This is a genomic window from Marinibacterium profundimaris (assembly GCF_002210095.1).
Classification (GTDB): Bacteria; Pseudomonadota; Alphaproteobacteria; order Rhodobacterales; family Rhodobacteraceae; genus Marinibacterium; species Marinibacterium profundimaris.
The window spans coordinates 1-56,295 of sequence record NZ_AQQR01000010.1; the positions used below are offsets into that span (position 1 = coordinate 1).

Here is a 56,295-nt window from a genome sequence, read left to right on the forward strand (position 1 = left end):
CCTTCGTGCCCTGCTCGGTGCCTCCGCGCTGAGCCTTTCCGTCGCCAGCCTTGTGCAAGCCGATCCCGTTACCCTCACCGACATTGCCGGTCGCGAGGTCACGGTCGACGCACCAGTCGAGCGCGTGATCCTGGGCGAGGGCCGGCAGATTTTCTTCGCGGCGGTGCTGGATGGCGAAGATCCCTTCGCCCGCGTCGTCGGCTGGCGCGACGATTTCCGCCAGGCATCGCCCGAGAGCTATGAGGCCTATGCCGAAGTTTTCCCCGAACTGACCGAGATCCCGACCTTCGGCGGCTTCAAGGACGGCACCTTCGACATCGAGCAGGCCGTGTCGCTGGACCCGGACGTGATGATCCTGAACCTCGAGGCCAAGGCCGCCACCGACGAAGCCGGCTACGAGGAGAAGCTGGCCAAGGTCGGCATCCCGATCGTCTACGTGGATTTCCGCGAAAAGCCCTTCGAGCATACATCCAAGTCGATGGAGATCATCGGTGAGCTGTTCGGAGAGGAAGAGCGCGCGGCCGAGTTCAACACCTTCTACCAGGACCAGATCGCCCGCGTCACCGACGTGATCGAGGCGCAGGACGACCTGCGCCGCCCGCTGACCTTCGTCGAACGCGCCGGCGGCTATTCCGAGGATTGCTGCATGTCCTTCGGCAACGGCAATTTCGGCACTTTCGTGGAACTCGCCGGCGGCGAGAACATGGCCGCGCCCTTCATCCCCGGCACCTTCGGGACGGTGAATGCCGAGCAGGTCATCGCCTCGGATCCCGAGGTGATCGTGGTCACCGGCGGCAATTGGGAAGCCTATGTGCCGGGCGGTGACTGGATCGGGGTGGGACCCGGCGCAGACGATGCCGTCAACCGCGAGAAACTGGCCGCGCTGATGGAGCGCCCGGGTTTCACCGGCGTGCAGGCGGTCGAGGACGGCAATGTCCACGCGATCTGGCACCAGTTCTACAACAACCCCTACAGCTTCGTCGCGGTGCAGCAGCTGGCGGCCTGGCTGCACCCCGATCTGTTCCCCGACCTCGATCCAGAGGCGACGCTGATCGAACTGCACGAACGTTTCCTGCCGGTGGCGTACCGCCCCGGCTACTGGGTCTCGCTCGGCTCGGGTGAAACGCACTGAAACCGGCGGGCGGCCCCCGGGCCGCCCCTTGCACGAGGCACTCCATGTCGACAGCCACGACCGATACGGTCCAGCACGCAGACAGATACCGGGGCCTGGTTGCCCGGCGCCTGGTCATCCTGGCCGGGCTTGCCGCGCTTCTGGTCCTGTCGGTTGCCGTCGATGTCTCGCTCGGGCCGGCGCGCTACGGGCTGGGGGATGTTCTGAGGACGATCTTCGCCCCCGGCGCGGCCGAGCTGCAGATGCGCGTGGTGGTCTGGGATATCCGGATGCCGATGGCGCTGCTGGCGGTGACCGTGGGCGCAAGCCTGTCGCTGGCGGGCGCGCAGATGCAGACGATCCTGGCCAACCCGCTGGCCAGCCCCTTCACCCTGGGCCTGTCGGCCGCGGCCAGTTTCGGCGCGGCCATGGCGATGGTGCTGGGCGTTGCGCTGTTCCCGGCGGCGATCGGGCTGATGGTGCCGATCAATGCCTTCGCCATGGCGATGGCTGCCTCGCTGCTGATCTTCGGCCTGTCGACCATGCGCGGTGTCACGGTCGAGACGATCATCCTGCTGGGCATCGCGCTGGTCTTTTCCTTCAACGCGGCGCTGGCGCTGCTGCAGTACTTCGCCTCGGAACAGGCGCTGTCGGCGGTGGTGTTCTGGACCATGGGCAGCCTGACCAAGGCGACCTGGGGCAAGGTCGCCATCACCGCCGCGATCCTGGCGGTGTGCACGCCGCTCTTCATGCGCCGGGCCTGGGCGCTGACGGCGATCCGCCTGGGCGAGACACGCGCCGCCGCCATGGGCGTGCCGGTGCGCCGCCTGCGGCTCGAGGCGCTGTTGCTGGTGTCGCTGCTGGCGGCGGTGCCGGTGTCCTTCGTGGGCACCATCGGCTTCATCGGCATCGTCGGGCCGCATATCGCTCGGCTGCTGCTGGGCGAGGACCAGCGGTTTTTCCTGCCCGGCGCGATGCTATCGGGGGCGGTGATCCTGTCGGCCACCTCGGTTCTGTCCAAGGCGATCCTGCCCGGTGCGGTCCTGCCCATCGGCATCATCACCGCGCTGGTCGGCGTGCCCTTCTTCGCCGCGCTGATCCTGACGAAAGGACGCAAGGGATGGTAAGCTTGTCACTGGACCGTATCGGCGCGCGCTACGGCCGCCGGCAGATCCTGGCCGAGGCCTCGGCCCCGCGGATCGAGGGCGGGGTGCTGACCGCGCTGGTGGGCGCCAATGCCGCCGGCAAATCCACCCTGTTCCGCCGCATCGCCGGCCAGCTGCGCGGACCGGGCACCGTGCGGCTGATCGAGGCCGATCCCGACGATCTGCGTTACATGCCGCAAGACACGGCGATGAGCGCGGCGCTGACGGTCTACGAATCCATCATTCTCGCCCTGAAACAGCAGGGCGGCGGCTGGCGGCTCTCGGCGCAGGAACTGGCGGCGGTCGACGACGTGCTGCACCGCTTCGGCGTCGCGCACCTGGCCGAACGGCAGCTGCCCGAGCTGTCCGGCGGGCAGCGGCAGGCGGTGTCCATTGCCCAGACGCTGGTGACACGGCCCAAGGTCGTGCTGATGGACGAGCCGACTTCGGCGCTGGACCTCTACCGCCAGTACGAGGTGCTGGACGCACTGCACCGCTACGCCGCCGAAACCGAGGCGGTGGTGATCCTGGCACTGCACGATCTGAACCAGGTGATCCGGTCCTGCGCCATGACCATCGCCCTTGGCGGCGGCAGCATCCTGACCTCGGGTGCCACGCGGGACGTGCTGACGCCCGAACTGATCCGCGATCTCTACGGCGTCGAAAGCCGGGTGGAGATGTGTTCCAGGGGCGCGCCGATGATCATCGTCGACGGGCCCATGGCCAAGGCCTCCTGAACGCACCGTCTGCCGCCTGGCCGGCCCGCCGTCTGCATCCACGCCATTCGGGCCGCATGACGTTGCGCCGGACGCCGGAGGCATGTCGCCTTCAAGGCCGCCCACGTAAGTCCGGCCGGGCACTCGATCCGTGAGCTGTTGCTGCGTGCACCGCGGCACCGCGCGTGGCGCTCCTGCGCACCGCTCAAATGGGACGTTACGGGCATCGGACATCTCTCTTCAGCCCCTGCGCGAGGGGGTGGCCCGTGCCGCCCGCACCGGCGTTTCTTCTGACCCCGCTGCCGGTAGACAATTCTACCTCAATTCTTCAAGCCCGCGGAAATTGGTTCTTTTCTGCTCCCGACCCGATTGAACTTCCCGGAAATTGGTACTTTTTCAGCGCCTGACCTTCACACGGACCAGGAGCCGACAATGACCTCTTCCACCTTCCCGAGCCTCCGGTCTTCGCGTTTCATCCCGCGCAGCCTCGGGGCCGCAGCCATCGCGCTGACCGGCTTCTTCAGCCCCGCGCACGCGCAAGATCGGGAGATCCTCAATGTCTCCTACGATATCGCCCGCGAACTCTATGCCGCCCTGAACCCGGTCTTCGCCGAGCAATGGAAGGCCGAGACCGGCGAGACCCTGACCATCCAGCAGAGCCACGCCGGTTCGTCGAAACAGGCCCGCGCCATCCTGCAGGGGCTCAAGGCCGACCTGGTGACCTTCAACCAGGTGCTCGACGTGCAGATCCTGGCCGACCGCGGCTTTGTCGACGAAGACTGGCAGCAGGACCTGCCCAACAACGCCTCGCCTTATTACTCGCTGCCCGCCTTCCTGGTGCGCGGTGACAATCCGAAGGGGATCGAGGACTGGGACGACCTGGTGCGCGACGATGTCGAGATCATCTTTCCCAACCCGAAGACCAGCGGCAACGCACGCTACACCTACCTTGCCGCCTATGCCTATGCGCTGGACGCCTTCGAGGGCGATGACGAAGCCGCGCAGGACTTCGTCGGCAAGATCCTGGAAAACGTCGTGGTCTTCGACACCGGCGGGCGTGGCGCGACCACCAGTTTCGTGGAACGCGGGCTGGGCGACGTGCTGATCACCTTCGAGGCCGAGGTCGAGAACATCCGCGCCGCCGAGGACGAGGGCGCCTATGACCGCGTCGTGCCGTCGGTGTCGCTGCTGGCCGAATTCCCGGTCGCCATGGTCCGCAAGGTGGCCGAGGCGCAGGGCAACGTGGATGTATCGCAGGCCTACCTGGACTTCCTCTACAGCACCGAGGCGCAGGAGATCATCGCGTCGTTCAACAACCGCGTGCATGACCCCGAGGTTGTCGAGGCCACGGCGGATCAATTCCCCGAAGTGCGCCTGATCACCGTCGAAGAGGTGTTCGGCAGCTGGGCCGAGGCGCAGGAGACGCATTTCGGCGATGGCGGCACGCTGGATACGATCTTCCGCAACTGATCCCTAGGGGATCCGCATGACAGGCCCCTGCGCCACGGCGCGGGGGCCGCACGTTTCAGGGCCCGCCCCTCGGGGCCCGAAATCGACCGCCCGCCTGAAGACCCGACGACGCAAGGACCCCCGATGCTCGCGATGAAACGCACCGCCCCGCACATCCTGCCGGGGTTCTCCCTGTCCCTCGGCATCACCCTCCTGTTCCTCTGCCTGATCGTTCTGCTGCCGATCAGCGGGTTGCTGTGGCAGCTCGGCCAGCTGGGGCCGGGCGATTTCATCCGGGTCATGGGGTCGGAACGGGTGCTGGCCGCGCTGCGGGTGACCTTTACCGCCGCCGCCGCCGCAACGCTGGTGAACGGCGTCTTCGGCCTGCTGCTGGCCTGGGTGCTGACGCGCTACCGTTTCCCGGGGCGCAACGTGCTGGACGCGCTGGTCGACCTGCCCTTTGCCCTGCCCACCGCCGTTGCCGGCATCGCGCTGGTCGCGCTTTATGATCGCTCGGGCTGGGTCGGCAGCCTGCTCGACAGCGTCGGCATCCAGGTGGCCTATACCTGGTGGGGCATCGTGATCGCGATGATCTTCACCTCCATCCCCTTTGCCGTCCGGGCCATCCAGCCCGCGATCGAAGAGCTTGACCCCGACGAGGAAGCCGCCGCCCTGACGCTGGGCGCCAATAGCTGGCAGCGGTTCCGCCACGTGATCCTGCGCCCGCTGATGCCGTCGATCCTGACCGGCGTGGGCCTGTCCTTCGTGCGCTCGCTGGGCGAATTCGGCGCGGTGATCTTCATCGCCGGCAACCTGCCCTACAAGACCGAGATCGCCTCGCTGCTGATCCTGATCCGGCTCGACGAGTTCGACTATCCCGCCGCCGCCGCCATCGCCGGTACGCTGCTGGGCGTCTCGCTGCTGCTGCTGGTGGCGATCAACGTGGCCCAGACGCGGCTGCAATCCTACCTGCGGACGGGGGGCTGAGCCATGGCACGCAAGCTGCTGATTCTGCTCGCAGCGCTGTTCCTGGGCATCGTCGTCGTGCTGCCCGTGATCGCGATCTTCCACCGCGCCTTCGCCGAGGGCTGGGGCACCTACGTCGCCTCGATCACCGACCCCGAGACCGTCTCGGCCATGCGGCTGACGGTGATCGCCACGCTTTTCGTGCTGCCGGTGAACCTGGTCTTCGGGGTTGCCGCCGCCTGGCTGATCGCGCGCTACCGCTTCTTCGGACGCCGCGCGCTGCTGGTGCTGATCGAACTGCCCTTCGCCGTCTCGCCCATCGTCGCGGGCCTGTGCTTCCTGCTGATCTACGGCGCCTACGGCCCGGTCGGCGCGGCTCTGGAGGGCTGGAACATCCAGCTGATGTTCAACCTGACGGGCATCGTGCTGGTGTCGCTCTTCGTGACCTGCCCCTTCGTGATGCGCGAGGTGCTGCCGGTGCTGATGGTCTCCGGCGAGGACGAGGAAAAGGCCGCGCTGACGCTGGGCGCCAGCGGCTGGAGCATCTTCCGGCACGTGGTGCTGCCCAACATCTCGTGGGGGCTGGCCTATGGCACGGTGCTGACCATGGCCCGCGCCATGGGTGAATTCGGCGCGGTTAGCGTGGTCTCCGGCGCGATCCGGGGCGAGACGATGACCCTGCCGCTGCAAATCGAGCTTCTCTACAACGATTACAACGCCACCGGCGCCTTCGCCGCGGCCACGGTGCTGGCGGGGCTTGCCCTTGTCACCCTTGCGCTGCGCGGCGTACTGGACCGCTTCGGCCCGAAAAGGAGGGCGCATACATGAGCTTCGAGGCACATGACATCCACAAGTCCTACGAGGGGACGGAGGTGCTCAAGGGCGTCTCGCTTTCTGTCGGCAAGGGCGAGTTCATTGCGCTGCTGGGCCCGTCGGGGTCGGGCAAGACCACGCTGCTGAACATCATCGCGGGGCTGGCGCATGCCGACCGGGGCCGCCTGGAGTTCGACGGAGAGGACATCACCCGGCTGCCCTCGGGCGCGCGGCATTTCGGCATGGTCTTTCAGAACTACGCGCTGTTCCGGCACCTGACGGTGGCGCAGAACGTGGGCTTCGGGCTGAAAGTGATGAAGAACGGCCCCGGCCGGGCCGAGATCGCGCGCCGGGTCGAGGAGCTGCTCGAGATGATCGAGCTGCCGGGGCTGGCCCATCGCTACCCGGCGCAGCTCTCTGGCGGGCAGCGCCAGCGGGTGGCCATGGCCCGCGCGCTCGCGATCCGTCCCCGGCTGCTGCTGATGGACGAACCCTTCAGCGCGCTGGATGCGCAGGTGCGGGTGTCGCTGCGCAGCTCGGTCCGCGACCTGCAGCGCAAGGCCGGGGTGGGGGCGATCATGGTCACCCATGACCAGTCCGAGGCGCGCGCGCTGGCCGACAGGATCGCCGTCATGGACCATGGCCGGATCGTGAAATTCGACACGCCCGAGGCCATCGGCGATCAGCCCCTTGGCGAACCGGCGGTCGCCGGAAGCTGAAGGCCCCGCGCCGGGCAACTGCCCGATCTGCATGTGAAAGCATCGCCTTCGCCGCCCCCGGCGAGGCGTCCGGGCCGGTCCCCGGGTCGCTTTCCGTCGCACGGCTTGAACGCGGGGCGTCCGACTGCTACGAATTCGTCGAATCCGTTGGGGTGTCCCGTTTGGGACTGAGAGGCGCGAGCCAACCCATCGAACCTGATCCGGGCAATACCGGCGTAGGGAACGGAGCACGAGCTGGCCGCGAACACTCTCGCACGTCATGTCTGCATCCTCCCCGCGCCCTGGGGGGAAGACATGAGGCCACAGGCATCCGCATTGACGATCGCAGGCTCCGACAGCGGTGGAGGTGCGGGCATCCAGGCCGATCTGAAGACGTTCTCGGCGCTTGGCGTCTATGGCACGTCGGCAATCACCGCGATCACTGCGCAGAACACCCGGGGCGTCTTTGCCGTCGAGGCGATCTCGCCCGCCGTGGTCGGGGCGCAGATATCGGCCGTGCTGGACGACATTCCCCCGGATGCGGTCAAGATCGGGATGCTGGCGACGGCCGAGATCGTCGCCGCCGTGGCGTCTGCGCTTGCCGGCTATGGCGGGCCGGTGGTGCTGGACCCGGTGATGGTGGCCAAGTCAGGCGACGCGCTGCTGGCCGAAGAGGCCGAGGCCGCGCTGGTCGAGCTGCTGCTGCCCCGCGCCGACGTGCTGACCCCGAACCTGCCGGAGGCCGCGCGGCTGCTGGGCCGCCCCGACATGGCGCGCGACGCGGCGGAGACCGAGACGCAGGGCCAAGCGCTGCGCGCGCTTGGCGCCCGGGCCGTGCTGATGAAGGGCGGCCATGCCGAGGGGCCGGTCTGCACCGACCGGCTGGTCACCGCCACCGGCGTCGCCGCCTTCGACCAGCCTCGCCTTGCCACGCGCAACACCCATGGAACCGGCTGCAGCCTGTCCTCGGCCATTGCCGCCGAGCTGGCGAAGGGCGCCGGGGCCGAACCGGCGGTGCAGCGCGCGCAGGCGTGGCTGCACGGGGCCATCCGGGGCGCGGACGGGCTGGGGATCGGCGGCGGTCATGGCCCCGTCCACCATTTCCACGAGGTCTGGCAATGACCCGCGCCACCGTCATCGGCGCCGGTGTCGCCGGGCTGTGCGTGGCCACCGAACTCGTGCGCCGGGGCCACGACGTCACCGTTTTCGACCCCGCACCGATGCCCGGGCCGCACCATTGTTCGTGGTGGGCCGGAGGCATGCTCGCCCCCTTCTGCGAGGGCGAGACCGCGGAGGAGCCGGTGGTGCGCCTGGGCCAGGTGTCCGCCGACTGGTGGGAGAGCCAGGGCGTGCCCGTCACGCGCCGGGGCACCATCGTCGTCACCCCGGGCCGCGACCGGCGGGAGCTTGACCGCTTCGCCCGGCGCACCCGGGGCCACAGCCTTCTGGATGCCGGGGCGCTGGCCGCGCTGGAACCCGACCTTGCGGGGCGCTTCGACCGCGCGCTGCATGTCGGCGAGGAAGCGCACCTGGATCCCCGTGCCGCGCTGCGTCACCTGCGGACACGGCTGGAGACGGACGGCGTGCGTTTCGTGGCCGAACAGGGCCGGGCCGACGGGCTGACCTTCGACTGTCGCGGCCTGGCGGCGCGCGACGCCCTGCCCGCGCTGCGCGGGGTGAAGGGCGAGATGGCCGTGCTGCATGCCCCCGACATCCGCCTGACGCGCCCGGTCCGGCTGCTGCATCCGCGCTTTCCGCTTTACGCCGTGCCGCGCGCCGACGGCCATGTCATGCTGGGCGCCACCCAGATCGAAAGCGACGACCGCCGCCGCCGCGTGCGGTCGGTGCTTGAGCTGCTGTCGGCCGCCTATGCGCTGCATCCCGCCTTCGGCGAGGCCGAGCTGGTGGAGATCGGCGTCGATGCCCGCCCCGCCTTTCCCGACAACCTGCCGCGCCTGATCCGGCGCGGCGACACGATCCATGTCAATGGCCTGTTCCGTCACGGTTTCCTGCTGGCCCCCGCGCTGGCGCGGATGGCGGCGGAGCTGGCCTTCGACGGATGCAAACCGGAGTTTTATCATGAAGATCACGGTTAACGGCACCGAGACCGAGGTGCAGGGCGACACGCTCGCCGCCGCCCTGGACGAGCTGGGCTACGGCGAGGCGAAGGTCGCCACCGCCGTCAACGAAGCCTTCGTGCCAGCCACGGCGCGCGACCGGGCGCTGTCGCCCGGCGACCGGGTCGAAATCGTCGCCCCCCGGCAGGGAGGCTGAGATGCGCGTCTACGAAACCGAAATCGCCTCGCGCCTGATGCTGGGCACGGCGCAATATCCCTCACCCGCGACGCTGGCCGAGGCCTTCCGCCGCTCTGGCGCGGGGATCGCCACCGTCTCTGTCCGGCGCGAGGCCGGGGGCGAGCGCGCCGGCGCTGCCTTCTGGGATCTCGTGCGCGAGCTGGGCGTGACCGTCCTGCCCAATACGGCCGGCTGCCATTCGGTGCGCGAGGCGGTGACCACGGCACAGATGGCGCGCGAGCTGTTCGATACCGCCTGGATCAAGCTGGAGGTGATCGGCCATGCCGACACGCTGCAGCCCGATCCCTTCGGCCTGGTCGAGGCCGCGCGGATCCTGACGGAGGACGGGTTCCAGGTGTTCCCCTACACGACCGAGGATGTCGTTCTGGCCGAAAGGCTGCTGCAGGCGGGCTGCGAGGTGCTGATGCCCTGGGGGGCGCCGATCGGCACCGGGCTTGGGCTGACCAATATCTACGGGCTGCGGACGCTGCGCGCGCAGTTCCCGGATGTGCCGATGGTGGTCGATGCGGGGCTGGGCCTGCCCAGCCAGGCCACCATGGCGATGGAAATGGGCTTTGACGCCGTCCTGCTGAACACCGCCGTCGCGAAGGCCGGCGATCCGGCGGCGATGGCCGAGGGCTTTGCCCGCGCGGTGGAGGCCGGCCGGCTGGCCTTCGAGGCCGATCCGATGGAGCCCCGCGACATGGCCGCGCCCTCGACCCCGGTGATCGGCAAGGCGTTCCTGTCATGAAGCTCGATCGTTTCTACCCGATCTTCGACAGTGTCGACTGGCTGGAGCGGATGCTGCCACTTGGCGTGAAGCTGGTGCAGCTGCGCGTGAAGGACCGCCCCGAGGCCGAGCTGCGCGAGACCATCGCCGCGGCGCAGGCGCTCTGCTGCGTGCACGGGGCGGTGCTGGTGGTGAACGATCACTGGCGGATCGCCATCGACAAGGGCTGCGACTGGGTCCACCTGGGGCAGGAGGATCTGGACACCGCCGATGTGCCGGCGATCCGCCGGGCCGGGCTGAAACTGGGCATCAGCACCCATGACCATGCCGAACTGGATCGCGCGCTGTCACTTTCGCCGGATTACGTGGCGCTTGGGCCGGTCTACCCGACGATCCTGAAGAAGATGAAGTGGCATCAGCAGGGGCTGGAAAAGGTGACCGAGTGGAAGGGGCTGATCGGGGATCTGCCGCTGGTCGCCATCGGTGGGATGCGCGTGGACCGGGCGGAAGGCGCCTTTGCCGCGGGGGCCGACATCGTGTCGGTGGTCACCGACATCACCCTGAACGACGACCCCGAGGCGCGCCTGCGCGAGTGGATCGGGGCGACGCGATGAACCGCTATGCCCGCCAGCTCGCTGTGCCGGAACTGGGGCCCGGGGGCCAGGCCCGTCTGCGGGACGCCCATGTTCTGGTCGTGGGCGCCGGCGGGCTGGCCGCGCCGGTGCTGCCCTATCTTGGCGGGGCCGGGGTTGGCCGCATCCGGCTGGTCGATCCCGACCGGGCCGAGATCACGAACCTGCATCGCCAGGTGCTGTTCCGCGAAGGTGACGTCGGCCGCGCCAAGGCGCTGGCCGGGGCCGAGGCGGTTACCGCACTCAACCCCGAATGCCGGGTGGAGCCCGTCGTCGCCGCGCTTGACCCGGGCAATGCAAAGGCGCTTTGCGACGGCGTCGATCTCGTGCTCGACTGCGCGGACAGCTTCGCGGTGAGCTACATCCTGTCCGATCACTGCCGTGCCACGGGGCAGCCGCTGGTCAGCGCCTCCGTCATCGGGCTTGATGGGTATTGCGGGGCCTTCTGCGGCGGCGCGCCCAGCCTGCGGGCGGTGTTTCCCGACCTGCCGCAGCGGCTGGGCTCCTGCGCCGAGGATGGCGTGCTGGGCCCCGTCGTGGGGATGGTCGGCGCGCTGCAGGCGCAGATGGCGATCGCGCTTCTGGCCGGGCTCGACCCGTCGCCGCTGGGCCAGCTTGTCACGCTGGACGCGCGCGGCTTCCGCTTCGGCGGTTTCCGCTTCGATGGCGCGCCCGAACCCGCGCACCAACCGCGCTTCCTTGCCCCCTCCGCGATCGCGCCCGGCGATTTCCTCGTCGACCTGCGCGCCGAGACCGAGGCGCCGCTTCTGCGCCCCTATGCCCATCGCCTGCCCGCCAGTGCCTTTGGCCCCGGCGGCCCGCGCCCCGAACCCGGGCAGCGCGCCGTGCTCTGCTGCCGCTCGGGCCAGCGCGCCTGGGCCGCGGCCGAACGGCTCGCCGCGGCCTGGGACGGAGACATCTTTCTTGTCGCCCTGGGCGACCCAACCGGAGACCACGCATGAAAGCCCCCCTGACCGCCCTTGCCCTTCTTCTCGCCGCGCCCGCCGCCGCGCAGGACGAAATGAGCGTTATGCTCGACTGGTTCGTGAACCCCGACCACGGGCCGATCATCCTGGCCGAGGAGCTGGGCTATTTCGAAGAGGCCGGGCTGGAGGTCGAGGTGATCGCCCCGGCCGATCCCGCCGACCCGCCGAAGATGGCCGCCACCGGATCGGTCGACCTTGCGATTTCGTACCAGCCGCAGCTGCACCTACAGGTGGCCGAAGGCATGCCGCTGATGCGCGTCGGCACGCTGGTCGCCACGCCGCTGAACTGCCTGCTGGTGCTGGACGACGGCCCCGTGGCGCAGATCGGCGACCTGGAGGACCGCAAGGTCGGCTTCTCGGTCGCGGGCGTCGAAGAGGCGCTGCTGTCGGCCATGCTGGGCCAGGCCGGGCTGGGCACCGGGGATGTCGAGCTGGTCAACGTCAACTGGTCGCTGTCGCCCGCGCTGATGTCGGGGCAGGTGGACGCGGTGATCGGGGCCTTCCGCAATTTCGAACTGAACCAGATGGAGATCGAGGGCGTCGCCGGCCGCTGCTTCTATCCCGAGGAACAGGGCGTGCCGACCTATGACGAGCTGATCTATGTCGCCAATCCCGAGACGATGGATGCCGGCATGATCCGCCGTTTCCTGGGCGCGACGGAGAAGGCGACGCAATACATCGTCAACCACCCGCAGGAAAGCTGGGAGCTGTTCGCCGCCACCTCGACCGAGCTGCAGGACGAGCTGAACGAGAAGGCCTGGGCCGACACGCTGCCCCGCTTTGCCCTGCGCCCCGAGGCGCTGGACGCGGGCCGCTACCAGCGGTTCGAGAGCTTCCTGCACGAGGCCGGGCTGATCGGCGACACCCGCCCGGTCACCGCGCTGGCCGTCGATCTGGGGGCGGAATGAGCTACGGAGAGACCTTTCCGCTCTGGCGCGGAGCGGCGGGTGAGGCCTGGCAGGCCTACACCCGCCATCCCTTCGTCGAGAGGCTGGCGGACGGCACGCTGCCGCGGGACGGGTTCCTGCGCTACCTGGTGCAGGATTACCTGTTCCTCGTGCATTTCTCCCGCGCCTGGGCGCTGGCGGTGACCAAGGCCGACACACTGGACGAGATGCGCGCCTGCGCGGCCACTGTGCAGGCCCTGCTGGACGAGGAGATGCGCCTGCACGTGCAGACCTGCGCCGCCGAGGGCATCACCGAGGCCCGGCTTTTCGCCGCCACCGAGGCGCCGCAGAACATCGCCTATACGCGCTATGTGCTCGATGCCGGTCACCGGGGCGATTTCCTCGACCTGCTGGCGGCGCTGGCGCCCTGCGTTCTGGGCTATGGTGAGATCGGCGCGCGGCTGGCGGCCGAGGCGGGCAAGACCCCCTATGCCGACTGGATCGCGACCTATGGCGGGGCCGAGTATCAGCAGACCTGCCGCGATGTCGGCGCGCTGATCGACACCGCCGTCGCCCGCCGGCTTGGCCCGGCGCCCGAGGCCACGCCGCGCTGGCCCGCGCTGTGCGACGTCTTCGCGACGGCCACGCGGCTGGAGGTCGACTTCTGGGGCATGGGCCTGCCCGAATGACCCCGCCGCCCGCGCTGCACCTGTCCGGTCAGGCGAAGATCGGCGACACGCCGATCTTCGGACCGTTGGTGATGGAAGCTCCGGCCGGGCAATGGACCTGCCTGCTGGGCCCCTCCGGCGTGGGTAAATCGACGCTTCTGCGGCTTTTCGCGGGGCTTGGGGACGAGGTCACATTCGAAGGCACGTTCGGTGCCGGGGACGGCGCGCCGCTGGAGGGGCGCGTGGCGCTGATGGCGCAGGGCGATCTGCTGATGCCCTGGCTCGACGTGACGGCGAATGTCACCCTTGGCGCGCGCCTGCGCGGCGCGGAGGTGGCGCGCGACAGGGCGCTCGGAATCCTGGACTGGGTGGGCCTCTCGGACCACGCCGCGAAGCGGCCCGATGAACTTTCCGGCGGTCAGCGCCAGCGGGTGGCGCTGGCCCGGACGCTGATGGAGGACCGGCCCGTCGTGCTGCTGGATGAGCCGTTCTCGGCCCTGGACGCGCGGTCGCGCGCCCGGATGCAGGACCTGTCCGCCGAGCTGCTTGCGGGACGCACCGTGCTGCATGTCACCCATGACGTGGCCGAGGCCGCGCGGCTGGGGCAGGTGGTCCTGGTGATGACCGGCGACGGCATGAGCATGGCCGAGCCGCCCTGTGCCCAGGTTCCCCGGACATATGATGCGCCCGGCACGCTGGCCTTCCAGGGCGCGCTGCTGCGGCAGCTGATGGAGGCGCAATGACACGCGCCCTGCATGCCGCCGCGGCCACGTTGCTGGCCGTCCTGTCCTGGCAGGCGCTGGTCACGCTGGCCGATCTGCCGCGCTTCATCCTGCCGGGGCCCGGGCTGGTCGCGCAGGCGCTCTGGTCCAACCGGGCGCTGATCGCCGATCATGCGCTGATCACCGCGATCGAGGTTCTGGTCGGCCTGGGCCTTGGGTCTGCCCTGGGCTTCGTGTCGGCGATCCTTCTGGCGGCCTCGCCGCTGGCCCTGTCGCTGCTGCGTCCGATGCTGGTGTTCAGCCAGGCGATCCCGGTCTTCGCGCTGGCGCCGATCCTGACGCTGTGGCTGGGCTACGGGCTGTGGTCCAAGGTCGCGATGGCGCTGCTTATCATTTATTTCCCCGTGACCTCGGCCTTCTTCGACGCGCTGATGCGCACCGCCCCCGGCTGGCTGGAACTCGCCCGGGTGATGAACGCCCCACCGGCCCGGGTGATGTGGCATATCCGCGTGCCGGCGGCCCTGCCGGGCTTTGCCTCGGGCCTGCGGCTGGCCGTGGTCTATGCGCCGATCGGGGCGATCATCGGCGAATGGGTGGGCGCGTCGCAGGGGCTGGGCTATCTGATGCTGCTGGCCAACGGTCGGGCGAAGATCGACCTGATGTTCGCCGCGCTGATCGTGCTGGGCATCCTGACGCTGACCCTGCATGCGGCCGTCGACGCCCTGTGCCGGCGGCTGTGGGGGGCCTGATCCGGCCCCACGCCGTCCGCTACGCCGCCATCCAGCCGCCGTCGACGAACAGGTTGTGCCCGGTCAGGTAGGTCGCCTCGTCACTGGCCAGGAACAGCGCGGCGCGGGCCACGTCGTCGGGTGTGCCAAGGCGCGGCCAGGGCGTGCGCTGCTCGGAATACTCGATCATGCGCGGCTCGACCGCGCGGCCGCCCTTGCCGGTCAGGATCTTGCCCGGCGCGACGGCGTTCGACACGATCTGGTGCGGTCCGTAATCGGACGCGATCTGGCGCGTCATATAGGCGATCCCGGCCTTGCTGACGCCATAGGCGAAATCCTCGGGCGCCGAGACATGGCCGTGCTGCGAGGAGATATGGACCAGCCGCCCGCGCACCTCGTTCCGGATTTCCTGGCCCATCATCTGGCGCACGGCGGCGCGGGCGCAGAGGTAGGCGCCCTTCAGGCTCACGTCCATCACCCGGTCCCAGTCGGCCTCCTCGGTCTCGACCAGCGGCTTGCCGGCGCGCAGCACGGCGTTGTTCACCAGGATGTCCAGCCGTCCGTTATGGGCCACGGCGGCCTGCACCATCGCCTCGACCTCGTCCGCGCGCGCGACGTCGGTCTTCACGAAGACGGCCGAGCCACCTTCCTCTGCGACCACATCGCAAACCGGCGGGCCGCCCTCGACGACTTCTTCGGTGATGTCGGCGACGATGACATGGGCGCCCTCGGCGGCGTATTTGCGGACGATGGCGCGCCCGATCCCCGAGGACCCCCCGGTCACGATGGCGACGCGGTCTGTGAGGCGTTGGGTCATGGGCGGATCTCCTTCTGGGTGCGGATATGGCCGAGCCAGTCGGCGGCGGCCTCGGGCAGGGGTGTGTGTTCGGCAGGCACCAACGTGCGCAGCCGGTCGGTGGCGAGCATGGGGCGGTCGGTAGGATAGCCGTAGCGGATCGTGGGCGCGGTGGTGTCGATGCTCCAGCTGAAGTCGGGCAGGTGCGCGGACAGGGCGGCGCACCAGTCGGGAAGGTCGGTGCGGGTGCCCGAGCCGATATGCACGGTTTCGGTGAGGGGCGCGTCCAGCATTGCCAGAGATGCGATGGCGGCGGCCGCGTCGCGGGAATAGCACCAGTCGGCCGGCACCGCGCGGGGCAGCACCACGGGGCGGCCCTCGAGCGCGGCCAGCAGGATCTGGTGATGCGGGCTGGTGACCTGGCGGCTGTCGGAGGCGTGTTCGTGGAGGCCGAAGATCGGGCCGAGGCGGAGTATGGACAGCTCGATCCCGGCCGTTGGGGCGAGGCGCCGCAGGCTCATCTCGGCGGCGTATTTGCCGATCCCGTAAAGGCTTTGCGGCGCGGGGGTGGTGCGGTCCTCGTGGTAGAGCCCATCGGCTTCGGGCGCGGCATTTCCGTAGACGGCGATCGAGGAGAGCTGGAGCAGCCGCCTGATCCCGCAGGCCTTCGCGGTCTGCAGCAGGCGCACGGCGCCCAGCAGGTTGACGTCGAGCACCAGTGCGGGGTCGGCCTCTTCCCGCGCGGCGTCGGGGGTCAGCGCGGCGGCGTGGATCATGTGGGTCAGGCCGCGCCCTCTCAGCGCGGTTTCCAGGGACGCCTGGTCGCGGAGATCGGCGGTGACGTGCTCGAAGCCGGACCAGTTCTTCTGCGGCGGGCGCAGGTCGAGGCCCAGCACGGGGATCCCGCGCGCGCAAAGCTCGGCGCAGATCGCGGTGCCGACGAACCCGGCGGCGCCCGTGACGAGGACCTTCATCGGCCCTTTGCCTCGTGGATGTGGCGGCGGACGGCGTCGGCGATATCCTCGGCGCTGTCGGGGGCGTCCGGTCCGGCCAGCCGCGCGGCCGCGGCCATGGCGGCAGCCGTCGCGGTGGGCGGGGGTGGGTCGCCGGCCCGGTACCGGACGTCGCCGCCGACCATGGTCAGGATCGTGTCGGCGCCGGTGCAGCGGCTGATGACAAGGTCGAGCATGTCGCAATCGGGGTCGAGATAGGAGCCGCGCGCTCGGGCCGGATTTAGTGCCACAAGATCCGCGCGGTTGCCGGGGGCCAGCGTGCCGATGTCGGGTTGAAAGATCGCGCGCGCTCCGGCCTCAGTGCCCATGGCCAGCGTCAGCCGGCTGACGTTCGCGGGCGACCCGGTGCCCCGCGCCAGAAGCCCGCCAAGGCGCAACTCGGAGAGGTAATCCTCGGTATCGTCCAGCGCGCAATTGTCGGTGCCAAGCGCCACGGGCAGCCCGGCGGCCCGCCAGTCGGCCAGGGGCGGGGCGCCGTTGAAGAGGCGCATGTTGGCACCGGGGTTCGACACCACGGTAAGGCCGAGGCGCAGTGCGTCCGCCAGGTCGTCGGGTCGCGCCTGGGCAAAATGCGCCGCGCTGACGTGGGTCTCGAAGACGCCAAGGCGTTCGAGATGTGTCAGGACGGAGCCCTTGTAGAGCGTGTCCGCGACGGTCCGTTGCGCCGGGGATTCCAGCAAATGGAAATGGATGCCCGTCCCGGTCCGCGCCGTATGGGCGGCGATGGCCGTCCAGGCCGCATCGCTGACCCATTGCGGCCCCGCCGGGCCATGGGCAAGCGTGATCGTCGGGTGATCGGCGTAATCCTCCAGCAGCCTGTCCATCAGGTCGAGCGTCCGGTCCAGCGGCAGGTAGGCGGGGCGCGCCGAGGACAGCAGCCTCTGCGCCCGACCCGACAAGTCGTGGCGAAAGGCGTCTTCGTCGGCCGGCGGATAGACCAGCCCGCCCTGGTCCGCGAAACCCAGGCAGACCGTGGCGCGCAGCCCCGTCTCTTCATAGGCGCGGATCACACCGCGCAGCTCGGCCTCGTAATCGCCTGTGGCATAGGAATAATTCGCGTGCAGCGTGGCGGTGACGCCGTTGCGCAGCATCTCCTGCGCGGCGAGGAGGGTCAGCAGGTAGGCATCCGGTGTCCCGCGCCCGCGCCGCCGCGCGATCCAGGGTTCCAGCTGATCGTCCGGGTACCCCAGCTGCAGCTGACTGAGGCCGCGTCCGTGCTGGTGGGCGTTCACGAAGCCCGGAAGCAGGATCGCATCGCCAAGCGGCCTGACCCGGGCCTGCGGATACCGTGCCCGCAGATCCTCTGGCCTGCCGACCGCCCGGATCCGCCCGTCGTCCACCGCCACGGCCCCCGGGCGCAGCACGGGCTGCGCCGCGCCGGGGATCACGCAATCGGCCGTCAGAAGCTGCATGGTCAGAACAGCAGGTTCGGCAACCAGGTCACCAGCCCCGGCCAGAAGATCAGCATCACGGTGAAGGCCAGCATCAACGCCACGAAGGGCAGCGAGCCCCAGATCACGTCCATGATCGACCCGGTCCCCCGGACGCCCTGCACGATATAAAGATTCATCCCGATCGGCGGCGTGATCAGCCCCGTCTCCATCATCAGCACCAGGAAGATGCCGAACCACACCGGGTCGATGCCCAGGTGCAGGATCAGCGGGAAGACCACGGGCAGCGTGGCGATCATCATCGACAGCGTCTCCATGAAACAGCCGAGGATCAGGTAGAAGACGATCAGCAGGAACAGCACCTGTACCGGCCCGGCGCCCAGTTCGACCACGAAGCGGGTCAGGGTCTGGGGAATGCCCAGCATGCCGATCACGAAGTTCAGGAAATGCGCGCCGACCATGATCAGCAGGATCATCGCCGAAATGCGCACGGTCGAGATCATCGCCTCGTGCAGCAGGGGGAAGGTCATCCGGCCCTTGGCCAGCGCCACCAGCAGCGCGCAGGTCACACCGATGGCGGCGGATTCAGTGGGGGTTGCCCAGCCGCCATAGATCACGCCCATCACCACGGCGAAGATCAGCAGCGGCGGCAGGATTTCCAGCAGCGATTTCAGCTTCTCGCGCAGCGGGCGGTCGGGCAGGCTGGGCCCGGCGACGCCGGGGTTCAGCACGGCGATCACCGCGATCAGCGCCATGAAGGCGCCGGTCAGCGCGATGCCGGGCAGGATGCCGGCGGCAAAGAGCTGGCCGATGGAGGTATTGGTCATCGAGCCATAGATGATGATGTTGATCGACGGCGGGATCAGGATGCCCAGCGTGGCGCCCGCGGCGATGGTGCCGGCGGTCAGGCGCTCGTCGTACTTGCGCTCGGACAGGATCGGGATGGCGACGTTGCCGATGGTGGCGGCGGTCGCGACCGAGGATCCCGAGACGGCGGCGAAGAAGGCCGAGGCGCCGATGTTGGAATGCAGGAGCCCGCCCGGCAGCTTGCGCATCCAGTCCGACAGCGCGCGGTACAGCCCGTCGGCCACGCCGGAGCGCACCAGGATCTCGCCCAGGAAGACGAACAGCGGGATCGCGGTGAGGATGAAATCGTTCTGACCGCTCCAGATCTGGTTCCCGAAAGTCATCAGGATCGGCCAGCCCATCGTCGTCATGGCGCCGATGAAGGCGGTCAGGAACATCGCCACGGCCACGGGCAGGCCGATCAGCATGAAGCCCAGCATCATCAGGAAGCCAAGCGTTGCCGTGCCGATACCGATCATTGCGCACCTCGTGCCGTCACGCCGGCCTGTTCTTCGTGGATGAGATCATCAAGCGATTTGGGCCCGTAGAAGCGGTTCAGCCGGTCGCGGTCGCGCAGGAACAGCATCGCGGCATGCAGGAACAGCGCGGTCGACACGATGGCAAAAACCGCCAGCCCGAAGACCCAGACGCTTTGCGGCATCCACAGCGGTGTCATCAGGGGCGTGCCGGACAGGGATTTGAATTCAATGCTTTCCATCAGCGCGGCCCAGCCCCGCCAGGCCATGAAAAGCGCCATCAGCATGGTGCCCAGCGTCGCCAGCAGGTTCAGGACCGAGCCCACCGCGGGATTGATCCGCTCGGTCAGGATTTCCACCCGCGTATGGGCCCGTTCGATCGCGGCCAGAGAGAAGCCGAAGGCGCCGGTGATGGCCAGGGTGTAGCCTCCCAGCTCGTCGCTGCCCTGAAGCGAGACATTGGCGAAGCGCCGCAGCAGCACCTCGGCGGTGATCGTCAGCGTCAGCAGCAGCAGGGCGTATCCGGCCACCAGCGCGAGGAACCGCGCGACGGGCGTCAGCGCCCCGGCGACCCTGTTTTCTTCGGACATTCGGCCTCTCCCGGTCCCGGGTGAATGGGGAAACGGGGGCGCCGGATCGGCGCCCCCGCACAGTTCTTGCCCTTGGCGGGGCTCAGTTGATGGTCAGGCCGGCGGCTGCGCCCGCGGTCTCGTTCCAGGTCTCCGAGCAGGAGGGATCGACATTGTTGCAGGTCTCTTTCCAGATCGGCAGCACGACGGTCTCGGCGATTTCCTTGATCTTCGCGCGGTCGTCATCGGTGATCTCGACCAGCTCCATGTCGAACTTGGTGTGATCGCTGCAGCTGTCGGCGCCGGTGTTGCAGGCGACCGCGTCACCGTTGGCCGAGACGGCAAGCTCCCACAATTGATCTTCGAGCGACTTGAATTCCTCTTCCAGCGCGGCTTGTTCTTCGGCCGAGAAGGAATTCCAGGTGTCGAGGTTGATGAAATGCCCCTGGACCGAGCCGGAGACCGACAGCGGCAGCTGGTGGGTCGTCACTTCGGGCCAGTTGCCGGTGTTGCCGGAGGTCGGCGAGGTCACGCCGCAGGTCACCACGCCGCGCTGCAGGGCGGGGTAAACCTCGGAGAACTGCAGGGTGACGGGCGTGGCGCCCAGCGATTCCAGCATGGCCGACATCGACGGCGTGAAGCTGCGGACCTTCATGCCGTCCAAGTCGGCCAGCGTCTCGATCGGTTCGTTGCAATAGAAGACCTGCGGGCCGAAGGGCCAGAGGGTCAGCGCCTTGGCGTTGAACTTCTCCTGCAGGCGGGTGTCGAAGGCGTCGCGATAGGCGTCGACCACGGTGTGCAGGCTGTCCATGTCGGTGGCCACGCCGATCAGGTCGATGCCTTCGAAGAACGGGTCATCGCGCGAGGCCATGCCGATCTGCACCGACATCACGTCGAAGGCGCCGCTGCGCAGCAGGCGCAGCGCGTCGGGGGCCTTCACGCCGACCACGTCCATCGGGTTGTAGTTCATTTCCAGCTCGACGCCGGCGTTCTCGCCCAGGCTGTCGAAGAAGGCCTGCTCGATCGCGACCTGCTTGGTGTTCTGCGAGAAGTTGCCCGCGACGCGAAGCGACTCCTGGGCGGAGGCCAGCGCCGGGACGCTGACCAGGGCGGCCGCGGCCAGGGCAGCTGTGAGAGTGTTGCGCATTTTCGGTTCCCTGAGATTGCATTCATTTTTGGACTGACCCGAGCGTTTCAGGAAGCAGGCGCGGCGATCAACGCAAATTCCCACATGCCGGCCAGCTTTTTGCATTTCTTCCGAGAACGGCGCATTTTTGGGCGAAAACTGCCGGATAATGCCGGTGATATGCCCGTTTCATGGATTTTTGCGGGTTTCGCGCATTGACGAGATTGCGCAGGCGTGGCGCAACTTGTCAGGACAACAGTACACGTGGAGCTGCAGAAAATGAATGCAATCCTCCCGCCGCCCTTGCAGTGAATGGAATTTCTGAATGCAGACAAGCGATTCTTCCGGCCCGACCATCATCGGCATGCTGACCCCTTCGTCCAACACGGTGGTCGAACCCTACACGGCGGCGCTGGCCTGGCCGCTGTTTCCGCAGGTCTCGGTCCATTTCGGCCGCCTGCGGGTGACGCGAATCGCGCTGGACGAGGGATCGAACGACCAGTTCGGGATCGACCCCTTCCTTGCCTCGGCGGATCTGCTGGCCGATGCCAAGGTCAATGTCATCGCGTGGAACGGCACTTCGGCCAGCTGGCTGGGCTTTGACAGCGACGACAGGCTTTGCGCCGCGCTGGCCGAACGCACCGGCGCGCGGGCGACCTCGGCGATCCGAAGCCTCAACGCGCTGATCGGGGCCTTCGGCGTGAAAAAGCTGGGGCTGGTCACGCCTTACACCCCGGACGTGCAGCAGCAGATCATTGAAAACTATGCCGCGATCGGGGTCGAGACGGTCGCAGAACGGCACAGCAACCGCTCCGACAACTTCTCGTTCTCCGAGGTGTCCGAGGACGAGATCGAGCGCATGTGCCGCGAGGTGGCCGAGGCGAAGCCGGATGCGATCGCCATCGTCTGTACCAACATGCGCGGCCCGCTGGTGGCGGCCCGGCTGGAGCGCGAGTTGGGGATCCCTGTGCTTGATTCCGTGGCGTTCACCCTGTGGGGCTGCCTGAAGGAGGCCGGCATCGACATGACGCCGCTGTCCGAATTCGGCATGATGTTCGGCAAGTGAACCGGCTGCGGCGCGACAGTCACGGGGAGAGGACATGGCCGAGACGGATGTGAGGGACGAGCCGCCCGACGCGGAGAAGGAAGGCCGGGCGGGCGAGGCGTCGCTGCACGAGACGCTCGTCAGCCGTCTGCGCCAGCTGATGATCGAGGGCACGCTGGAAAGCGGCCGGCGAATCCCCGAGGCGGATCTCTGCCGCCGGTTCGGCGTCTCGCGCACCCCGCTGCGCGAGGCGTTGAAGGTGCTGGCCGCGCAGGGCTTCGTGGAACTCCGGCCCAATCGCGGCGCCATCGTCGCCCCGGTCTACCCCGACCAGATCGGCCCGATTTTCGAGCTGAAGGGCGCGCTGGAACGGCTGATCGGCCTGACCGCCGCCGCCCGGGTCACGCAGGACGACCTGGACCATATCAACGCCCTGCACCTGGAACTGGGCGCCGCACTCGACCGGGGTGACATGGATGACTACACGCGGCTGAACTATGCCTTCCACAAGGGCCTCGCGCAGGTCTCGGGCAATGCGCTTCTGTGCGAAACCTACGACGGGCTGCAACAGCGGATCTGGCGGTACCGGTTCGTGGTGAACGAGGATTTCTCGCGCGTGGCCGACAGTTTCGCCGAGCATGACCAGATCATGATCGCCCTGCGCGCCCGCACCCCGCTGGACCTGGCCGCGCGGCTGGAGGCGCATAACCTCAAGACCTGCGAGGCGATGCTGCTGGCGACCCGGCAGATGCCCTGACAGGCGGGACCCTACCGGATCGTCGGATCCAGCTTGTCGCGCAGCCAGTCCCCGGCGAGCGAGATCGACAGCGTCGTGAGCATGATCACCATGGCGGGGGCCAGCATGATCCAGGGCGCGGTGGTGAGGTATTCGCGCCCGAAGCCCACCATGTTGCCCAGGCTCGATTCCGGCGGCTGCACGCCAAGGCCCAGGAAGGACAGGCCGGATTCCATCAGGATGATCTCGGGGAAGGTCAGCGTCATCGACACGATGAGGGTCGAGGCGACGTTGGGCAGGATGTGATGCAGGTAGACCCGGCGCGGCGTAGCGCCCAGCTGCACCACCGCCTCGGCATAGCCCTGCGCCCCGGCCGAGATCGCAAGGCCGCGCGCGATGCGGGCATAGCGTTCCCAGCCGTAAAAGCCCATCAGCACCACCAGCAGCCACATGGACGAGCCGAAGAAGGCCAGCACGGCCAGCGACATGATGAGGAAGGGCAGGGCGGCCTGGAAGTCGGCCAGCATAACCACGAAATGCTCGACCACACCGCGGAACTGCGCCGCCAGGAAGCCCAGCGACGTGCCGAAGACCGCCGACAGCAGCGTGGCGCCGAAGGCGATGATAAGCGACACGCGGATCGACTGGATCAGCCGCGACAGCACATCCCGGCCCAGCTCGTCCGTGCCCAGCCAGTGGCCCGGCGTGCCCGGCGGCGACAGGCGCGCCATCAGGTCCATCTGCGTCACGTCATAGGGCCGGATCCAGTCGGCAAAGATCGCGCAGAGCAGCATCAGCGCCAGCCAGCCAAGGCTGAACGCCACGGCGCCGGGCACACCGGTCATCCGCCGCAGCAGGGTCCTGCGCGGGGCGCCGGTGGGGGAAGCGGGGGCAAGCGTCATCTGTGGGTCCTCTCAATGCGCGGGCTGGGCGCGCAGGCGCGGGTCGAGCCAGCCGTAAAGCAGGTCGACCACAAGGTTCGACACCACCATCACGGCAGCGATCAGCAGCAGGATGCATTGCACGACGGCCAGATCTCGGTTGGCCACCGACACGATCAGCAGCCGCCCGATCCCGGGCCAGGAGAAGATCGTCTCGACCACCACGGCGCCGGAGATCACCGAGCCGACCATGAAGCCCACGATGGTCACGATCGGCACGGCGGCATTGGGCAGCGCATGGCCGCGCACCACGTCGTGCCAGCGCACACCCTTGGCCGAGGCGGTGCGGATATAGGGCTGGCCCATAACCTCGATCATGGCCGAGCGCGAGAACCGCGCGAGGATACCGATCCCGCCGATGGACATGGTGATCGCGGGCAGCAGCGCATGCTGCCATGTTCCGATCCCGCCCGACGGCAGGGCATGCAGCGTCACGGCGAAGATCAGCACCAGCACCAGCCCCATCACGAAGGACGGTATGGTGAAGCCCAGAATGGCCAGGAAGATCACGCCCCGGTCGATGGCACTGTCGCGGTGCAGCGCGGCATAGATCCCCGCCGGGATCCCGATGCAAAGCTTCAGCAGCAGCGCCGGGATCGTCAGCTGCAGGGTCGCGGGCACCCGTTCCAGCACCAGCTCGATCGCGGGCGAGCGATCCCGCATCGACAGACCGAAATCGCCCGACAGGATCTCGCGAAAATAGCTGATGTACTGCTGCCAGAGCGGCGCATCCAGCCCCCATTCCGCGCGGAAGGCATCGACGACGTTCTGCGGTACATCGGGGCCCATCAGCACCTGCGCCGGATCGCCCGACATGCGCAGGACGACGAAGGCAAAGGTCATCACGGCCAGCACCGTCACGACGGCGCGGAACAGACGGACCAGGACAAAGGCGATCATGGCGGCCTCCTCAGGCGGCGCGCGACGCGGGCGCGCCGGTCACGTGGTGGCAGGCGGCGGTCTGCCGGGGCGCGACCGTTTGCAGCTGCGGCAGCTCTGCGCGGCAGATCCCGGTGGCAAAGGCACAGCGGGGATGAAAGGCGCAGCCCGAGGGGCGCTTGCCCGGGTTCGGCGGCTCGCCCTGCAGGATCACGCGGCTGTCCAGCGCCCGGCCCGGCTCCGGCACCGACGACACCAGCGCCTGCGTGTAGGGATGCCGGGGATGGGCAAAGAGCTCTTCGGCCGGGCCTTCCTCGACGATGCGGCCCAGGTACATCACCGCGACCCGGTCACACAGATTGCGCACGACCTTCAGGTCGTGGCTGATGAAGACCATGCTCAGCTGGCCGCCCTGCTGCAGGTCGCGCAAAAGGTTCACCACCTGCGCCTGGATCGACACGTCAAGGGCCGAGACGGGTTCGTCGCAAACCAGCAGGTCGGGGCCGGTGGCCAACGCGCGGGCGATCACCACCCGCTGCCGCTGACCGCCCGAGAGTTCATGCGGATAGCGCCCGGCCTGATCGGGGCGCAGCCCCACGGCCTGCATCAGCTCCTCGACCCGGGCGGCGCGGCTGGCGGGGGTGCCGATGGCGTGGATGTCCAACGGCTCGCGGATCTGGACCGAGATCGGCAGACGCCGGTCCAGCGCGGACAGCGGATCCTGATAGACCATCTGGATCCGCGCGCGCAGCGCCCGCCAGTCGGCCGTGCCGCGCGGGGGCATGGGCGTTCCGGCCAGCCGAACCTCACCGCCCTGTGCCGGATCGACACCCAGAAGCATCCGGCCCAGAGTGGATTTGCCGGAGCCGCTTTCGCCGACGATGCCCAGCGTCTCGCCCGGGTGAACCTTAAGGCTGACGCCATCGACGGCGCGGATCGGCACGGGGCGGGCCAGAAGGCCCTGACGGCTTTCGTAGATGCGGACAAGGTCGCGGGCGTCGAGAACGGCGGTCATGAATGCACTCCTTCGCGCCGGGCCGGGGCGGTGTCCTGCGTGGCCGGTGCGGCGGGCAGGGGATAGGCGCAGGCGAGGGCGCGTCCGTCCTGCTGCCTGTGCAGATCCGGCCGCTCGCTGTGGCAGAAGTCGCGTGCATGGGCGCAGCGCGGGGCAAAGGCGCAGCCCCTGGGCAGGTTGCGCGGATCGGGGACCGTGCCCCGGATCGGCACCAGCGGCACGCGCGGCCCATCCAGCCGGGGCAGCGCGTCGAACAGACCCCGCGTATAGGGATGGCGCGGGCGGTCGAACAGCAGCCCGACCTCGCCCTGTTCGACGATACGCCCGGCATACATCACGCAGACCCGTTCACAGACCTGCGCCACCGCGCCCAGGTCGTGGCTGATGAAGACGGTGGCCATGTTCATCTCGGCCCGCAGCCGCGCCAGCAGGTCGAGGATCTGCGCCTGGATCGTGGCGTCCAGCGCCGTGGTGGGCTCGTCCGCGATCAGCAGATCGGGTTCGCCCGCCAGCGCCATGGCGATCATCAGCCGCTGGCACTGACCGCCTGAGAATTCGTGGGGATAAAGCGCAAAGCGCCCCTTCGGATCGGGAATGCCCACCAGGTCCATCAGCCGCAGCGCCTCGGCCTTGGCCGGCGCGCCGGTCAGGCCGCGGTGCAGCTTCAGCGCCTCGCAAAGCTGGCGGCCGACCTTCAGAACCGGGTTCAGCGCGCTGGACGGATCCTGGAAGATCATCGCGATCCGCCCGCCGCGCACCTGTTCCAGCTGCGCGCGCGGCGCGCCGGACAGATCCGTCTCGCCCAGCCGGACCCGGCCCGAGACGGTGGCCTTCGAGGGCAGAAGCCCCAGCGCGGCCAGCCATGTCACCGACTTGCCGCAGCCGCTTTCGCCGACAAGGCCCAGGGCCTCGCCCGGGCGCACGTCCAGGTCGATGCCATGCAGCACCGGCACGCCGTCGAAGGCGACCCTGAGATCCCGGATCTCGACAAGGTTGGTCATGCGCTCTCCTTTGCGGTGGACGGGGTGCGGTCGGGTTGGGGAATGTGGAACCGGAAAAACCCCGGCGGGCGCGGTGCCCGCCGGGGGTGTCGGGGCGTGCCCGGTCAGCCGTCGAGGCGCCAGTTCTCGGCGCGGAAGTCCATGGCGAAGGCCGGCGCCGCCTTCCAGTTCAGGTCCGACCGCATGCCGGTGAAGACCGCGTTCTGGTGCAGCAGCTGATAAGCCGGATCCTCGCGTTCGCAGATCTCCAGCATCCGGGCGAAGGCCTTCTTGCGCTTGGCGTGATCGGTCGAGGTCTCCATCACCAGTGCCAGCTCGTTGACCTCGGCATTGGTCCATTCGTGGTTCTGCTGCGGCGAGGAGTTCGGGCCGAACTGCGTCACCATCGGCGTGATCGGGTCGTTGATCGTGTTCGAGGCCGACCAGTCGCGGATCCCGCCCGGCGTGCTGAAGTCCATGATCTGGCCCCAGTTCTCCTTCATCTCGATCTCGACGTTCAGGCCGACCTGCTTCCACATCTCGACCAGGATCTGCCCGGTGGGCACCTGGTTGGTGTAGTAGTTGTTCAGCAGGCGATAGGGGATCGCATCGCCCTTGTAGCCGGCCTGTTTCAGCAGGTCCTGCGCCAGCTGCGGGTTGTATTCCGGAACGGTCCAGTTCTCGATGAACATGTCCGACCCGCGCCAGCTTTCGAACTGCAGGCCGGCGGGGACAACCGTCATCCCGCCCCAAAGCGCCTGCACGATGGCGTCGCGGTCGATCGCATGGGTCATGGCACGGCGCACAAGCGGGTCGGCCAGGATCTCGTTGCGGGTGTTGAAGGTCGAGATGCGGTGGTTCCAGATGGTGGAATTCTGAACCTCGAACCCGTCGGTGTTCATCACCGTGCCGATCTGATCCGGCGGCAGGTCGCAGGCGAAATCGTATTCGCCCGACAGCAACCCGTTCACGCGGCTGGCCACCTCGGGGACCTCGACGAAGGTGATGCGCTCCAGCGGCGGGCGGCCGCCCCAGTAATCGTCGAAGGCATGCAGCGTCAGCGACACGTCGGGGCGGTACTCCTCGACGTAATAGGGGCCGGTGGTGACGGGCTTGGAGGCCCATTCGTCATAGCTGGCGGCCTCGTCCCAGGCGCGGCGGTTCAGGATCTGGCTGCCGCCGGAATAGAGCCGGCCTTCCATCGTGACATCCGGCGTCGCGTTGTGGAAGCGCACGGTATACTTGTCGACGACCTCGACGCCGGCCAGCGACGGCCATTTGCGGCGGCCGATGCCGGGCAGCGCGGCGGGAATGTCCTTGGCGGTCTCGGGCTTGTAATCCACGGCAAAGATCGTCTCGCCGCCGGCCGGCTCGGTATCGCCGAACAGCCGCTCGCGCGAGAACGAGAAGGCCACGTCCTCGGCCGTCAGCTCGTCGCCGTTGTGGAACTTCACGCCTTCGCGCAGCTTCAGCTCAAGCGTCTTGTCGTCGATGCGTCGCCATTCGGTGGCCAGGCCGGGCACCGGGCCCTGGTCGCCCATCCAGTCGCGCAGGATCAGGCCTTCCCACAGGTTGGGATAGAAGACGCGCTCGCCCACGTTGGATTGTTCGTTCCAGACGTCGAGCGTGTTGTTGTTGGTGATCTTCTGCACCGCGATGGTGATCGAGGGCCGGGCGCCCTGGGCGCGGAGGTAGCCGGGCAGCATCAGCCCCGTGGCGGTGGCGCCCATCAGGCCGAGCGCGTGGCGTCTGTTCAGTCGGATCATCTCAATGTCTCCCGGTCACCCGCCGGTGGACCGTGATCGTCCGGGCGGATCGGTTGCAGGGCAGCGCCCGAGGAAGGACCCCCGGCGCGGCCCTTCAACGCCCCTGGCATGAAGATGGGGCGACGGTTTCTTGAACGTTTCAACAAGACTGCGGCCGGGTTTTGTGACAGTTTGTAAAATCTTGAAACTGCAATCATTCTGTCATGATGCGCCCGTAACCGGGGCCGGTCGGCCCCCGCCGCGGCATGTCCGGGCGGTGGGCTTCTCTTCCCTGTGACGGAGCCTTCGATGACCTCTCTTCCCGTTCTCGGCGCGGCGATGCCGCTCGACACTGTCGAAACCCTGCGCGACTGGCTGATCGCCGATCAGCGCGACCTGGAGATCCAGGATTTCATCCACGCCGACGTTCTGAACGGCGACTGGCAGCCGCGGGTCGACCGCGCGCGCAAGCTGCTGGACGGCTATACCGGCCGGCTTGGCATTCACGGGCCGTTCTGGGGCCTGAACATCGCCAATCCCGATCCGGACCTGCGCGCGCTGGTGACAAGGCGGATGGACCAGGGCCTGGCGGTCTGCGAGGCGCTCGGTGCCACCCAGATGGTCATCCACAGCCCCTACACGACCTGGATGTACAACAATCTCGACAACATCGACGGCCAGCGCCAGAATGTCATCGACCTGACGCACGAGACGCTGGATCCGGTCATCGCCCGGGCCGAGGCGGCCGGTGTGACCATGGTCATCGAGAATATCGAGGACAAGGATCCCGACGCCCGGCGCGAACTGGCGCTCAGCTTCGACAGCGCGGCCGTGCAGGTGTCGATCGACACCGGGCATGCGCATTACGCCCATGGCTCCACCGGGGCGCCGCCGGTCGATTACTTCGTGAAATCGGCGGGCGAGACGCTGCATCACATCCACCTGCAGGATGCCGACGGCTATGCCGACCGGCACTGGGCCATCGGCAAGGGCACGGTGAACTGGCCGGCGGTCTTCGCGGCGCTGGCGCCCCTCGGCGACCGTCCGCGCCTGATCATGGAACTGCGCGACAAGTCCGGCATCCTGCCCTCGGCGGCCTGGCTCGAAAGCCTCGGCCTGGCGCGCTGACGCCGAAGGGGGCGGCCCGTCCGCCCCCGACCGCCGCCCGGTCAGCGTGTGCGATGCCCGGGATCAGGCCCCTGCCTCTGACGGCTCGTCGCGAGAGATCCCGGCCTGGGCGGGCAGCGCGCCTTCGATCAGGTGCCGCCCCCGGTCGACGATCCGCCCGGCGTCCAGCATCAGCACCTCGTCGGCATCCTCCAGCGTCGAGAGCCGGTGTGCGATCACCAGCGTCGTGCGCCCCACCGACAGCCTCGCCAGCGCGGCCTGGATCTCGCGCTCGGTCTCGCGGTCCAGCGCCGAGGTCGCCTCGTCCAGCAGCAGGATCGGCGGATCCTTCAGGAACACCCGCGCGATCGCGACCCGCTGCTTCTGTCCGCCCGACAGCAGCACGCCGCGCTCGCCCACCACCGTGTCCAGCCCTTCGGGCAGGCTTTCGACCAGCGAGGTCAGCTGCGCCAGTTCCACCGCCTTCAGGATCTCGTCCTCGGTCGCGTCCAGCTTGCCATAGGCCACGTTCTCGCGCAGCGTGCCGCCGAACAGGAACACGTCCTGCGACACCAGCCCGATCTGACGGCGCAGGGAACCAAGCGTCATCTTCGACAGCGGCATGCCGTCGATCCGCACCTCGCCCGAGGTCGGTTCGTAGAAGCGTGGCACCAGGGCCATCACCGTCGACTTGCCCGCGCCCGACTGGCCGATCAGCGCGACGGTCTTGCCCGCGGGCACCGTCAGCGAGATGTCGTGCAGCACCGGGCGGTGCTCGTCATAGGCAAAACTCACGTGATCCAGCACGATCTCGCCCTTCAGCGCCGGCGCCTCGATGGCGTCCGGCGCATCGGCGATATCCGCCTCGATCGACATCAGGCCCAGGTAGCGGCGGAAGCCGGCGATGCCGCGCGGATAGGTCTCGACCACCGCCGCGATCTTCTCCAGCGGGCGGAAGAACACGCCGACCAGCAGCAGGAAGCCCACGAAACCGCCCGTCGTCAGCGTCCCCTGCATCACGAAGATCGCCCCGGCCACCATCACCGCCACCTGCACGAAACGCATGCCCATGTAGTGGATCGCGCTTGAGCTGGCCATGATCCGGTAGGCCTGCAGCTTGGTGTGGCGGTAGCCATGGTTGTCGGCGGCAAAGAGCTTTTCCTCGTGCCCCTCGTTGGCGAAGGCCTGGACCACGCGGATGCCGCCGATCGCCTCTTCGAGCCGCACGTTGAAATTGCCGACGCGACCATAGATGTCCTGCCAGGCCCGCGTCATCCGTCCGCCGTAGAAGGCCACCAGCCAGACCATCAGCGGCAGCACGATGGCGGTGATGATCGCCAGCGGCAGATGCATCCAGGCCATCAGGGCAAAGGCCCCCACGAAGGTCATGATCGCGATGAAGAGATCCTCGGGGCCGTGGTGGGCGACCTCGCCGATCTCTTCCAGGTCGCGGGTCACCTGCGCCACCAGCTTGCCGGTCGCCGCGCGGTCGTACCAGCGCCAGCTCAGCCGGGTCAGGTGGGCAAAGGCCCGGCGGCGCATCTCGGTCTCGATGTTGATGCCCAGCATGTGGCCCCAGTAGATCACCACCGCCATCAGCCCGGTGTTGCAGACATAGATCGCGACCAGCCCGACGGCGGCCAGAACGGTCAGCCGCAGATCGCCCAGCGGCAGCAGGTGGTCGACGAAGGCGGTGATCGCCAGCGGAAAGGCAAGCTCCAGCAGGCCCGAGACGACGGCACAGCCGAAGTCCAGCCAGAAGAGCCCCATGTGCGGGCGGTAGTAGGAAAAGAACTGGCGGAGCATCGCAGGGGTCGCTTGTCAGAGGGGCAGGCCGGCGGAGGACCCGCCGCGGCCGGGCGGAGGGCCCGCCGGGTCAGGCCTTCCGTAGCTTTTCCAGAGTGATTTTGTCAATTAAGGCGCCGGCGGAACGGCGCGGGCCGAAGGCTCAGGTGTCCTCAAGCAGCAGGTCGAGGTAGACGCCGTTGCTCCAGCCGAACCCATCCTGCAGGTCGTATTCGCCGCCGCCACTGCGCGCGGTCGGGTCGAGCACGTTGTACTTCTCCACGAACTTGCCGGACTGGCGGAAGACCGTCTCGCAGGTCTCCAGCCAGCGCCGCCTCAGCGTGTCGGCCAGCCGGTCGTGACCATAGCGGCGCAGGCCCTGGATCGCGATCCATTGCAGCGGCGCCCAGCCGTTGGGGCTGTCCCATTGCTGGCCGCTGGCGATGTCGGTGGTCAGCAGGCCCCCCGGCGCCAGAAGGTGGTCTTCGACATGGGCGGCGGCGCGCGCGGCCTGATCCGGCGTCGCCGCGCCGGCCCAGAGCGGGAACAGCCCGGCGGCCGAGGTGACGGGGATCGGCGTGCCATCCTCGATCGAGAGGTCGAAGAAATAGCCCCGGTCGTCGTCGAAGAACCGTGCCGCGATCGCCGCGCGCCGGGTCTCGGCAGCAGCGTGGTAGGCGCGGGACCGGTCCGGCCCGGGAGACGCGGTGGCCTCGGCCAGGATCTCTTCCATGCGCAGCAGCAGGCAGTTCAGATCGACGGGCCAGATCCGCGTGGTGCGGATCGTGCCCAGGTCCATCGGATCCGCCAGCCAGCGCGACGAGAAATCCCAGCCGCTTTCGCAGGCCGCGCGCAGATCGCGGAAGAACCCCGGATGGGCGCTGGCGTGATCGGCCCAGGCGATGTCTGTCCCGTACATCTCGATCCGCGGCCCCGTGCCCTCGTCCCAGTACCGGCCAAGGCCCCGGTGGTTGCGCGGGGTTTCCATGAAAAAGCGGTACTCTGCCTCCATCGCTGGCAGATAGGCGGCCAGGGCGCCGGGCAGATCCCCGGTGGCACGGCCGTAATCGGCGACCATGGCGGCGAAGAAGGGCGGTTGCGAGCGGGTCAGGAAGTACGACCGGAACCCGTTGGGAATGAAGCCGAAACTGGCGATGGCATGGGCGAAATTGTCCAGCATGTCGCGCACCAGATCGGTGCGGCCCACGCGCAGCAGGCCCAGCTGGGTGAAATAGCTGTCCCAGTAATAGGCCTCCTGAAACCGGCCGCCGGCGATCACATAGGGCTTCGGCAGCGGAATCCGCGTGGACCGTTCGGCGGGATCGTCCGGCGCCCGTGTCAGATGCGCCCAGACGGCGTCCAGGTGGGTGGCGGCATCATGGGCGGGATCGGTGCTGTATCCCTCGCCCGGGGCCTGCACGGGCCGGAACCATGCGGCGTGGAAGGCGCGCAGATCCACCTCGCCTTCGGATTGCGCGGCGGCATAGGCGGCGCGGATCTCCTCGGCCGGGGCGCGCAGAATGGAATCGGAAATCGCCTTTTCGTCGGGCCAGAGGCCGGAGCCGTGAAGATCGGTGAAGAGGTCGCGCAGGCTTTGGTCGAGATGTTCCATGGGTTCGGGGTCGTGCCGTTGGTCGAAATTTTCGGCGCCACTGTGGCCCATGACGGCAGGAGGTGACAGGGCCGCGGCAGGACCTTGCCACGTCAGAACGGGACGCCGGTGCTTGTGCTGAAGCACCGGGCAGGTCCCGCGGAGAGCGCCGTGCCAGCGCGCCTACAAACAACATAAGACTAATTACCAGATATCGGGCTGTCGTTCGAAGGTCCCTGCCTTTTGTCCCCGCCATGAGCAATGCATTTTCCGCAAGGCAGGTCGCGGTGACGCGCGGGTGAACTGGACATTTGCGCGGTCCGTCTCCATGGTCTGCGCGACCGGCCGGCCGCCAGGTTTCGCGCGTGGCCGGCCCAATAGACGGGAGGATTCAGATGTATTTCCGCAAGACGCTCATCGCCGGGTCGCTGGTGCTCGGCGCCGCCGCCACCGGTCTCGCGGCCGAGACGCGGGTGACCTACAAGTCCGCCAAGACCGGCTCGTCCTACTACCAGATGGGCGTGGAACTGGCCGAGGCGATGAAAGCCGGCACCGATGGCGAGATCTCGGTCACGGTCGAGGAAAGCCAGGGGTCGGTGCAGAACGTAATGGAGGTCCGCGCCCGCGGCGCCGACTATGTCTTCACCACGCCGCCGGCGCTGGTGGGCCTGGCCCAGCAGGGCAAGGCGATGTTCGAGGGCAAATCCAGCCCGCAGTTCGAAGAGATCCGCGCGCTCTTCCCGATCCCATCGCTGACCATGCATTTCGTGATGTCCGCCGACAGCGAGGCGACCTCGCTCGAGGACCTCGCGGGCAAGACCATCCTGCTGGGCAAGGGCTCCTTCGGCGCCAACGAAGGCGCCAAGTACCTCGAACTGTTCGGCCTGTCCGATGACGTGACCATCGCCGATGCCGAACTGTCCAACGCGGTGAACGCGCTGAAGAACGGACGGATCGACGGCTTTGTCACCGCCGGGTCCTTCCCGGCACCGAACGTGATCGAAGCGGCGGCCTCGACCCCGGTGACCGTGTTGTCGCTGACCGACGACCAGATCGCCGAGACCAAGCGCACGCGGCTCGTGATCCCCGCCGGCACCTATGCCGGACAAGAGACCGATATCGTGACCACCTCCCTGCCCGTCGCGGCCTTCACCACGACGCAGATGGACGACGACACGGCCTACGAGCTGACAAAGACCTACTGGGAACAGAAAGAGGAACTGGCGGATGTCTCGCGCTGGTGGAACGGCGTGACGCCCGAGCTGCTGGAGAACGTGACCACCGCCTTCCACCCCGGCGCGCTGCGCTATTACGAAGAAGCCGGCATCGCGGTGCCCGCAACCAACTGAGGACCGACAGGGTGCGGCGCCCCGGTGCCGCCCCGGACATTTCCCGATCATGACCACGGAGCCCCGCAGCCGCGCCATTCGCAGCGCATGGATCACCCTTGCCCTGGCCCTCGTGGCCTTTCACCTTGCCCTGGTGTTTTCCGGGCTCGTGCGCAACCTGGTCAGCCGCCCGCTGCACATGGCCTTCATCCTGCCCTTCGCGCTGGTCTACCGGGCAGAGCCGGGATGGCAGCGGCGCACTGGCATCGGGCTGGCGCTGCTGGGCTGTGCCGCGGCGCTCTGGGTCGCGTGGAACAGTGACGCGCTGGCCGACCAGTACGGGTTTCTCGAGGGCAATTTCCAGCTGGTGATCGCCTGCATCCTGCTGGGTGTCGTGCTTGAGACCGCGCGGCGGATGATCGGCTGGCCCCTGCCGCTGGTGGCGCTGGCCGCCCTGCTCTACGGGCTGTTCGGGCAGCATATCCCCGGCGAATTCGGCCATTCCGGCACGCCGCTGCAAAGCTTCCTCGGCACGCTGACCATCGCCGAGGGCGGGATCTGGGGCTCGCTGACGGGCGTGTCGGTCAACGTGGTGTCGATCTTCGTGATCTTCGGCGCGGTGCTGAACGCGGGCGAGGCGGGCCAGGGCTTCATGAACCTGGCCTCGGCGGCGGCCGGCCGGCTCAAGGGCGGCGCGGCCAAGGTGTCGGTGCTGTCGTCCGCGCTCTTCGGGTCGATCTCGGGCTCGGCCTCGGCCAACGTGGCCTCCACCGGGGCGATCACCCTGCCGGCGATGACCCGGCTGGGCTATCCCAAGCGCCTGGCCGCGGCGGTCGAGGCGGTGGCCTCCTCGGGCGGTCAGATCATGCCGCCGCTGATGGGCGCCGGCGCCTTCGTCATGGTCGAGCTGACCGGGGTCCCCTACACCTCGATCATTGCCGCCGCGATCCTGCCGGCGGTTCTGTACTTCCTGGCCACCTGGGTCGGCATCAACGCCTATGCGACGCGCTTCAACCTGCGCGCGGTGGACGCGTCGGACCGCCCCGGTGCGCGCGACGTGATCATCACCTCGCTGTTCTTCCTGATCCCCTTCGCCGTACTGATCTACGCCATGTTCTGGATCGGCTTCACCCCGGAATACGCCGCGGCGCTGGCGATCATCGCCGCCACCGCCCTGCTCTTCTTCAACGCCGAGCTGACCTTCGACCCGCCCCGCATCGCCGGCCGGCTGACCTCGGCCGTGCTGAACGCCGCCGGCCAGGTGGCGATGATCGGCTCGATCATCCTGTGCGCCTCCATCGTGATCGGCGTGCTGTCGATCACCGGCCTCGGCGTCAAGATCACCTCGCTGATCCTCGAAGGCTCCGGCGGGCTGCTCTGGCCCTCGCTGTTCCTGACGGCGCTGGCCTGCCTGGTGCTGGGCATGGAGGTCCCGACCACGGCGGCCTACGTGATCTGCGTCTCGGTGGCGGGCCCCGCGCTGATCCAGCTGGGGCTGGAGCCGCTGCAGGCGCATCTTTTCGTCTTCTGGTTCGCGCTGCTCTCGACGATCACCCCGCCGGTCTGCGGCGCGGTGTTCATCGCCGCCGGCATGATCGGGGAGAACTGGCTGAAGGTCGCGATCACCGCCATGGCCCTGGGTGTGGGCCTTTACATCATCCCGCTGGGCATGGTGGCCAATCCCGCGCTTCTGGCGCTGGCCGACACCCCTGCCCGCGCGATCCTTGCCGCGCTCCGGATCGGCCTGGGGCTGGGGCTCGTTTCCTACGGGTTGATCGCGGCGCGCGGGATTCTGTCGCGCGGAGGCGCCTGCCTGGGCGGACTGGCGATCATTTTCGGTCATCTCTGGATTTAGGCCCCGCACCCTCTGGCCCCGGGCCCCGCGCCGCACTACCCCTGTTGCCACCCCCGCACCCCCGCAGACGAGAGACACCATGACACCGCAGGACCACTTCGCCGACGCCCTGATCCGGGCCCATGACAGCGGCAGCCGCGCCGATGCGGGCGCCCTGCCCTCGCCCTCCTACGCCGAGGTTCTGGCGATCCAGTCGAAGGTGCAGGCACATCTTGGCCCGGTCGGCGGCTTCAAGGTCGGCGCGCGGCCCGACGGCCCGCCCACCCTGGCCCCGATCAGCGCCGCGCGGGTCTTTCCCTCGGGCGCCGAGATCGCCGTGCGCGACCGGATGGGGATCGAGCTTGAGATCGGCTTTGAACTGCTGGCCGATCCCGATCCCGCCCTGCCGGTCACCGAATTCCTCCGGCCGCGCGTGGTGCTGGAACTGGTCGACACCCGCCTCACCGGCGTCGAAGACGATCCGATGAAGAAATTCGCCGACAGGCTGATCAACGACGGCCTGGTCCTCGGCCCCGATCTGCCCGACTGGGACGGGACCGATTTCGGGCCCCTCGACGCCCGGCTCACCTGTGGCGACGTGACGGTGATCGACGGTGAAACCAGCGTTCCCGGCGGCTCGGCGCTGGCCAATGTCGAACTGCTGCGCACCCATCTCGGGGCCCATTGCGGCGGGCTGCGCAAGGGCCAGGTTATCATCACCGGCTCGATCTCGGGCCTGCAATATTACCCGGCCGGAACCGCGGTCTCCGGCCGGATCGAGGGGATCGGAGAGGTCTCCTGCCAGCTGGTGTGACGGATCACTCCGCCACAACAGGCTCCCCGGCCCGGATACAGGCGACCCGCCGGCGCGGCGCCGGCATCAGCATCGGCGGCAGCCCCGCCGTGCATTCCGGCAGAGCCTTGGGGCAGCGCGGCGCAAAGGAACAGCCATCGGGCTTGCTCTCAAGCGCCGGCGGCGCGCCCGGAATCGCGTTCAGCCGCTGGCCCTGTTCCACGTCATGCAGGTTCGCCGCCAAAAGGCCTTGCGTATAAGGATGCCGCCCCTCGCGGATGATCTCGCGCGTGGTGCCCTCCTCGAAGATCTGACCGGCATACATCACCGCCACCCGCTCGGAAATTTCCACGGCAACGCCGATATCATGGGTGACAAAGATCACCCCCATCCCGAATTCCTTCTGCAGCTCGCGCAGCAGCAGCAGGATCTGGATCTGCACCGTGGCATCCAGCGCCGTGGTCGGCTCGTCCGCCAGCAGCAGCCTCGGCCGGCAGGCCAGCGCCAGCGCGATCATCACCCTCTGCCGCATCCCGCCCGACAATTCGTGCGGGTAATTGTGCAGCCGCCGGTTGGCCGAGGGGATCCGCACGCGGTCCAGCATGTCCAGAGCGACCGACATCGCCTCGTCCCGGCTGACGCCCTTGTGGCGCCGCACCGATTCCGCGATCTGGTGGCCGACGGTGAACACCGGGTCCAGCGCCAGCGCCGGCTCCTGGAACACCATCGAGACCTCACCGCCCCGGTATTTCGCCAGCGCCTTGCCGCGCAGCGACAGCACGTCCACGCCGTTCACGTGGATCGACCCGTCGATCTCGCTCCGCTTCGGCGGCAACAGCCCCAGGAGCGTCTTCAACGTCACCGACTTGCCCGAGCCGCTCTCGCCCAGCAGAGCCAGAGTCTCGCCCTGCTCCATCGACAGCGACACGTCATTGATCGCATGGACTGTCCGCTTGCCCTTGAAGCGCACCGACAGGTTGCGGATATCGACCAGCTTCCCGGTCATGACGGCACCCCCTGCCCGGCCTTCGGATGGCCAGAGTCCGCATCATGCAGGTGGCAGGCCACCATGTGTTTCGCGTTCACCGACAGCCCGGCCAGCTTCGGCGTCTTCGTCTTGCAGACATCCGCCTTGAACCGGCAGCGCGTGTGGAACCGGCAGCCCGAGGGCGGGTTGATCGGGTTCGGCGGATCGCCCGACAGCGGCGGCTCCTTCGTGCGGTTGTCCGGGTCCATCGACGGCATCGCCGAGAACAGCGAGCGCGTGTAGGGATGCGCCTGCTCGGCCCAGATCGAGGCTACCGGCGCGACCTCGACCACCTCGCCCAGGTACATCACCAGGATCCGGTCCGAGATATAGCGCACCACGTTCAGGTCATGGCTGATGAAGATATAGGTCAGGCCGAATTCGGCCCGCAGATCGTTGAGCAGGTTCAGCACCTGCGCCTCGACCGATTTGTCCAGAGCCGAGACCGCCTCGTCCAGCACCACCAGCCTTGGCGACATGGCCAGCGCGCGGGCGATGTTGACCCGCTGCCGCTGCCCGCCCGACAATTCATGCGGATAGCGGTGGGCAAAGCGCGCCGGGTCCAGCCCCACGCGGTCCATCAGCTTGCGCGCGCGGTCCTCGGGCTTGTCCAGCCCCTGCACCCGGGCACCGAAGGCGACGCTTGCCTCGATCGTCATGCGCGGGTTCAGCGTGGCATAGCTGTCCTGGAACACCATCTGCACGCCCCGGCGCAGGTCCTTCAGCGACAGTTTCTCGCCCAGGGCCAGCCCGTCGAAGATGATGTCGCCCTGGTCGCGTTCGGTCAGCCCGATCAGCAGCTTGGCGGTGGTGGACTTGCCGCATCCCGACTCGCCTACGATCCCCAGCGTCTCGCCTTTGGCCACGTCGAAGGACACGCCATCGACGGCCTGCACCTGCGCCTGCACCCGGCCCAGCGGGCCGCCGCGCACGGGGAAATACTTCTTCAGGTTCTGCACCTTGATCAGCGGCTGCGCGGGGCCCCCGGTATCGGGGGTTGGGTCGTACCCGACGTCTTCAGTCGCGGACATTCATTGCACTCCTCAGGCCGTCGCTCAGCAGGTTCAGGCACAGCGAGGTGACGAAGATCATCATCCCCGGCAAAGCCGAGAGCCACGGGTTGATATAGATGGCGGAGCGGAGCGTGTTCAGCATCAGCCCCCATTCCGGTTCAGGCGGCCGCACGCCGATGCCGAGGAACGACAGGCCGGCCGCCAGGATCATGCAGACACTCGTGAGCGAGGTCGCGTAGACGAAGATCGGCGACAGCACGTTGCCGATCACGTGCATCCGGATCACCGTCCAGTTGTTCGCCCCCGTCGCCCGCGCCGCGTCGATGTAATCAAGCGAGCGCACGCCGGAGGTCACTGCCTCGGCCACCCGCGTGATCGGCGGGATGAACACGATGGTCAGCGACACGAGGCTGTTGAAGATCCCGGCGCCAAGCGCGCCCGAGATCGCGATCGCCAGCAGCACGGAAGGGAAAGCGAAGAACACGTCGATCGTGCGCATGATGATCGTGTTGGTCAGCCCGCCGACATAGCCGGCCAGCACCCCAAGGAAGGAGCCGATGAAGAAGGCGAAGACCACCGGCATCAGCCCGATGAACAATGTCAGCCGCCCGCCATAGATCAGCCGAGCCAGCATGTCGCGGCCCTGCTCGTCGGTGCCCAGCGGATAGCCCTCGGTCCCGATCGGCTTCAGCCGCGCGATCATCGAGCCCTTGTACGGATCCGCCAGCCCCAGCCACGGCGCAAAGACCGCCGACAGGATCAGCAGCATCAGCACGCCGAAACAAGCCATGGTCAGCTTGTCCTGCAGCAGCCGTTCGCCCACCCCGGCCCAGTAGCCCTGCGGTTTCTCCATGGGCGCCGGTTCGCGCCCGTCCATCATCTCGGGTTCGGCAAGGGCCATGGCTCAGGTCCTCTGGATGCGCGGGTCGATCGCGGCCTGGGCCACGTCGACGATCAGGTTCATCGCCACGAACAGCAGCGCCAGCACGAGGATCGTGCCCTGCAGCAAGGGCAGGTCGCGCTGGAAGATGGCGTTCGACAGGAGAAATCCGGAGCCGGGCCAGTTGAACACCGTCTCGATCAGGATCGACCCGCCCAGAAGATAGCCCAGCTGCAGACCCATGACCGACAGCGCGGTCGCGGCGGCATTGCGCGCCACGTGCCAAAGCACGTCCATCCGGGTCATCCCCTTGGCATAAAGCGCCTGCACGAAATCCTGCGTCAGGATATCCCCGGCCAGCGCCCGCACCGTCCGCGCCACGATCCCGATCGGCACCACCGACAGCGTCACGGCCGGCAGGATCAGGTGGCGCATGTGCTCCCAGTTCCAGACCCAGGCCTGCGACCCGCCGGGCCCCGCCCCCATCGACGGCAGCCAGCCCAGGTTGACGGAAAAGATGATGACCAGGACGATCCCCAGCCAGTAATTCGGCAGCGACACGCCGGTGATCGAGGCCGCCGTGACGGCGCGGTCGATCCAGGTGTCGCGGAAATAGCCCGCCAGGAAGCCCAGGAAGACCCCGATCGGGAAGGCGATGACCGCCGCGCTCGCCGCCAGCAGCAGCGAGTTGTTGACCGCGCCGAAAACCTCCGCAGCCACGGGCCGCCCGGTGGCGATGGATTTGCCCATGTCGCCCTGCGCCAGGTTGCCGATCCAGATCGCGTATTGCACCGCCAGCGGCTTGTCCAAACCATAGGCGGCGCGCATCGCGGCCTGTTCCTCGGCGGTGGCGTCGATCGGCATGATCGCCGTCAGCGGATCGCCCGGGGCGATCTGCACCAGCATGAAACAGATGACCGAGACACCGAAGGCCACCGGCAGAACCAGGATCAATCGACGGATAAGATAGCTGAGCACGGGACGTCGCCTCGAAAATTGAAAAAGGCCCCGCCACCCCGAAGGGCCGCGGGGCCATGTCGCGATTACTCTTCGATCGTGATGCCGGAGAAGTTCTGGTACCAGTTCTGCGCCTGCACGAAGCCCTTCACCGAAGGCTTCATCGCCCGCGGGGCCACGTCATGGGTGACGAACAGGAACAGCGCGTCGTTGACGTATTTCTCATGCGTCTTCTGCAGCACCTTGGTCTGCTCTTCCGGATCGAAGGTCGTCTTGATCTTCGCGAAAAGCTCCTGCATCTCGTCGTCGCAATAATGGCCCCAGTTGGTGCCGTTCGGCGCGATCAGCCCGCAATCCAGGTGACGGATCAGGCCGGTGAACGGATCCTGGATGAAGTAGGTGAAGTTGATCGACTGCGCCCCATCGACCGAGGCATCGGCCGCACCGGCACGCCACAGGTTGATCATCTGGTTCCACTCGACAACCATGAACTCCACGTCGATCCAGATCTCGGCCAGGCTTTGCTGGACATATTCGTTCATCGGCAGCGGCAGCATCTGGCCCGACCCCGACGGCGAGATCAGCGCCTTCACTTCAAGGCGGTTGTCCGGGCCATAGCCGGCCTCTTCCATCAGGGCCTTCGCGGCTTCGAGGTCGTATTTCACCTCGAATTCCGGATCACCGAACCAGTTCGACGACGGCGGCAGGAAGCCTTCGGCCGGGACCATCAGGCCGCCCAGCAGCGGCGCCATGCCTTCGCGGTCGATCGCCAGGTTGGCGGCCTTGCGCACGCGGATGTCGTTCCAGGGCGACCCTTCCAGCCGCGACAGGTGCCACGTCCAGTTGTGCGGATAGGCGTTCGACGAGATGACGAAGCCGTTGCCTTCCATCGCCGGGATCGTGTCGGGCGCCGGCGCCTCGATCCAGTCGACCTGCCCCGACAGCAGCGCGGCGGACCGCGCGTTCGGCTCGGGCAGCGGGATCAGGACCATCTTGTCCAGCTTCGGGATCCGGGTTTCATCCCAGTAGTCTTCAAACGGCACCAGCTCGGCGCGTTCGCGCGGCACGAAGGTCTCAAGCTTCCAGGGTCCGGTGCCCGAAGGCGTCATCGCGACCTTTTCCCAATCCTTCTCCAGCGCTTCCCAGTTGGCGCGCGACGACATCAGCACCCAGGTCATCTGGTAAGGCAGCGTGGCGTCGGGCTCCTTGGTGGTGATTTCCACCGTCAGCGGGTCGATGACCTTGTAGCTGGCCACCGCCGGAATGCGCGACTTGCCCTGCGCCGACTGGCGCGGGTCGTATTGTTCCGAACTCTCAACCAGCAGCTTGTCGAGGTTCCAGACCACGTCCTCGGCGGTGAAGTCCGACCCGTCGTGGAACTTGACGCCCTCGCGCAGCTTGAAGGTCCATGTCAGACCGTCGTCGGCCACCGACCACTCGGTCGCCAGACCGGGGATCAGCGTCGACGCCTTATCGGCGCTGGTCAGGTCCCATTCGATCAGCGAGTCATAGACCGTGTAGCCCATGAACCGCATCCCCTCGCCACCCTGGTCCGTCTGGCCAGTGGTCAGCGGGATGTCGGCGGCGGTCATGCCGATGCGCAACGTGCCCTGAGCCTGCGCGAGTGAGCCGCAGGCCATGGCGAACGCGGTCGCAAAGATCGCGACGCCCTTTCCCAGATTAGACATTCAAGTCTCCCAGTTGTCCCGTTTTTTGTTGTCACGCGAACATCCGGCAGGCCGGGCCATGCCCGGACCGATGCGAACCGATCGCGTCCACCGGGGGAGTGTCACAATGCCCTCAATTCAGAGACCAGATAATTAGTGGCGTCTGGCCCGCTTCCGGCCGGAGCAGGGGGTGGACGCCCAATTTTTGCCCAAATACTTAGCATTTGCAAAGATTTAGGGCAAAAGTGTCACGGATGACGGTCCGGATCGGCGCCTGCCAGGGCCTGGGCGATCTCTTGCGCCGCCGCAGGGATCGGCGCGATCAGCGGAACGGGCGCCCGCCCCGCCAGCCGGTCGGCCGCGCGGCCCAGCGGCCCGCCCCCGATGATCGCCACCTCGGCCCCGGCCTGCGCGGCCCGGCCGGCGGCCTGCAGAAGCGCTGCGTCCAGCCGGTCGGGATCGGCCATCAGCGCCAGCGCATCGCCCTCGGCAAAGTGGCAGCCGATGTAGCGCCCAGCCCCCGCATGCGCCCGCATCAGCCGGTCGATGGGCTGTTCGAGGCCCGGCGTCGTCGTCACCACCGCAAAGCGCCGCCCGCCTGCGCCGGCGGCCCGCGCGGCGGCCGCGCCAATACCGATCACGGGGCAGGCCAGCCGCGCCGCCAGCGCGGCCCGGCCCGGATCGCCGAAGGCCGCGACCATGATCGCGTCGGCAGGCCCCGGCTCCGCCGCGCCCACCAGCCGCGCGGCCTCTTCCAGCGCCGCTCCGGTCACCAGCATCCCCGGCCCTTCGGGCGCGGTCCAGCCTTCGACCCCGTCCAGGATCCGCCCGGCGATGGCGACCATGTCGCGGGTGGTACCGGCGTTGGAATTTGGGTTCATCAGGATGATCCTCGGCATCGTCTCCGCCCTTCTTGCGCCTGCGCTGTCGCCGGCACCCTTCGCCATGGCCGCTGGCGCGGTCAAGCCGCCCGGGGCCCGCCCGCGCCGGCCCAAAGCGTTACCAGAAGGTTAATACGCCGCCGCAACCCCTTGATATCATTAAGGTGGCCAAGTGTCCCACGCGTGGGACACCCGCCGCGCCTTCCTGGCCTATTTCGGGAACAGGAAGGTCACGATCGCCCGGACGCCCAGCCCGCTCGGCCCCCCGTCGGGGGTGTCGATCCACTGCCGCAGGCCCAGCCCGAAGCTTACCGGTTGCGACCCGAAGGTCACCACCTTCGAGGCGACCAGGTTGATCGGGACCGAGGCCTCGTCGGCGACCCAATCATAGGTCGTCTCGGAATTGATCGTGAAGGTCCAGGCGGTGGGAGTCGTGTAGGACAGGAAGGGCTGCACATAAGAGGCGTTGATCGCGGCATCCCCCGGCTCGGGATCGATACCCCAGAGATGGTTGGCAAGCACCCCGTAGGTCCAGCCGTTCTGCTGGCGCAGCGCCACGCCGGTCGGACCGACGGCCCATTGATCGGCGGTAAAGCCCTCCTCTCCGACGGGCAGGTTGAAGGCCGGCCCCACGCCCCAGATCCAGCCGCCCGGGCCGGGATCCTTGGGCGAGAAGAACAGGCTTTGCAGAACATCCCCCAGCCCGTCCCGCGACAGGTCCGGGCCGGTCACGTCGGTCTGCCAGTTGTAGGGCAGGATCGTCCGCGAGATCAGGTTCCAGTCCTCCCCGATCGAGATCGGAATGACGGGCTGCAGCAACAGCTTCGACTGCTGCCCCTCGCCGTCAGCGCCCATGCCCCGGTCGAAATTGTACTGCAGCGGCACGCTGATCAGCGAGGCCACCGGGTTCGACAGCTGCTTGGCCAGGTCGGCCGAGCCCGACGATTGCGCCACAGCCGGCGTGCCCGCCAGCAAAAGCGTGACCACCGCCGCGCACTTCGGGTTCATCATCCTTGCGTCCCCTGTCATTCCCTTGCCACCCCGCGCAGGTCCGGCACCGCGACCGGAGAGGGCTGCATCGGCATGTTCCTTCCCGGCAAGGTGCGCCCCAATCGCCTGCGATGCAATGGAAAAGACCGGCGTCGCATGGTCGGGCGCCGGGCTGTCCATGAAGGGCCGTGGACACGTTTCGCCCGGTGACCGGTTTCCGCCTCACGGCGCGGCGTTATGCCATGCGTGCCGCCGCATCGGCGCGCGACAGCAACGACAGACACGGCCCCGGACGCCATCGCAACGGACCCCCAACCGACAGGCGACGGCGCAGACAATCCGCTTGCAGCCCGGGGCCTGTTATCCCAATAGGTGACAGAGAAGAGGAACTGCGATCCATGTCGCAAGAAGCAAAATCATGTTGCGCGGGCGACTCCCGCGGCCTTTTTGAGCTTTCGGACAAGGCCTATCTCGACGCAGCCCGTGACGTGCCGCCCGCAGGGGCCGAGGTGCGGGACAGGCTGCGCAACCGGCTGGTTGCACTCGACGGGGGCTTTTTCGACATGGGAACGCGCAAATCGCGCTTCCCCGACGACCTCGATTCACCCCGCCGCAAGATACGGGTGTCACCGTTCCGAATCTCGCCGTTTTCCGTCAGCAACGCCGACTACGCCGCCTTTGCCAAGGCGACCGGCTACCGGACCGTTGCAGAGCGGGAAGGGTGGAGCTACGTCTTTCACCTCTTCCTCGACGACCTCTCGGCCTATCCCGATTATGCCGGGCCGGCGCCCTGGTGGCGGCGCGTCGACGGGGCCTGCTGGCATGCGCCCGAAGGGCCGGGCAGCGACACCGGCGACCGTCCCGATCATCCGGCCACCCATATCGCCTGGTACGATGCCCATGCCTATTGCCGTTGGGCCGGATTGCGCTTGCCGACGGATGCCGAATGGGAATTCGCCGCGCGCGGCGGTCTGGCCCACAAGAAATTCCCCTGGGGCAACCAGATGGCGCCAAACGGCAGGTTCGCCATGAACACCTGGCAGGGGACATTCCCGGATGTGAACACCGCCGAGGACGGATGGATCGGAACGGCCCCCGTCGACGCGTTCGAGCCGAACGGCTTCGGCCTCTACCAGATGACGGGCAATGTCTGGGAATGGGTGCAGGATTTCTATGGCCCGCGCCCCCCAAAGGGCCGTCTGCCCGAAATCGACCCCAGGGGACCGGACAGCGGAGATGCCCGGATTCAGCGCGGCGGATCCTACCTGTGCCACGTCAGCTATTGCGACCGGTACCACGTGCATTCCCGCACCCGGAACGACCCGACGAGTTCCGCCGGCCACAGCGGGTTCCGGGTGGCAGCCGACATCTGAAACCGCTTACGGGCGAAGCCCGTCGGTCAGTTTCTCCAATGTACGCATCATCTGTCGCATGGGCGCGAAATCCTCGGACCTGGCGTGATAGGTCACGCCGGTCGGAATGCTCCATGCGAACTGATCAAGATCGACCTCGCGCAAGCCCAGTTCGGGATTGAGATCGGCCAGAGGTGTCGGCATGCAGACAAGAAACTGATGTTCGGCCACCATCTTGAACGCGATCTGCAGGGAATGTGACTCCAGCGCCAGCCGTGGCTCTGGCAGACCCTTCGACTTGAAATAGTCCCGGATCCGGATGTTCGCCTGCTGGCCGCTGAACAGGCAGAGCCACGGATAGGTCAGGGTGTCTTCGGGGCCATAGCCGTCACGCGAAAAGATGGGATGATGTCTGGCCGCGAAAACGGCGTTGCGCTGTTCGTACAGGACCGTGGTCCGGAAATCGTCGCCGATCTCGTCCTCGGGATGTGGCGTACCTCCGGCATAGGCACGCAGGTCGCCTTTCTTGAGCAGGGGCAGCAGTTCGCCGCCGACACCCGTTGTCACCTGGACGCGCAGGTTCGGAAAACGCCGACGCAGAACGGCAAGCATGTCCGGGTAATAGAGAGAGCAGTAAACCGGCCCGCCCCCGATCCGCATCACCCCGTCCAGCCCCTTGGCCTGTGCGCCGATTTCGACAAGGGCCGCGTTCCACGAGGCCTCTATCTCTCTGGCGCGGGCATGGAGCACCTCTCCCGCCTCGGTCATCCGCACCCCCCGCGGAAGCCGAAGCAGCAGTTCGGTGCCAAGCATCTCTTCAAGCTGACGGATGGATTTCGTCAGGGCCGGCTGACTGATGTTCAACATTCGCGCACCGCCGTGAATGGACGAGGCCTCGACCACGCCGAGGAAATGTTGAAGCCGCCAGATATCACGCATCGCTGTCCCTCCCCAGCCAAGCAATAACTCCGAGGCATCGGAGCAATTTCCATGTGTATTAGTCTTTCCGGGACAGGTCGGTCAATCTCCCGGCACCCGCGGGCCCGGGGTGGCCACCGCGATCCAGACTGAATCCCTGTCCTGTGACTGCCGGAGGAGCCACATGCGTACGGTCTTCGTACTCTTCGATTCTCTCAATCGCCACGCGTTGTCGTGTTACGGTGGAGAGATCGATACACCGAACTTCGACCGGCTTGCCGCCCGCACCGTACAGTTCGACCGTCACTACACCGGCAGCTTGCCGTGCATGCCGGCGCGGCGCGATCTGCAAACCGGCCGGCTTTGCTTTCCGCATCGCAGTTGGGGGCCGCTGGAACCCTTTGACAATTCGTTTGCCGGCATCCTGTCGCAGAAGGGCGTGCACACGCACCTGGTGACGGACCATTTCCACTATTTCGAGGATGGCGGTGCCGGCTATCATACCCGCTACGATACATGGGAATTCGTCCGCGGCCAGGAATACGACCAGTGGAAGGCCAGTGTGGCCCCGCCGCTGGACGCGTATCGCGCAAGATATGCCGCGGCCAGCTATGATCCCGACAGGAAACCGCGCCGTGTGCAGCACCTCGTGAACCGGGACCACATGCAGGCCGAACAGGACCAGCCGACGCCGCGCTGCATGGCCGCGGCCCTGGAGTTCCTGGACGAGAACCGGGCAGCCGATGACTGGCTCTTGCAGCTTGAGATGTTCGATCCGCACGAGCCGTTCCACGCTCCCGACCGGTTCCGCCGGGACGGTGACAGCGATTACACAGGCGGTGTTCTGGACTGGCCCGATTACCAGCGCGTGACCGAAACGCCCGAGGAAGTGGCGGAGATCCGTGCCAACTATGCCGCGCTTGTCCGCATGTGCGACGCGTACCTCGGTCATTTGCTGGACTATTTCGATGCCCATGACCTTTGGGCCGACACGGCGCTTATCCTTACGACCGACCACGGTTTCCTGCTGTCCGAACATGAATGGTGGGGCAAGTGCCGCATGCCGTACTACGAAGAGGTCGTGCACATTCCGCTGTTCGTGCATCACCCCGATCATGCCGAGCAGGCCGGCACGCGCTGCAGTGCCCTGACGCAGACCGGGGACATCATGCCCACCCTGCTGGACCTCCACGGATGCCCGATCCCGGACGAGGTGACCGCACACTCCTTGATGGCGGCATTGCGGGGCGAAGCCGGGGACCGCGTAGCCGCAACCGGGATATTCGGCGGGCCCATCGGTGTCACGGATGGTCGCTACATGATGTTCCACTATCCGCCGGACGTGCTGGGCGACGGTCTTTTCGAATATACGCTGAACCCGCAGCACATGCGCGCGCCCTTTGCCAGCGCAGAGATGCAGACAGCGGTCATGGCGCCACCCTTCGCCTTCACCAAGGGGATGCCGGTCATGAAGATCGCGGCCCTGCCCGAGGCGATGCGTGTGCCCAATCATGACGGCCAGACCTTCGAGGACCAGGGATTTGCGCTTTACGATCTTGAGGCAGACCCCGGCCAAAAGGCCCCGATCCGCGATGCCGGGGTCGAAACTCGGCTTTACACCGGTTTGATGGACATCCTGCGGGCCACCGATGCACCGGCGGAAAGCTACGGTTGGTACGGCCTTGCCGACAGGACGGTCTGAATAGGAGACGTGCCATGGCGCACCCGAACATCATCTTCATCATGTGCGACGACCACGCGGCCAACGCGATTTCGGCCTATGGATCGGTCCTGAACCAGACACCGAACATCGACCGGCTGGCGTCCGAGGGCGCGCGACTGGATCATTGTTACGTCACGAACTCGATCTGCACACCGTCCCGCGCGTCGATCCTGACAGGCACCTACAACCACGTGAACCTTGTGACGACGCTGGACACACATCTGGACAACCGGTTGCCCAACGTCGCCAAGCACCTGCGCATGTCGGGCTATCAGACCGCCATCTTCGGAAAATGGCATCTTGGCGAAGGCAAGGCGCATGAACCGTCGGGGTTCGACGACTGGGCCGTGGTTCCCGGCCAGGGCGAGTATTTCGACCCGATGATGATCTTTCCGGACGGCGAACGCCGCGTGCCGGGCTATGCCACGGACATCATCACCGAACAATGCGCAGACTGGATCACCTCGCGGGACAAGGACCGGCCGTTCTTCCTGATGTGTCATCACAAGGCCCCGCATCGGCCCTTCGTGCCGCATCCCCGCCACGCGGACCTCTATCCTGACCACCTCCCCGTCCCCGAGACCTATGACGACGACTATGCAAACCGTGCCCAGGCCGCCGCGGCGGCAAAGATGCGGATCCGTCTGGACATGACCTACGAGGACCTCGGGCTGGTCCTGCCGGAAGGCGGGTCCGAAATCGGTGAGCTCGAGAAACCGGGATCGGAACAGCGCAAGGTGCCCGACAATCCCGAGGGCCTGGTCCTGATCGACCGCGCAACCGGCGAAAAGTACACGTTCAAGGACAAGCGCGCGCTGGACCTGTTCAAGTACCAGAGATACGTCAAACGGTATCTGCGCACCGTTGCGGCGGTAGATGAAGGTGTTGGCCGGCTGCTGGATACCCTGGATGCCGAGGGGATCGCCGAGAACACCATCGTGATCTACACCTCGGACCAGGGGTTCTTTCTGGGGGAACACGGCTGGTTCGACAAACGGTTCATGTACGAAGAAAGCCTGCAGATGCCCTTCCTCGTGCGGTACCCGGCCGAAATCGCCCCCGGAACGGTCGTGAACGAGATCGCGACCAACGTGGATTTCGCGCCGACGTTCCTGGACTATGCCGGTGCCACGACCCCCAGCTACATGCAGGGCGCCAGCCTGCGGCCGGTGCTGTCAGGCGAGGCGCCGGATGATTGGCAGGATGTGGCCTATCACCGCTACTGGATGCACAAGGACGACATCCACAACGCCTTTGCCCATTACGGCGTGCGGTCCGACCGGTACAAGCTGATCTACTGGTACAACGAAGCGCTCGATCAGATCGGGGCCAATGAGGGCGAGGAGCCGCCCGAATGGGAGCTGTTCGATTGCCACGAAGATCCTCACGAACTTCGCAATCTGGCGGCTGATCCGGATCATGGCGAGGTCTTCATGACGATGCTTGCGCTGCTGGATCGCAAGATGGCCGAGATCGGCGACGACCCCAGGCACGACAGTGCTCAGATCAGGCGCCAGCGCGCGCCGCGTTAGGCGGGACATGCCAATCTATCTGCCCATAGCCGAACTCACCGTAAACCTGTTTCACCTGTTGGGGCTGGGTGTTGTGGTGGGGACGATCTCGGGGCTGTTCGGGGTCGGCGGGGGGTTCCTGCTCACGCCGTTCCTGATGATCTACGGTGTGCCTTCCCCGGTCGCCGTGGCCTCGGTGACAGCGCAGGTTGTCGCCTCTTCGACCTCGGGGACGCTGGCGCACCTGGCCCGCAACACGATTGACCTGAAGCTGGGTGCCCTGCTTGTCGCCGGGGGAAGCCTGGGCGCGGTGCTGGGCGTGATCATCTTCGATGTCCTGAAAAGCCTCGGGCAGCTCGACGTGCTTCTGGCGATCGGCTACCTGACGCTTCTGGGGTCGATCGGGACACTCATGCTGGTCGAAAGCACCGGCCTGAGCTTTCGCCGCAAGCAGGCCGGCCAGACCGCCCAACCGCGGCCGCGACGGCGGTTTCCCCCGTGGATCCGCGCCCTGCCCTTTCCGGTCACGTTCCGGCGCTCCGGTCTGGTGGTTTCCGCCATCCCGGTCGTCGCGGTCGGATTGATCATCGGTGTCATCGGGGCCATCCTGGGGATCGGAGGCGGCTTCATCCTTGTGCCGGCGCTTGTCTACCTGCTGCGCGTTCCGGGCAAATTCGTCGTGGGCACATCGTTGTTGCATCTGACGGCCGTCATGGCGGTGACCTGTACGCTTCATGCCCTGCGCAACCAGTCGGTCGATCTGATCCTTGCCTTCTGCCTGATGATCGGCGGCGTGTTCGGGGCCCAGGTCGGCGCGGCCATGGGCAGGAACCTCGACGCACGGCAGCTGCGCCTTCTGTTGGCCGTGATCGTGCTCGTCGTCGCGGCGCGCTTTGCCTACGGGCTGATCGTGCTGCCCGACACCCTGTTCCAAAGCAATCGTATCGATGCGGGGATGATCCCATGACCCGGTGGGCCGCCGTTCTGGCAAAGGCGCTGCTGCTGGTCGCGGCGATGACGGCTGCGCCGCATTCTCGGGGACATGCCGAGACCCTGAGCCTTGCAATCTCGGACCCTGTGATCCGCCTCAATCCGAACTATGCCGGGGCACCGATCGCCCTGTTCGGCCGTTTCGACGAGACATCGCCGGATGCCACATACGATGTTTCGGTCACCGTGGTCGGTCCGGCGCGGGCCAGGGTCGTGAACCAGGTTGGCCGGAATGCCGTGGGCATGGTGGTGACGACCCGGCGTGTCTATTATGATCGCCTGCCGACACTTGCCCACCTGATAACCAACCGCCCCCTGGACCGCTTTGCCGACGATCAGACGGCACGGCGGCTTTCGTTGCGGCCCGTCGACCTGATCGAGGACGCGCGCCTGGGGACGGACCCGGACGGCGAGGCTTTCGATCGCGCATTGCTGCGGGATCTGGTTCAGCGCAATGAATACGGAGTGGACGGACATGGCGCGACATTCATCTCGCCCGGGTTCTTTTCCGCCAGATTGCAGCTGCCCTCGTCGATCCTGTCCGGCCCCTACCTGGCCCGGGTTGTCCTGTTCCGCGACGGCGAGGTTGTCGACACTGCGGAACAGGCCTTTGTCGTCCAGGTTGCAGGGCTTGGCAGCCGACTGACCCAAATGGCGCGACGTGCGCCGCAACATTATGCGGCGCTTGTTGTCTTCGTGGCACTCGCCACGGGGTGGCTGGGGGGCGTGATCTTCAGACGCTAGGCGAAGGTCGGATCGAACGTTATCCGCACGCCGAACCTCAGCGTCTCGCCGACCTCGGATGGCGGGAGAGCACCCTGGGCCTGCAGGCTGGCCCGGCTTTGCCGTTCGTGGGTCGCGGGTTCCAGGCAGATCAATCCGACGCCCGCTGCGTGATTGCGCAGGACCTGGAAAATCGGAAGGCCCCCGCCGTCATACCCAAGTTCGAGAGATGGGCCCAACGTTGAAACAAGCCGGGCCTGGCACTGCCCCGGTCCGCTGGGCCTGGTGGTGATGCCGTCCGCATCAAGGGCAGTGCCGGTGATGTCCTGACCGGACAGGGACAGGCGGGTTCCGTCCACCGCGAAGGGGAAGCCGAGATTGACGTGATACATCGCCATCACCGGCACGCTACCCGATGCGACGCTGACCCGGTCCGAGACACGGATTTCGCGCCCGCCCAGCGGGATGTCGATGCAACGGCGCAGTTTCAGCGCGCCCCGGCCAAGATCGAACTGCGCGCATTCCGCCTCGATCCGATACAGGCAGGTATCCCCGTCCCAGATGGCACGGGCGGACATGACGGTTGCCGGCATCGACAGCATGTTGCCATGTTGCGGATAGGCCTGCCCGTCAACTGTTTCCGGCGCGCGGATATGGTCGAAGCCGCAGGTCTGCATCAGCCCATAGAGCGCCGTGTTTCCGACGGCACGGGTCCGGTCGATGGCGCTCATCGGGCCGGTCCAGTGAAACGGAACATCACCGCACCAGACGGCGCCCAGATCGCAAAGCCGGTCGGGCAGGACATCGACCCTAAGGCCCGCGCCCGCCTCGATCCGCAGGATACGACTGCCCCGGGCCGGCCCGTCGGTCACTTCGAGATGTTCGATCCCGAACAGACGGTCGGGATCCGGGATCAGCCTTTCAAGTTCAGCGCGGGTCCAGTCCCGTCCGAAGAGCCGGGTCATGCGCCGGATTTTACGACAAGGTTGTCCCCGCTGGTGGCATCGAACATGTGCCAGCTGTCTTCGACCACGCGCAGTTGCACCGGGCTGCCGGGTTTCGGCAAATCGCTGGCGCCGGAGGCATCGGTTGCAACACGCACGCCGATCTCGCGCCCATCGACGTGGCCAAAGACAAAGGCCTCGTGTCCCAGCCATTCCAGCCCCGCCACCGGCAGCGACATGGTGTCGGCCCCGGCCTCTGCCGCAAGGTCGAAATGCTCGGGGCGGACGCCTATTTCGACTTTGCGGCCGGTACCGACGACCTCCCGCAATGCAGCCAGGCGCCCGGCCGACGCGGGCAGGAACAGGCTTGCCGTTCCGTTCAGCACGAACCCGCCTTCACCAACCGAAACGGTACCTTCGAAAAAGTTCATCTCGGGAGAGCCAAGGAAGCCCGCAGTAAACCGGTTCTGCGGCTGCAGGTAGAGCTCTTGCGGGGTGCCGATCTGCATGATTTCGCCGAAGTTCAGCAGGGCGATCCGGTCGGCCATGGTCATGGCTTCAACTTGGTCATGGGTCACGAAAATCGACGTCGCGCCAAGCCTGTCATGCAAATGCCGGATCTGGTGGCGCGTTGCGGTCCGCAGCTTGGCATCCAGGTTCGACAGCGGTTCGTCAAAGAGAAACAGCTTGGGCTTGCGCACGATGCAACGCCCCATGGCGACCCGCTGCCGCTGACCGCCGGAGAGCGCCGCGGGTTTACGATCCTCGAGCCCTTTCAGGTCGAGCATCTCGACGGCTTCGGCCACGCGCTCTTCGATCAGCTTGGGATCCTCTTTGCGCATCCGCAGGGCAAAGCTCATGTTGTCGCGCACCGTCATATGCGGGTAGAGCGCGTAGCTCTGAAAGACCATGCCCATGTCCCGGTCCGACGGGTCGACATCGGTCATGTCCTCGCCATCGACCCGGACGGTGCCGCGCGTGATGCCTTCCAGACCGGCGATCATGCGCAGCAGCGTCGACTTTCCGGACCCGGAGGGACCCACGAGGCAGACGAACTCTCCCGACCGGATATCGAGGTCGATTTCGGGGATGACGACGGCATCGCCATAGGCCTTGCGGACTTTTTCAAGTGTAAGTTGTGCCATTATCGCGGTCCTTACTTGACGGCGCCGGCCATGAGGCCGCGCACGACGTATCGTTGTCCTAACAGGATGAGAATAAGCGCGGGGATCATCGACATGACCGAGGCCGCCGCCATCTCGCCATAGCGGATCTGGTGTTCCTGCGCGAAGGTGGCGATGGCCACGGGCGCTGTCATCGTGTCCTGATCGCTGAGGTTCAGCGAAATCGCGAAGTCAGACCAGGATTGGATGAAGGCCAGCGCACCCGCCGCCGCCATGCCGCCAAAGGACAAGGGAACGACGATGCGCCGGAACACCTGCCCATAGCTGCACCCGTCCATGCGCGCTGCCTGGATCAGTTCGCGGGGAATGTTCAGCAGGAAGCCCACCATCAGGAACATGGTCTGCGGCAGGGCGTGCAGGACATGGGTCAGGATCAGCGCGGTATAGGTCCCGTGCAGCCCCATGTTCGAGAACATCACGTACCACGACCCCACGAAGGTCAGCGTGGGCAGCATGTGGAACACGAGCGCCCAGCCGAGCAGCAGGGCGGTTGCCCATTTCGGCGGTTCAAGCCGGATGATCGTGAATGCCGCCAGCGTCGCAATGACCAGCACGATGACGGTCGATACGACACCGATCATGGCGCTGTTCCAGAGGTTCATCAGGAAATCCGACTGACGCGAGAACAGCAATGTCTCATAGTTTGTCAGGATCGGCGTGGAGAACGTGTTGCCCATCAGGATGTCGATCTGGCGCTTGAACGAGTTCGACAGGATCCAGAACATCGGCCCGATGATGATGAGCGCGTAGCCCCAGGCCACCAGGTGGCCACCAAGCAGGTTCTTGCGGGTTGTGCGGCTGATCATGACGTCGCCTCCTGCGACTTGCTGCGGCGCTTGCGGATCCACAGGTTGACCACGACGATAAGGACAGCCACCGCAACCAGCGTAAGCAGGGACATGGCCGACCCCACGCCAAGGCGATCCTGGGCAAAGAAGGTCCGGTAGATCGAGAAGTTGATGACTTCCGTCGACGTGCCGGGGCCCCCGCCGGTCAGCAGGTAGACCTCGTCGAAGACCTTGAAACTCAGCACGAGCCGCAGGCCCAGCGTGATGAGGATCGTCGGCACCATCAGCGGAATGGTGACGTAGCGCAGTTCCTGCCAGGGCGAGCGGACATCGAACTTCGCGGCCTCGAACACCTCCTGATCAAGGCTTTCCAGGCCGGTCAGCATCAGAAGGAACACGAAGGGGGTCCAGTGCCAGATATCCACCAGGATGACGGACGCCAGCGCAATATCGGGGTTGCCGAGAAAATCGATGGGCCCGATCCCGACATAACCCAGCAGCGTATTGACGGCCCCGAAATCCCGTCCCAGCAGCAGCCGCCACATGGCGCCGATGACGATCGGCGGCATGACGATGGGCAGCAGGAACACCGCCGTCAGCACGGCCCGTGTCACACCGGAAGCCCGCCGCGCGGCCAGCGCCATGGAAAAGCCAAAGATCATCTGGGCGGTGACGGCGCAGATCGCGAAGATGATCGTGTTGCGCACGCCCGCCCAGTAGACGGTTTCGTGCCGGAAAAGCTGATCGAAATTGGCGAACCCGATGAACTCGGAATGTGCACGGCCGTCAATCCATTCGACGTCCGAAAGGCTGAGCCCGACGAGGTTGAACACCGGGTAGATCGACAGAGCAACCAGTAGCAGCGAGGCGGGCAGAAGCGACCCGATACGCCACAGGGCATTGCGCCTGCGGGTGGAATTGGTGGCCATGATGGAAAATCCTGGTCTAGGCGAAGGCAGGTGCGGCGACGGCGCCGCGCCTGCCATGGGTTTAACGGATCAAAGCTTGCTGGGCTCTGCCAGCGTGTAGCCCGCTTCGGTCAGGATGCGATGCATCTCGTCCGCCGATTTGTTCAGCGCCTCGGTCGGTGTCAACTCGCCGATCACGGCTTGGTTGAGAAACAGCGAGATCGCATCGCTGATCTGGCTGCCCTGGGGCAGGGGCATGTTCATCCGGCTGACGGATGCGTTCTCGGAGAAGGCCGGCAGGAAGGCGAAAGAGGGGTTGTCACCCGCCGAGTCGCTGAGGTCCTTGCGCACCGGGATGCCGCCGGACTGGACGTAGAAAAGCTGCTGCTTCTTGGACAGGAACCAGTTCAGGAAATCCAGCGCCGCGTCCTGTTTTTCACCCGTGACGTTCTTGGGGATTGCCGCGACCCAATGCCCCGCGGCAGAGGCGTGTTCCTCCCCTTCGGCAGCAGGGATCAGCGCCGTGCCCACCTTGCCCGCAACAATCGAGCTGTTCGGATCGTTCAGCACGGGATAGGCCGCGACAACGGCGATCGCATGGGCGGCACGCCCGGTCGACATCAACTGGATCAGTTCCGCCTGCGCGATGGCGCCCGGGTTGGGCGGTCCGGCCTCGTTGCCCAGGGCGATGTAGGTCTCAAGCGCCTTGAGCCCTTCGGGCGACGCGATGGTCACGCTGTAATCACCACCCGACGGATCGGCGAAGAACGATCCCCCGTGGCTGAACAGGTAGGAGGTGAAGTTGTAAAGGATCGAGTCGCGCGATGCCCTCGGAATGAAGCCGTAGGTATTGTCATCGGCCAGCGCCTTGGCATTGGCCATCAGATCGTCCCAGGTTTCGGGCGGCGTCAGACCGGCCTCGTCATAAAGATCCGTGCGGTAATAGAGAACCTGAACGTTGCCGTTGATCGGCACGCCCAGCAGGTCGCCGTCCGCCGAAAAACCGTTGGTGTCGAAATTCCAGCCGGTCGAGCCGCCGAAGGTCAGGACGTTTTCGTCGAGGGCGAATTCGGCATCGATTTCGGTCAGCGGCTTGAGGAAACCGCCGGCATAGAATTCCGCCATGCCCGCCGCATTCAGCGCGACGATATCATAGCGCCCATCGTCGCCACGGACCGAGTTGCGGGTCTTCTCGAGCATCCCGCCGAATGGCGTCACGTCCAGCTCGATCGTGTTGTCGGTCTGGTCCTCGTATTCCTCGACCATGGCGACGAAGCCGTTCAGCCAGGGCGACTGG

General features: G+C 67.0%; 54 protein-coding genes and 1 riboswitch (1 of these 55 only partly in view). Of the genes, 28 read left to right on the forward strand and 26 right to left on the reverse strand.

The features are described 5' to 3' along the window. From ATO3_RS19020 to ATO3_RS19100, 17 genes are all read left to right on the forward strand, one after another. A partial coding sequence (locus tag ATO3_RS19020; RefSeq protein WP_198963314.1) for an ABC transporter substrate-binding protein occupies positions 1–1,132 on the forward strand: 1,132 nt, incomplete at its 5' end. Positions 1,133–1,176: 44 nt separating this feature from the next. Then, complete coding sequence (locus tag ATO3_RS19025) at positions 1,177–2,238, forward strand: FecCD family ABC transporter permease (protein WP_088651488.1); 1,062 nt, start codon at positions 1,177–1,179, stop codon at positions 2,236–2,238. After that, the gene (locus ATO3_RS19030) at positions 2,232–2,993 is read left to right on the forward strand and encodes an ABC transporter ATP-binding protein (RefSeq protein WP_088651489.1); all 762 of its coding nucleotides are present in this window, start codon (positions 2,232–2,234) and stop codon (positions 2,991–2,993) included. The genes ATO3_RS19025 and ATO3_RS19030 overlap by 7 nt, the downstream gene beginning before the upstream one ends. 411 nt (positions 2,994–3,404) lie before the next feature. Then, a complete protein-coding gene (gene cysP, locus ATO3_RS19035) occupies positions 3,405–4,442 on the forward strand; it encodes a thiosulfate ABC transporter substrate-binding protein CysP (RefSeq protein WP_088651490.1) in 1,038 nt (345 codons plus the stop codon). A 123-nt stretch (positions 4,443–4,565) separates the two neighbouring features. Beyond that, positions 4,566–5,408 (forward strand): sulfate ABC transporter permease subunit CysT, encoded by an 843-nt coding sequence (gene cysT / locus ATO3_RS19040; RefSeq protein ID WP_088651491.1) that lies wholly within the window; start codon positions 4,566–4,568, stop codon positions 5,406–5,408. Positions 5,409–5,411: 3 nt separating this feature from the next. Further along, positions 5,412–6,215 (forward strand): sulfate ABC transporter permease subunit CysW, encoded by an 804-nt coding sequence (gene cysW / locus ATO3_RS19045; protein ID WP_088651492.1) that lies wholly within the window; start codon positions 5,412–5,414, stop codon positions 6,213–6,215. Next, the gene (locus tag ATO3_RS19050) at positions 6,212–6,919 is read left to right on the forward strand and encodes an ABC transporter ATP-binding protein (RefSeq protein ID WP_088651493.1); all 708 of its coding nucleotides are present in this window, start codon (positions 6,212–6,214) and stop codon (positions 6,917–6,919) included. Before cysW ends, ATO3_RS19050 begins: the two co-directional genes overlap by 4 nt. Positions 6,920–7,057: 138 nt before the next feature. Next, positions 7,058–7,158, forward strand: a riboswitch (TPP riboswitch). A gap of 55 nt (positions 7,159–7,213) precedes the next feature. Next, positions 7,214–8,020 (forward strand): bifunctional hydroxymethylpyrimidine kinase/phosphomethylpyrimidine kinase, encoded by an 807-nt coding sequence (thiD, locus tag ATO3_RS19055; RefSeq protein WP_088651494.1) that lies wholly within the window; start codon positions 7,214–7,216, stop codon positions 8,018–8,020. Then, the gene (locus tag ATO3_RS19060; protein ID WP_088651495.1) at positions 8,017–8,994 is read left to right on the forward strand and encodes an FAD-dependent oxidoreductase; all 978 of its coding nucleotides are present in this window, start codon (positions 8,017–8,019) and stop codon (positions 8,992–8,994) included. The genes thiD and ATO3_RS19060 overlap by 4 nt, the downstream gene beginning before the upstream one ends. Further along, positions 8,978–9,172, forward strand: a complete 195-nt coding sequence (gene thiS / locus ATO3_RS19065; protein ID WP_088651496.1) for a sulfur carrier protein ThiS — start codon at positions 8,978–8,980, stop codon at positions 9,170–9,172. Before ATO3_RS19060 ends, thiS begins: the two co-directional genes overlap by 17 nt. Before the next feature lies 1 nt (position 9,173). Continuing rightward, entirely contained in the window at positions 9,174–9,944 is a 771-nt protein-coding gene (locus ATO3_RS19070; protein ID WP_088651497.1) for a thiazole synthase, read from the forward strand. Further along, positions 9,941–10,537 (forward strand): thiamine phosphate synthase, encoded by a 597-nt coding sequence (locus ATO3_RS19075; protein WP_088651498.1) that lies wholly within the window; start codon positions 9,941–9,943, stop codon positions 10,535–10,537. The genes ATO3_RS19070 and ATO3_RS19075 overlap by 4 nt, the downstream gene beginning before the upstream one ends. Further along, complete coding sequence (locus ATO3_RS19080) at positions 10,534–11,517, forward strand: HesA/MoeB/ThiF family protein (protein ID WP_088651606.1); 984 nt, start codon at positions 10,534–10,536, stop codon at positions 11,515–11,517. Before ATO3_RS19075 ends, ATO3_RS19080 begins: the two co-directional genes overlap by 4 nt. Beyond that, entirely contained in the window at positions 11,514–12,449 is a 936-nt protein-coding gene (locus tag ATO3_RS19085) for an ABC transporter substrate-binding protein (protein ID WP_088651499.1), read from the forward strand. Before ATO3_RS19080 ends, ATO3_RS19085 begins: the two co-directional genes overlap by 4 nt. Then, complete coding sequence (tenA, locus tag ATO3_RS19090; RefSeq protein WP_088651500.1) at positions 12,446–13,117, forward strand: thiaminase II; 672 nt, start codon at positions 12,446–12,448, stop codon at positions 13,115–13,117. The genes ATO3_RS19085 and tenA overlap by 4 nt, the downstream gene beginning before the upstream one ends. Beyond that, on the forward strand, positions 13,114–13,839 hold the full coding sequence (locus ATO3_RS19095; protein ID WP_088651501.1) for an ABC transporter ATP-binding protein: 726 nt from the start codon (positions 13,114–13,116) through the stop codon (positions 13,837–13,839). Before tenA ends, ATO3_RS19095 begins: the two co-directional genes overlap by 4 nt. Beyond that, complete coding sequence (locus tag ATO3_RS19100; protein WP_088651502.1) at positions 13,836–14,567, forward strand: ABC transporter permease; 732 nt, start codon at positions 13,836–13,838, stop codon at positions 14,565–14,567. The genes ATO3_RS19095 and ATO3_RS19100 overlap by 4 nt, the downstream gene beginning before the upstream one ends. A 19-nt stretch (positions 14,568–14,586) precedes the next feature. Here the strand turns inward: ATO3_RS19100 and ATO3_RS19105 are convergent, their stop codons facing one another. The 6 genes from ATO3_RS19105 to ATO3_RS19130 all read right to left on the reverse strand — a co-directional run bounded on the left by ATO3_RS19105 (position 14,587) and on the right by ATO3_RS19130 (position 20,784). Next, a complete protein-coding gene (locus tag ATO3_RS19105) occupies positions 14,587–15,363 on the reverse strand; it encodes an SDR family NAD(P)-dependent oxidoreductase (protein WP_088651503.1) in 777 nt (258 codons plus the stop codon). Next, positions 15,360–16,316 carry an NAD-dependent epimerase/dehydratase family protein gene (locus ATO3_RS19110; protein WP_088651504.1) on the reverse strand — a complete coding sequence of 319 codons (957 nt, stop codon included), beginning with the start codon at positions 16,314–16,316 and terminating at the stop codon, positions 15,360–15,362. The genes ATO3_RS19105 and ATO3_RS19110 overlap by 4 nt, the downstream gene beginning before the upstream one ends. Then, on the reverse strand, positions 16,313–17,767 hold the full coding sequence (locus tag ATO3_RS19115; protein ID WP_088651505.1) for an amidohydrolase family protein: 1,455 nt from the start codon (positions 17,765–17,767) through the stop codon (positions 16,313–16,315). Before ATO3_RS19115 ends, ATO3_RS19110 begins: the two co-directional genes overlap by 4 nt. Before the next feature lie 2 nt (positions 17,768–17,769). Next, on the reverse strand, positions 17,770–19,071 hold the full coding sequence (locus ATO3_RS19120; RefSeq protein ID WP_088651506.1) for a TRAP transporter large permease: 1,302 nt from the start codon (positions 19,069–19,071) through the stop codon (positions 17,770–17,772). Next, complete coding sequence (locus ATO3_RS19125) at positions 19,068–19,658, reverse strand: TRAP transporter small permease subunit (RefSeq protein ID WP_233152224.1); 591 nt, start codon at positions 19,656–19,658, stop codon at positions 19,068–19,070. The genes ATO3_RS19120 and ATO3_RS19125 overlap by 4 nt, the downstream gene beginning before the upstream one ends. Before the next feature lie 82 nt (positions 19,659–19,740). Then, positions 19,741–20,784 carry a TRAP transporter substrate-binding protein gene (locus tag ATO3_RS19130; RefSeq protein ID WP_088651507.1) on the reverse strand — a complete coding sequence of 348 codons (1,044 nt, stop codon included), beginning with the start codon at positions 20,782–20,784 and terminating at the stop codon, positions 19,741–19,743. Between the two features lie 304 nt (positions 20,785–21,088). On the opposite strand from ATO3_RS19130, the gene ATO3_RS19135 reads away from it, so the two are divergent. Next, complete coding sequence (locus tag ATO3_RS19135; protein ID WP_088651508.1) at positions 21,089–21,829, forward strand: maleate cis-trans isomerase family protein; 741 nt, start codon at positions 21,089–21,091, stop codon at positions 21,827–21,829. Between the two features lie 34 nt (positions 21,830–21,863). After that, the gene (locus ATO3_RS19140; protein WP_088651509.1) at positions 21,864–22,565 is read left to right on the forward strand and encodes a GntR family transcriptional regulator; all 702 of its coding nucleotides are present in this window, start codon (positions 21,864–21,866) and stop codon (positions 22,563–22,565) included. An 11-nt stretch (positions 22,566–22,576) separates the two neighbouring features. Here ATO3_RS19140 and ATO3_RS19145 read toward each other — a convergent pair whose 3' ends face one another. From ATO3_RS19145 to ATO3_RS19165, 5 genes are all read right to left on the reverse strand, one after another. Beyond that, entirely contained in the window at positions 22,577–23,446 is an 870-nt protein-coding gene (locus ATO3_RS19145) for an ABC transporter permease (protein WP_088651510.1), read from the reverse strand. Between the two features lie 12 nt (positions 23,447–23,458). After that, entirely contained in the window at positions 23,459–24,385 is a 927-nt protein-coding gene (locus ATO3_RS19150) for an ABC transporter permease (protein ID WP_088651511.1), read from the reverse strand. 10 nt (positions 24,386–24,395) lie between these two features. Further along, complete coding sequence (locus tag ATO3_RS19155) at positions 24,396–25,379, reverse strand: ABC transporter ATP-binding protein (RefSeq protein WP_088651512.1); 984 nt, start codon at positions 25,377–25,379, stop codon at positions 24,396–24,398. Continuing rightward, a complete protein-coding gene (locus ATO3_RS19160; RefSeq protein ID WP_088651513.1) occupies positions 25,376–26,380 on the reverse strand; it encodes an ABC transporter ATP-binding protein in 1,005 nt (334 codons plus the stop codon). Before ATO3_RS19160 ends, ATO3_RS19155 begins: the two co-directional genes overlap by 4 nt. A 104-nt stretch (positions 26,381–26,484) precedes the next feature. Further along, entirely contained in the window at positions 26,485–28,125 is a 1,641-nt protein-coding gene (locus ATO3_RS19165; RefSeq protein WP_088651514.1) for an ABC transporter substrate-binding protein, read from the reverse strand. 288 nt (positions 28,126–28,413) lie between these two features. Here ATO3_RS19165 and ATO3_RS19170 point away from each other — a divergent pair, with 288 nt between their 5' ends. Beyond that, on the forward strand, positions 28,414–29,232 hold the full coding sequence (locus ATO3_RS19170; protein WP_088651515.1) for a sugar phosphate isomerase/epimerase family protein: 819 nt from the start codon (positions 28,414–28,416) through the stop codon (positions 29,230–29,232). A 63-nt stretch (positions 29,233–29,295) separates the two neighbouring features. On the opposite strand, the gene ATO3_RS19175 is transcribed toward ATO3_RS19170, so the two are convergent. Then, positions 29,296–31,017: an ABC transporter ATP-binding protein gene (locus ATO3_RS19175; protein WP_088651516.1), complete on the reverse strand. Its 1,722-nt coding sequence runs from the start codon at positions 31,015–31,017 to the stop codon at positions 29,296–29,298. A gap of 142 nt (positions 31,018–31,159) precedes the next feature. Next, positions 31,160–32,608: a trehalase family glycosidase gene (locus ATO3_RS19180; RefSeq protein ID WP_088651608.1), complete on the reverse strand. Its 1,449-nt coding sequence runs from the start codon at positions 32,606–32,608 to the stop codon at positions 31,160–31,162. Between the two features lie 374 nt (positions 32,609–32,982). Between ATO3_RS19180 and ATO3_RS19185 the strand changes: the two genes are divergently transcribed. The 3 genes from ATO3_RS19185 (at position 32,983) to ATO3_RS19195 (ending at position 36,563) form a co-directional block, all read left to right on the forward strand. Continuing rightward, the gene (locus ATO3_RS19185) at positions 32,983–33,936 is read left to right on the forward strand and encodes a TAXI family TRAP transporter solute-binding subunit (protein WP_088651517.1); all 954 of its coding nucleotides are present in this window, start codon (positions 32,983–32,985) and stop codon (positions 33,934–33,936) included. 49 nt (positions 33,937–33,985) lie between these two features. Next, the gene (locus ATO3_RS19190) at positions 33,986–35,770 is read left to right on the forward strand and encodes a TRAP transporter permease (protein ID WP_088651518.1); all 1,785 of its coding nucleotides are present in this window, start codon (positions 33,986–33,988) and stop codon (positions 35,768–35,770) included. 79 nt (positions 35,771–35,849) lie between these two features. Beyond that, positions 35,850–36,563, forward strand: coding sequence for a hydratase (locus tag ATO3_RS19195; protein ID WP_088651519.1), 714 nt, complete (start codon positions 35,850–35,852; stop codon positions 36,561–36,563). A gap of 4 nt (positions 36,564–36,567) precedes the next feature. Here ATO3_RS19195 and ATO3_RS19200 read toward each other — a convergent pair whose 3' ends face one another. The 7 genes from ATO3_RS19200 to ATO3_RS29255 all read right to left on the reverse strand — a co-directional run bounded on the left by ATO3_RS19200 (position 36,568) and on the right by ATO3_RS29255 (position 43,978). Next, a complete protein-coding gene (locus ATO3_RS19200; protein WP_088651520.1) occupies positions 36,568–37,548 on the reverse strand; it encodes an ABC transporter ATP-binding protein in 981 nt (326 codons plus the stop codon). Next, positions 37,545–38,600: an ABC transporter ATP-binding protein gene (locus tag ATO3_RS19205; RefSeq protein WP_088651521.1), complete on the reverse strand. Its 1,056-nt coding sequence runs from the start codon at positions 38,598–38,600 to the stop codon at positions 37,545–37,547. Before ATO3_RS19205 ends, ATO3_RS19200 begins: the two co-directional genes overlap by 4 nt. Next, a complete protein-coding gene (locus tag ATO3_RS19210; protein ID WP_088651522.1) occupies positions 38,587–39,483 on the reverse strand; it encodes an ABC transporter permease in 897 nt (298 codons plus the stop codon). The genes ATO3_RS19205 and ATO3_RS19210 overlap by 14 nt, the downstream gene beginning before the upstream one ends. Positions 39,484–39,486: 3 nt before the next feature. Continuing rightward, positions 39,487–40,440 carry an ABC transporter permease gene (locus ATO3_RS19215; protein ID WP_088651523.1) on the reverse strand — a complete coding sequence of 318 codons (954 nt, stop codon included), beginning with the start codon at positions 40,438–40,440 and terminating at the stop codon, positions 39,487–39,489. A 65-nt stretch (positions 40,441–40,505) separates the two neighbouring features. Next, positions 40,506–42,107, reverse strand: a complete 1,602-nt coding sequence (locus ATO3_RS19220; RefSeq protein WP_088651524.1) for an ABC transporter substrate-binding protein — start codon at positions 42,105–42,107, stop codon at positions 40,506–40,508. A gap of 227 nt (positions 42,108–42,334) precedes the next feature. Further along, complete coding sequence (locus tag ATO3_RS19225) at positions 42,335–42,967, reverse strand: aspartate/glutamate racemase family protein (RefSeq protein WP_088651609.1); 633 nt, start codon at positions 42,965–42,967, stop codon at positions 42,335–42,337. A 210-nt stretch (positions 42,968–43,177) separates the two neighbouring features. Continuing rightward, positions 43,178–43,978, reverse strand: a complete 801-nt coding sequence (locus tag ATO3_RS29255; protein ID WP_088651525.1) for a hypothetical protein — start codon at positions 43,976–43,978, stop codon at positions 43,178–43,180. 377 nt (positions 43,979–44,355) lie between these two features. On the opposite strand from ATO3_RS29255, the gene ATO3_RS19235 reads away from it, so the two are divergent. Next, entirely contained in the window at positions 44,356–45,330 is a 975-nt protein-coding gene (locus tag ATO3_RS19235) for a formylglycine-generating enzyme family protein (RefSeq protein WP_088651526.1), read from the forward strand. Positions 45,331–45,336: 6 nt separating this feature from the next. On the opposite strand, the gene ATO3_RS19240 is transcribed toward ATO3_RS19235, so the two are convergent. Further along, positions 45,337–46,248, reverse strand: coding sequence for a LysR family transcriptional regulator (locus ATO3_RS19240; protein ID WP_088651527.1), 912 nt, complete (start codon positions 46,246–46,248; stop codon positions 45,337–45,339). A 163-nt stretch (positions 46,249–46,411) separates the two neighbouring features. Between ATO3_RS19240 and ATO3_RS19245 the strand changes: the two genes are divergently transcribed. Genes ATO3_RS19245 through ATO3_RS19260 form a run of 4 tightly spaced genes read left to right on the forward strand, consistent with a single transcriptional unit; the run spans position 46,412 to position 51,195 of the window. Beyond that, complete coding sequence (locus ATO3_RS19245; RefSeq protein WP_088651528.1) at positions 46,412–47,929, forward strand: sulfatase; 1,518 nt, start codon at positions 46,412–46,414, stop codon at positions 47,927–47,929. Positions 47,930–47,943: 14 nt separating this feature from the next. Then, the gene (locus tag ATO3_RS19250) at positions 47,944–49,482 is read left to right on the forward strand and encodes a sulfatase family protein (protein WP_088651529.1); all 1,539 of its coding nucleotides are present in this window, start codon (positions 47,944–47,946) and stop codon (positions 49,480–49,482) included. A gap of 7 nt (positions 49,483–49,489) precedes the next feature. After that, complete coding sequence (locus tag ATO3_RS19255) at positions 49,490–50,428, forward strand: sulfite exporter TauE/SafE family protein (protein ID WP_088651530.1); 939 nt, start codon at positions 49,490–49,492, stop codon at positions 50,426–50,428. Beyond that, positions 50,425–51,195, forward strand: a complete 771-nt coding sequence (locus ATO3_RS19260; RefSeq protein WP_088651531.1) for a TIGR02186 family protein — start codon at positions 50,425–50,427, stop codon at positions 51,193–51,195. Before ATO3_RS19255 ends, ATO3_RS19260 begins: the two co-directional genes overlap by 4 nt. On the opposite strand, the gene ATO3_RS19265 is transcribed toward ATO3_RS19260, so the two are convergent. The 5 genes from ATO3_RS19265 to ATO3_RS19285 all read right to left on the reverse strand — a co-directional run. Continuing rightward, entirely contained in the window at positions 51,192–52,139 is a 948-nt protein-coding gene (locus ATO3_RS19265; protein WP_088651532.1) for a DUF4432 family protein, read from the reverse strand. The two genes, ATO3_RS19260 and ATO3_RS19265, sit on opposite strands and share 4 nt — an antisense overlap. Further along, the gene (locus ATO3_RS19270) at positions 52,136–53,263 is read right to left on the reverse strand and encodes an ABC transporter ATP-binding protein (RefSeq protein ID WP_088651533.1); all 1,128 of its coding nucleotides are present in this window, start codon (positions 53,261–53,263) and stop codon (positions 52,136–52,138) included. Before ATO3_RS19270 ends, ATO3_RS19265 begins: the two co-directional genes overlap by 4 nt. A gap of 11 nt (positions 53,264–53,274) precedes the next feature. Next, a complete protein-coding gene (locus ATO3_RS19275) occupies positions 53,275–54,108 on the reverse strand; it encodes a carbohydrate ABC transporter permease (RefSeq protein ID WP_198963315.1) in 834 nt (277 codons plus the stop codon). Next, on the reverse strand, positions 54,105–55,019 hold the full coding sequence (locus ATO3_RS19280; protein WP_198963316.1) for a carbohydrate ABC transporter permease: 915 nt from the start codon (positions 55,017–55,019) through the stop codon (positions 54,105–54,107). The genes ATO3_RS19275 and ATO3_RS19280 overlap by 4 nt, the downstream gene beginning before the upstream one ends. A gap of 69 nt (positions 55,020–55,088) precedes the next feature. Then, positions 55,089–56,295 carry the 3' portion of an extracellular solute-binding protein gene (locus ATO3_RS19285; protein ID WP_198963317.1) on the reverse strand. Its footprint extends 95 nt past the window's final position, so only the last 1,207 of its 1,302 coding nucleotides appear in the window; the start codon falls outside the window, past its right edge; the stop codon is at positions 55,089–55,091.

Bases quoted from the DNA above. Each gene is read 5' to 3' on its own strand.
- ATO3_RS19080 (WP_088651606.1), top strand. From the start codon at position 10,534: ATGAACCGCTATGCCCGCCAGCTCGCTGTGCCGGAACTGGGGCCCGGG.
- ATO3_RS19135 (WP_088651508.1), top strand. From the start codon at position 21,089: ATGCAGACAAGCGATTCTTCCGGCCCGACCATCATCGGCATGCTGACC.
- ATO3_RS19205 (WP_088651521.1), bottom strand. From the start codon at position 38,600: ATGTCCGCGACTGAAGACGTCGGGTACGACCCAACCCCCGATACCGGG.
- ATO3_RS19220 (WP_088651524.1), bottom strand. From the start codon at position 42,107: ATGTCTAATCTGGGAAAGGGCGTCGCGATCTTTGCGACCGCGTTCGCC.
- ATO3_RS19235 (WP_088651526.1), top strand. From the start codon at position 44,356: ATGTCGCAAGAAGCAAAATCATGTTGCGCGGGCGACTCCCGCGGCCTT.
- ATO3_RS19030 (WP_088651489.1), top strand. From the start codon at position 2,232: ATGGTAAGCTTGTCACTGGACCGTATCGGCGCGCGCTACGGCCGCCGG.
- ATO3_RS19280 (WP_198963316.1), bottom strand. From the start codon at position 55,019: ATGGCCACCAATTCCACCCGCAGGCGCAATGCCCTGTGGCGTATCGGG.
- ATO3_RS19185 (WP_088651517.1), top strand. From the start codon at position 32,983: ATGTATTTCCGCAAGACGCTCATCGCCGGGTCGCTGGTGCTCGGCGCC.
- ATO3_RS29255 (WP_088651525.1), bottom strand. From the start codon at position 43,978: ATGATGAACCCGAAGTGCGCGGCGGTGGTCACGCTTTTGCTGGCGGGC.
- ATO3_RS19275 (WP_198963315.1), bottom strand. From the start codon at position 54,108: ATGATCAGCCGCACAACCCGCAAGAACCTGCTTGGTGGCCACCTGGTG.
- cysP (WP_088651490.1), top strand. From the start codon at position 3,405: ATGACCTCTTCCACCTTCCCGAGCCTCCGGTCTTCGCGTTTCATCCCG.
- ATO3_RS19115 (WP_088651505.1), bottom strand. From the start codon at position 17,767: ATGCAGCTTCTGACGGCCGATTGCGTGATCCCCGGCGCGGCGCAGCCC.
- ATO3_RS19110 (WP_088651504.1), bottom strand. From the start codon at position 16,316: ATGAAGGTCCTCGTCACGGGCGCCGCCGGGTTCGTCGGCACCGCGATC.
- ATO3_RS19165 (WP_088651514.1), bottom strand. From the start codon at position 28,125: ATGATCCGACTGAACAGACGCCACGCGCTCGGCCTGATGGGCGCCACC.
- ATO3_RS19075 (WP_088651498.1), top strand. From the start codon at position 9,941: ATGAAGCTCGATCGTTTCTACCCGATCTTCGACAGTGTCGACTGGCTG.
- ATO3_RS19195 (WP_088651519.1), top strand. From the start codon at position 35,850: ATGACACCGCAGGACCACTTCGCCGACGCCCTGATCCGGGCCCATGAC.
- ATO3_RS19240 (WP_088651527.1), bottom strand. From the start codon at position 46,248: ATGCGTGATATCTGGCGGCTTCAACATTTCCTCGGCGTGGTCGAGGCC.
- ATO3_RS19175 (WP_088651516.1), bottom strand. From the start codon at position 31,017: ATGCTCCGCCAGTTCTTTTCCTACTACCGCCCGCACATGGGGCTCTTC.
- ATO3_RS19085 (WP_088651499.1), top strand. From the start codon at position 11,514: ATGAAAGCCCCCCTGACCGCCCTTGCCCTTCTTCTCGCCGCGCCCGCC.
- ATO3_RS19120 (WP_088651506.1), bottom strand. From the start codon at position 19,071: ATGATCGGTATCGGCACGGCAACGCTTGGCTTCCTGATGATGCTGGGC.
- thiS (WP_088651496.1), top strand. From the start codon at position 8,978: ATGAAGATCACGGTTAACGGCACCGAGACCGAGGTGCAGGGCGACACG.
- ATO3_RS19060 (WP_088651495.1), top strand. From the start codon at position 8,017: ATGACCCGCGCCACCGTCATCGGCGCCGGTGTCGCCGGGCTGTGCGTG.
- ATO3_RS19270 (WP_088651533.1), bottom strand. From the start codon at position 53,263: ATGGCACAACTTACACTTGAAAAAGTCCGCAAGGCCTATGGCGATGCC.
- thiD (WP_088651494.1), top strand. From the start codon at position 7,214: ATGAGGCCACAGGCATCCGCATTGACGATCGCAGGCTCCGACAGCGGT.
- ATO3_RS19210 (WP_088651522.1), bottom strand. From the start codon at position 39,483: ATGGCCCTTGCCGAACCCGAGATGATGGACGGGCGCGAACCGGCGCCC.
- ATO3_RS19095 (WP_088651501.1), top strand. From the start codon at position 13,114: ATGACCCCGCCGCCCGCGCTGCACCTGTCCGGTCAGGCGAAGATCGGC.
- ATO3_RS19125 (WP_233152224.1), bottom strand. From the start codon at position 19,658: ATGTCCGAAGAAAACAGGGTCGCCGGGGCGCTGACGCCCGTCGCGCGG.
- ATO3_RS19100 (WP_088651502.1), top strand. From the start codon at position 13,836: ATGACACGCGCCCTGCATGCCGCCGCGGCCACGTTGCTGGCCGTCCTG.
- ATO3_RS19170 (WP_088651515.1), top strand. From the start codon at position 28,414: ATGACCTCTCTTCCCGTTCTCGGCGCGGCGATGCCGCTCGACACTGTC.
- ATO3_RS19265 (WP_088651532.1), bottom strand. From the start codon at position 52,139: ATGACCCGGCTCTTCGGACGGGACTGGACCCGCGCTGAACTTGAAAGG.
- ATO3_RS19250 (WP_088651529.1), top strand. From the start codon at position 47,944: ATGGCGCACCCGAACATCATCTTCATCATGTGCGACGACCACGCGGCC.
- cysT (WP_088651491.1), top strand. From the start codon at position 4,566: ATGCTCGCGATGAAACGCACCGCCCCGCACATCCTGCCGGGGTTCTCC.
- ATO3_RS19150 (WP_088651511.1), bottom strand. From the start codon at position 24,385: ATGATCGCCTTTGTCCTGGTCCGTCTGTTCCGCGCCGTCGTGACGGTG.
- ATO3_RS19050 (WP_088651493.1), top strand. From the start codon at position 6,212: ATGAGCTTCGAGGCACATGACATCCACAAGTCCTACGAGGGGACGGAG.
- ATO3_RS19255 (WP_088651530.1), top strand. From the start codon at position 49,490: ATGCCAATCTATCTGCCCATAGCCGAACTCACCGTAAACCTGTTTCAC.
- ATO3_RS19190 (WP_088651518.1), top strand. From the start codon at position 33,986: ATGACCACGGAGCCCCGCAGCCGCGCCATTCGCAGCGCATGGATCACC.
- ATO3_RS19180 (WP_088651608.1), bottom strand. From the start codon at position 32,608: ATGGAACATCTCGACCAAAGCCTGCGCGACCTCTTCACCGATCTTCAC.
- ATO3_RS19155 (WP_088651512.1), bottom strand. From the start codon at position 25,379: ATGACCGCCGTTCTCGACGCCCGCGACCTTGTCCGCATCTACGAAAGC.
- ATO3_RS19160 (WP_088651513.1), bottom strand. From the start codon at position 26,380: ATGACCAACCTTGTCGAGATCCGGGATCTCAGGGTCGCCTTCGACGGC.
- ATO3_RS19260 (WP_088651531.1), top strand. From the start codon at position 50,425: ATGACCCGGTGGGCCGCCGTTCTGGCAAAGGCGCTGCTGCTGGTCGCG.
- ATO3_RS19145 (WP_088651510.1), bottom strand. From the start codon at position 23,446: ATGACGCTTGCCCCCGCTTCCCCCACCGGCGCCCCGCGCAGGACCCTG.
- ATO3_RS19025 (WP_088651488.1), top strand. From the start codon at position 1,177: ATGTCGACAGCCACGACCGATACGGTCCAGCACGCAGACAGATACCGG.
- ATO3_RS19140 (WP_088651509.1), top strand. From the start codon at position 21,864: ATGGCCGAGACGGATGTGAGGGACGAGCCGCCCGACGCGGAGAAGGAA.
- ATO3_RS19105 (WP_088651503.1), bottom strand. From the start codon at position 15,363: ATGACCCAACGCCTCACAGACCGCGTCGCCATCGTGACCGGGGGGTCC.
- ATO3_RS19070 (WP_088651497.1), top strand. From the start codon at position 9,174: ATGCGCGTCTACGAAACCGAAATCGCCTCGCGCCTGATGCTGGGCACG.
- ATO3_RS19200 (WP_088651520.1), bottom strand. From the start codon at position 37,548: ATGACCGGGAAGCTGGTCGATATCCGCAACCTGTCGGTGCGCTTCAAG.
- ATO3_RS19225 (WP_088651609.1), bottom strand. From the start codon at position 42,967: ATGAACCCAAATTCCAACGCCGGTACCACCCGCGACATGGTCGCCATC.
- ATO3_RS19130 (WP_088651507.1), bottom strand. From the start codon at position 20,784: ATGCGCAACACTCTCACAGCTGCCCTGGCCGCGGCCGCCCTGGTCAGC.
- tenA (WP_088651500.1), top strand. From the start codon at position 12,446: ATGAGCTACGGAGAGACCTTTCCGCTCTGGCGCGGAGCGGCGGGTGAG.
- ATO3_RS19245 (WP_088651528.1), top strand. From the start codon at position 46,412: ATGCGTACGGTCTTCGTACTCTTCGATTCTCTCAATCGCCACGCGTTG.
- cysW (WP_088651492.1), top strand. From the start codon at position 5,412: ATGGCACGCAAGCTGCTGATTCTGCTCGCAGCGCTGTTCCTGGGCATC.